The 57,671-nt window shown below is 40.2% G+C and carries 54 protein-coding genes and 1 riboswitch (1 of these 55 only partly in view); of the genes, 27 read left to right on the top strand and 27 right to left on the bottom strand.

Features of this window, described 5'->3' with window-relative positions; translation table 11 throughout:
* The 3 genes in view from sppA to ACQQ5U_RS16055 are tightly spaced (at most 41 nt apart) and all read left to right on the top strand, a layout consistent with a single transcriptional unit that may run on beyond the window.
* On the top strand, window positions 1-695 hold the final stretch of the coding sequence (sppA, locus tag ACQQ5U_RS16065) for a signal peptide peptidase SppA (protein ID WP_437399082.1). The gene continues 1,066 nt to the left of window position 1, outside the view; 695 of the gene's 1,761 nt are visible here — the last part of the coding sequence; the start codon falls outside the window, past its left edge; it ends in the stop codon at window positions 693-695.
* A 41-nt stretch (window positions 696-736) separates the two neighbouring features.
* Window positions 737-1,444, top strand: coding sequence for a queuosine precursor transporter (locus ACQQ5U_RS16060; RefSeq protein ID WP_437399081.1), 708 nt, complete (start codon window positions 737-739; stop codon window positions 1,442-1,444).
* A 36-nt stretch (window positions 1,445-1,480) separates the two neighbouring features.
* On the top strand, window positions 1,481-4,183 hold the full coding sequence (locus ACQQ5U_RS16055; RefSeq protein ID WP_437399079.1) for an AsmA family protein: 2,703 nt from the start codon (window positions 1,481-1,483) through the stop codon (window positions 4,181-4,183).
* 30 nt (window positions 4,184-4,213) lie between these two features.
* Here ACQQ5U_RS16055 and ACQQ5U_RS16050 read toward each other — a convergent pair whose 3' ends face one another.
* From ACQQ5U_RS16050 to ACQQ5U_RS16035, 4 genes are all read right to left on the bottom strand, one after another.
* Window positions 4,214-4,981: a DUF6090 family protein gene (locus tag ACQQ5U_RS16050; protein WP_437399077.1), complete on the bottom strand. Its 768-nt coding sequence runs from the start codon at window positions 4,979-4,981 to the stop codon at window positions 4,214-4,216.
* A gap of 36 nt (window positions 4,982-5,017) precedes the next feature.
* Window positions 5,018-6,352, bottom strand: coding sequence for a YfcC family protein (locus ACQQ5U_RS16045; RefSeq protein WP_437399075.1), 1,335 nt, complete (start codon window positions 6,350-6,352; stop codon window positions 5,018-5,020).
* Window positions 6,353-6,597: 245 nt separating this feature from the next.
* Window positions 6,598-7,269 (bottom strand): hypothetical protein, encoded by a 672-nt coding sequence (locus tag ACQQ5U_RS16040; RefSeq protein ID WP_437399073.1) that lies wholly within the window; start codon window positions 7,267-7,269, stop codon window positions 6,598-6,600.
* Window positions 7,270-7,462: 193 nt separating this feature from the next.
* Window positions 7,463-8,257, bottom strand: coding sequence for a DUF2797 domain-containing protein (locus ACQQ5U_RS16035; protein WP_437399072.1), 795 nt, complete (start codon window positions 8,255-8,257; stop codon window positions 7,463-7,465).
* A 98-nt stretch (window positions 8,258-8,355) separates the two neighbouring features.
* Here ACQQ5U_RS16035 and ACQQ5U_RS16030 point away from each other — a divergent pair, with 98 nt between their 5' ends.
* The 4 genes from ACQQ5U_RS16030 (at window position 8,356) to ACQQ5U_RS16015 (ending at window position 12,281) form a co-directional block, all read left to right on the top strand.
* Window positions 8,356-9,864, top strand: a complete 1,509-nt coding sequence (locus tag ACQQ5U_RS16030; protein ID WP_437399071.1) for a GH3 auxin-responsive promoter family protein — start codon at window positions 8,356-8,358, stop codon at window positions 9,862-9,864.
* A 24-nt stretch (window positions 9,865-9,888) separates the two neighbouring features.
* Window positions 9,889-10,998, top strand: a complete 1,110-nt coding sequence (locus ACQQ5U_RS16025) for a helix-turn-helix domain-containing protein (protein ID WP_437399070.1) — start codon at window positions 9,889-9,891, stop codon at window positions 10,996-10,998.
* A gap of 94 nt (window positions 10,999-11,092) precedes the next feature.
* A complete protein-coding gene (locus ACQQ5U_RS16020; protein WP_437399069.1) occupies window positions 11,093-11,542 on the top strand; it encodes a hypothetical protein in 450 nt (149 codons plus the stop codon).
* Window positions 11,543-11,741: 199 nt separating this feature from the next.
* Window positions 11,742-12,281, top strand: coding sequence for a hypothetical protein (locus tag ACQQ5U_RS16015; RefSeq protein ID WP_437399068.1), 540 nt, complete (start codon window positions 11,742-11,744; stop codon window positions 12,279-12,281).
* Here the strand turns inward: ACQQ5U_RS16015 and clpX are convergent.
* The 7 genes from clpX to ACQQ5U_RS15980 form a co-directional block, all read right to left on the bottom strand.
* Complete coding sequence (clpX, locus tag ACQQ5U_RS16010) at window positions 12,278-13,513, bottom strand: ATP-dependent Clp protease ATP-binding subunit ClpX (protein WP_437399066.1); 1,236 nt, start codon at window positions 13,511-13,513, stop codon at window positions 12,278-12,280. The two genes, ACQQ5U_RS16015 and clpX, sit on opposite strands and share 4 nt — an antisense overlap.
* 86 nt (window positions 13,514-13,599) lie before the next feature.
* Window positions 13,600-14,277 carry an ATP-dependent Clp endopeptidase proteolytic subunit ClpP gene (gene clpP, locus ACQQ5U_RS16005; RefSeq protein WP_437399064.1) on the bottom strand — a complete coding sequence of 226 codons (678 nt, stop codon included), beginning with the start codon at window positions 14,275-14,277 and terminating at the stop codon, window positions 13,600-13,602.
* 90 nt (window positions 14,278-14,367) lie between these two features.
* Complete coding sequence (gene tig, locus ACQQ5U_RS16000) at window positions 14,368-15,690, bottom strand: trigger factor (protein WP_437399062.1); 1,323 nt, start codon at window positions 15,688-15,690, stop codon at window positions 14,368-14,370.
* 100 nt (window positions 15,691-15,790) lie between these two features.
* Entirely contained in the window at window positions 15,791-16,135 is a 345-nt protein-coding gene (locus tag ACQQ5U_RS15995; protein WP_437399061.1) for a phage holin family protein, read from the bottom strand.
* Between the two features lie 79 nt (window positions 16,136-16,214).
* Window positions 16,215-17,714 (bottom strand): G-D-S-L family lipolytic protein, encoded by a 1,500-nt coding sequence (locus ACQQ5U_RS15990; RefSeq protein ID WP_437399060.1) that lies wholly within the window; start codon window positions 17,712-17,714, stop codon window positions 16,215-16,217.
* Between the two features lie 136 nt (window positions 17,715-17,850).
* Complete coding sequence (locus ACQQ5U_RS15985) at window positions 17,851-18,621, bottom strand: alpha/beta fold hydrolase (RefSeq protein ID WP_437399058.1); 771 nt, start codon at window positions 18,619-18,621, stop codon at window positions 17,851-17,853.
* Complete coding sequence (locus ACQQ5U_RS15980; protein WP_437399057.1) at window positions 18,621-19,337, bottom strand: pyridoxine 5'-phosphate synthase; 717 nt, start codon at window positions 19,335-19,337, stop codon at window positions 18,621-18,623. The genes ACQQ5U_RS15985 and ACQQ5U_RS15980 overlap by 1 nt, the downstream gene beginning before the upstream one ends.
* 86 nt (window positions 19,338-19,423) lie before the next feature.
* On the opposite strand from ACQQ5U_RS15980, the gene ACQQ5U_RS15975 reads away from it, so the two are divergent.
* The 8 genes from ACQQ5U_RS15975 (at window position 19,424) to murI (ending at window position 27,482) form a co-directional block, all read left to right on the top strand.
* Complete coding sequence (locus tag ACQQ5U_RS15975) at window positions 19,424-20,080, top strand: CBS domain-containing protein (RefSeq protein ID WP_437399056.1); 657 nt, start codon at window positions 19,424-19,426, stop codon at window positions 20,078-20,080.
* A gap of 1 nt (window position 20,081) precedes the next feature.
* Window positions 20,082-20,963, top strand: a complete 882-nt coding sequence (locus tag ACQQ5U_RS15970; protein ID WP_437399055.1) for an NAD kinase — start codon at window positions 20,082-20,084, stop codon at window positions 20,961-20,963.
* A gap of 112 nt (window positions 20,964-21,075) precedes the next feature.
* Window positions 21,076-21,759: a DUF6089 family protein gene (locus tag ACQQ5U_RS15965; RefSeq protein WP_437399054.1), complete on the top strand. Its 684-nt coding sequence runs from the start codon at window positions 21,076-21,078 to the stop codon at window positions 21,757-21,759.
* A 1-nt stretch (window position 21,760) separates the two neighbouring features.
* Window positions 21,761-22,501 (top strand): isoprenyl transferase, encoded by a 741-nt coding sequence (locus ACQQ5U_RS15960; RefSeq protein ID WP_437399052.1) that lies wholly within the window; start codon window positions 21,761-21,763, stop codon window positions 22,499-22,501.
* Window positions 22,473-25,136, top strand: a complete 2,664-nt coding sequence (locus tag ACQQ5U_RS15955) for a BamA/OMP85 family outer membrane protein (protein WP_437399050.1) — start codon at window positions 22,473-22,475, stop codon at window positions 25,134-25,136. Before ACQQ5U_RS15960 ends, ACQQ5U_RS15955 begins: the two co-directional genes overlap by 29 nt.
* Window positions 25,137-25,234: 98 nt before the next feature.
* Window positions 25,235-26,056 carry an OmpH family outer membrane protein gene (locus ACQQ5U_RS15950; RefSeq protein WP_437399048.1) on the top strand — a complete coding sequence of 274 codons (822 nt, stop codon included), beginning with the start codon at window positions 25,235-25,237 and terminating at the stop codon, window positions 26,054-26,056.
* A 49-nt stretch (window positions 26,057-26,105) separates the two neighbouring features.
* Window positions 26,106-26,615 carry an OmpH family outer membrane protein gene (locus ACQQ5U_RS15945; protein WP_437399046.1) on the top strand — a complete coding sequence of 170 codons (510 nt, stop codon included), beginning with the start codon at window positions 26,106-26,108 and terminating at the stop codon, window positions 26,613-26,615.
* Window positions 26,616-26,702: 87 nt separating this feature from the next.
* A complete protein-coding gene (gene murI, locus ACQQ5U_RS15940) occupies window positions 26,703-27,482 on the top strand; it encodes a glutamate racemase (RefSeq protein ID WP_437399044.1) in 780 nt (259 codons plus the stop codon).
* A gap of 3 nt (window positions 27,483-27,485) precedes the next feature.
* Here murI and ACQQ5U_RS15935 read toward each other — a convergent pair whose 3' ends face one another.
* Window positions 27,486-27,977 carry a dihydrofolate reductase gene (locus ACQQ5U_RS15935; protein WP_437399042.1) on the bottom strand — a complete coding sequence of 164 codons (492 nt, stop codon included), beginning with the start codon at window positions 27,975-27,977 and terminating at the stop codon, window positions 27,486-27,488.
* Window positions 27,974-28,366 carry a 2TM domain-containing protein gene (locus tag ACQQ5U_RS15930; RefSeq protein WP_437399040.1) on the bottom strand — a complete coding sequence of 131 codons (393 nt, stop codon included), beginning with the start codon at window positions 28,364-28,366 and terminating at the stop codon, window positions 27,974-27,976. The genes ACQQ5U_RS15935 and ACQQ5U_RS15930 overlap by 4 nt, the downstream gene beginning before the upstream one ends.
* A gap of 54 nt (window positions 28,367-28,420) precedes the next feature.
* On the opposite strand from ACQQ5U_RS15930, the gene ACQQ5U_RS15925 reads away from it, so the two are divergent.
* Both ACQQ5U_RS15925 and ACQQ5U_RS15920 read left to right on the top strand, forming a co-directional pair.
* Complete coding sequence (locus ACQQ5U_RS15925) at window positions 28,421-29,512, top strand: aminotransferase class V-fold PLP-dependent enzyme (RefSeq protein ID WP_437399038.1); 1,092 nt, start codon at window positions 28,421-28,423, stop codon at window positions 29,510-29,512.
* Window positions 29,513-29,655: 143 nt separating this feature from the next.
* Window positions 29,656-29,952: an isoamylase early set domain-containing protein gene (locus ACQQ5U_RS15920; RefSeq protein WP_100817310.1), complete on the top strand. Its 297-nt coding sequence runs from the start codon at window positions 29,656-29,658 to the stop codon at window positions 29,950-29,952.
* A gap of 73 nt (window positions 29,953-30,025) precedes the next feature.
* Here the strand turns inward: ACQQ5U_RS15920 and ACQQ5U_RS15915 are convergent, their stop codons facing one another.
* From ACQQ5U_RS15915 to ACQQ5U_RS15900, 4 genes are read right to left on the bottom strand one after another with little or no spacing between them, the layout of a single operon-like run.
* Complete coding sequence (locus ACQQ5U_RS15915) at window positions 30,026-30,682, bottom strand: HAD family hydrolase (RefSeq protein WP_437399035.1); 657 nt, start codon at window positions 30,680-30,682, stop codon at window positions 30,026-30,028.
* Between the two features lie 15 nt (window positions 30,683-30,697).
* A complete protein-coding gene (locus ACQQ5U_RS15910; protein WP_437399033.1) occupies window positions 30,698-31,078 on the bottom strand; it encodes a VOC family protein in 381 nt (126 codons plus the stop codon).
* Window positions 31,079-31,087: 9 nt separating this feature from the next.
* Window positions 31,088-31,516 (bottom strand): Dabb family protein, encoded by a 429-nt coding sequence (locus tag ACQQ5U_RS15905; RefSeq protein WP_437399031.1) that lies wholly within the window; start codon window positions 31,514-31,516, stop codon window positions 31,088-31,090.
* Between the two features lie 19 nt (window positions 31,517-31,535).
* Window positions 31,536-31,754 carry a helix-turn-helix domain-containing protein gene (locus tag ACQQ5U_RS15900; protein ID WP_437399029.1) on the bottom strand — a complete coding sequence of 73 codons (219 nt, stop codon included), beginning with the start codon at window positions 31,752-31,754 and terminating at the stop codon, window positions 31,536-31,538.
* A 110-nt stretch (window positions 31,755-31,864) separates the two neighbouring features.
* On the opposite strand from ACQQ5U_RS15900, the gene ACQQ5U_RS15895 reads away from it, so the two are divergent.
* Window positions 31,865-32,098 carry a hypothetical protein gene (locus ACQQ5U_RS15895; protein ID WP_437399027.1) on the top strand — a complete coding sequence of 78 codons (234 nt, stop codon included), beginning with the start codon at window positions 31,865-31,867 and terminating at the stop codon, window positions 32,096-32,098.
* A gap of 40 nt (window positions 32,099-32,138) precedes the next feature.
* Here the strand turns inward: ACQQ5U_RS15895 and ACQQ5U_RS15890 are convergent, their stop codons facing one another.
* The 6 genes from ACQQ5U_RS15890 to ACQQ5U_RS15865 form a co-directional block, all read right to left on the bottom strand.
* Window positions 32,139-33,020, bottom strand: a complete 882-nt coding sequence (locus tag ACQQ5U_RS15890) for a type II toxin-antitoxin system death-on-curing family toxin (protein WP_437399025.1) — start codon at window positions 33,018-33,020, stop codon at window positions 32,139-32,141.
* An 18-nt stretch (window positions 33,021-33,038) separates the two neighbouring features.
* On the bottom strand, window positions 33,039-33,863 hold the full coding sequence (locus ACQQ5U_RS15885; protein ID WP_437399023.1) for a thymidylate synthase: 825 nt from the start codon (window positions 33,861-33,863) through the stop codon (window positions 33,039-33,041).
* Between the two features lie 405 nt (window positions 33,864-34,268).
* Entirely contained in the window at window positions 34,269-35,729 is a 1,461-nt protein-coding gene (locus ACQQ5U_RS15880; RefSeq protein WP_437399021.1) for a NupC/NupG family nucleoside CNT transporter, read from the bottom strand.
* A gap of 9 nt (window positions 35,730-35,738) precedes the next feature.
* Window positions 35,739-36,368 carry a bifunctional nuclease domain-containing protein gene (locus tag ACQQ5U_RS15875; RefSeq protein ID WP_437399019.1) on the bottom strand — a complete coding sequence of 210 codons (630 nt, stop codon included), beginning with the start codon at window positions 36,366-36,368 and terminating at the stop codon, window positions 35,739-35,741.
* An 89-nt stretch (window positions 36,369-36,457) separates the two neighbouring features.
* On the bottom strand, window positions 36,458-37,426 hold the full coding sequence (locus ACQQ5U_RS15870; protein WP_437399017.1) for an electron transfer flavoprotein subunit alpha/FixB family protein: 969 nt from the start codon (window positions 37,424-37,426) through the stop codon (window positions 36,458-36,460).
* 16 nt (window positions 37,427-37,442) lie between these two features.
* A complete protein-coding gene (locus tag ACQQ5U_RS15865) occupies window positions 37,443-38,189 on the bottom strand; it encodes an electron transfer flavoprotein subunit beta/FixA family protein (protein ID WP_437399015.1) in 747 nt (248 codons plus the stop codon).
* A 167-nt stretch (window positions 38,190-38,356) separates the two neighbouring features.
* Here ACQQ5U_RS15865 and ACQQ5U_RS15860 point away from each other — a divergent pair, with 167 nt between their 5' ends.
* The 4 genes from ACQQ5U_RS15860 to ACQQ5U_RS15845 all read left to right on the top strand — a co-directional run bounded on the left by ACQQ5U_RS15860 (window position 38,357) and on the right by ACQQ5U_RS15845 (window position 45,112).
* Window positions 38,357-39,337: a pyruvate dehydrogenase complex E1 component subunit beta gene (locus tag ACQQ5U_RS15860; RefSeq protein ID WP_437399013.1), complete on the top strand. Its 981-nt coding sequence runs from the start codon at window positions 38,357-38,359 to the stop codon at window positions 39,335-39,337.
* 156 nt (window positions 39,338-39,493) lie between these two features.
* Window positions 39,494-41,989: a DUF5686 family protein gene (locus ACQQ5U_RS15855; protein WP_437399011.1), complete on the top strand. Its 2,496-nt coding sequence runs from the start codon at window positions 39,494-39,496 to the stop codon at window positions 41,987-41,989.
* 76 nt (window positions 41,990-42,065) lie between these two features.
* Window positions 42,066-42,593: an inorganic diphosphatase gene (locus ACQQ5U_RS15850; RefSeq protein ID WP_437399009.1), complete on the top strand. Its 528-nt coding sequence runs from the start codon at window positions 42,066-42,068 to the stop codon at window positions 42,591-42,593.
* A 116-nt stretch (window positions 42,594-42,709) separates the two neighbouring features.
* Window positions 42,710-45,112 (top strand): sodium-translocating pyrophosphatase, encoded by a 2,403-nt coding sequence (locus ACQQ5U_RS15845; protein WP_437399007.1) that lies wholly within the window; start codon window positions 42,710-42,712, stop codon window positions 45,110-45,112.
* Window positions 45,113-45,191: 79 nt separating this feature from the next.
* Here ACQQ5U_RS15845 and ACQQ5U_RS15840 read toward each other — a convergent pair whose 3' ends face one another.
* The 3 genes from ACQQ5U_RS15840 to ACQQ5U_RS15830 form a co-directional block, all read right to left on the bottom strand.
* Entirely contained in the window at window positions 45,192-45,908 is a 717-nt protein-coding gene (locus ACQQ5U_RS15840) for an energy transducer TonB (RefSeq protein WP_437399005.1), read from the bottom strand.
* Between the two features lie 139 nt (window positions 45,909-46,047).
* Window positions 46,048-47,325 carry a serine hydrolase domain-containing protein gene (locus ACQQ5U_RS15835; RefSeq protein ID WP_437399003.1) on the bottom strand — a complete coding sequence of 426 codons (1,278 nt, stop codon included), beginning with the start codon at window positions 47,323-47,325 and terminating at the stop codon, window positions 46,048-46,050.
* 104 nt (window positions 47,326-47,429) lie between these two features.
* Window positions 47,430-48,047, bottom strand: a complete 618-nt coding sequence (locus ACQQ5U_RS15830; protein WP_437399001.1) for a deoxynucleoside kinase — start codon at window positions 48,045-48,047, stop codon at window positions 47,430-47,432.
* A 324-nt stretch (window positions 48,048-48,371) separates the two neighbouring features.
* Between ACQQ5U_RS15830 and metK the strand changes: the two genes are divergently transcribed.
* From metK to ACQQ5U_RS15810, 4 genes are all read left to right on the top strand, one after another.
* Window positions 48,372-49,625 (top strand): methionine adenosyltransferase, encoded by a 1,254-nt coding sequence (gene metK / locus ACQQ5U_RS15825; RefSeq protein ID WP_437398999.1) that lies wholly within the window; start codon window positions 48,372-48,374, stop codon window positions 49,623-49,625.
* 105 nt (window positions 49,626-49,730) lie between these two features.
* Window positions 49,731-51,665: a CocE/NonD family hydrolase gene (locus ACQQ5U_RS15820; RefSeq protein ID WP_437398997.1), complete on the top strand. Its 1,935-nt coding sequence runs from the start codon at window positions 49,731-49,733 to the stop codon at window positions 51,663-51,665.
* 111 nt (window positions 51,666-51,776) lie between these two features.
* Window positions 51,777-51,880: riboswitch (SAM riboswitch) on the top strand.
* A 79-nt stretch (window positions 51,881-51,959) separates the two neighbouring features.
* Complete coding sequence (gene thrA / locus ACQQ5U_RS15815; protein WP_437398995.1) at window positions 51,960-55,343, top strand: bifunctional aspartate kinase/homoserine dehydrogenase I; 3,384 nt, start codon at window positions 51,960-51,962, stop codon at window positions 55,341-55,343.
* Window positions 55,340-56,515: a trans-sulfuration enzyme family protein gene (locus ACQQ5U_RS15810; protein ID WP_437398993.1), complete on the top strand. Its 1,176-nt coding sequence runs from the start codon at window positions 55,340-55,342 to the stop codon at window positions 56,513-56,515. Before thrA ends, ACQQ5U_RS15810 begins: the two co-directional genes overlap by 4 nt.
* A gap of 13 nt (window positions 56,516-56,528) precedes the next feature.
* Here the strand turns inward: ACQQ5U_RS15810 and ACQQ5U_RS15805 are convergent, their stop codons facing one another.
* On the bottom strand, window positions 56,529-57,113 hold the full coding sequence (locus ACQQ5U_RS15805) for a hypothetical protein (RefSeq protein WP_437398991.1): 585 nt from the start codon (window positions 57,111-57,113) through the stop codon (window positions 56,529-56,531).
* Between the two features lie 85 nt (window positions 57,114-57,198).
* Between ACQQ5U_RS15805 and ACQQ5U_RS15800 the strand changes: the two genes are divergently transcribed.
* Window positions 57,199-57,606: an RrF2 family transcriptional regulator gene (locus tag ACQQ5U_RS15800; protein WP_437398990.1), complete on the top strand. Its 408-nt coding sequence runs from the start codon at window positions 57,199-57,201 to the stop codon at window positions 57,604-57,606.
* Window positions 57,607-57,671 lie beyond the last annotated feature (65 nt).

Raw genomic sequence — 57,671 nt, 5'->3', positions numbered from 1 at the left:
TCTCTGATATTATTTGGAGAGAAATGCAACTGGCCAAAAAAGAAAAACCGTTGGTGGTTTCCTTTGGAAATGTGGCCGCATCGGGAGGCTACTATATAGGGGTAGGAGGTGACAAGATTTTTGCTGAGCCTACTACCATAACGGGATCTATTGGGGTTTTTGGAACTATACCCAATGTAAATGAACTTGCCGAGAAAATTGGCGTGAATGCGGAACAGGTGGGTACCAATAAAAATTCAGTGGACTATTCGTTTTTTGAACCGATGACCGATTCCTTCCGTAGTGTGATACAGGAGAGCATTGAAGAGACCTATGAGACCTTTTTGGACCGTGTATCCCAAGGTCGTAACATACCTGTGGAACGAGTAAATGAAATCGCCCAGGGAAGAGTTTGGAGTGGCGTGGATGCCCAGGCCCTCGGTTTGGTGGATGAATTGGGTACGTTGGATGATGCTATTACCGCAGCTGCTGAAATGGCCGGATTGAAAGATTATGGTATTCGTAAATACCCCAAATACAAATCCGGTTTCGAACGGTTTATGGAAGACTTTGGGTCAGTAAAAACCAAAATTGGAGAGTCTGTTATTCAAGAAGAGATAGGTTCCGAAGCCTACGAAATATTACGGGAGTTTAAACAATTCACCAAACAAGAGGGAATTCAAGCCAAGATGCCGTTCAGTCTGAAAATTAAATAAGTGAATCATAATAGTTCCTGGTTGGAGCTTTGAAATAATATATGGCACAAGAGGACAAGAAGTTAGCATTTTCCATCTATCTGTATTTAGGAGCCTTGTTTATCACCTCCTTGGTCGTGTCGAATCTTATTTTTCAAAAATTTTTCTCGTGGAGTCCTTTTGGTGATGTGACTGTTTTTGGAGCTCCACTTTTTGAACTTTCGGTAGGTATTTTACCCTATCCCATCACTTTTTTGATCACCGATTTGGTCTCGGAGATTTTTGGTCAAAAAAAGGCAAACCAAGTGGTTACTGCTGGTATTTTTGCCTCGTTTTTTTCCATGGGCATTATTTTATTGGCCAATTATTCCAATGCCATTCCATCATCACCAGTAGATGACACCACCTTTACCAAAGTATTTGGATTGTCCCCACTAGGGGTTTTGGCTTCCATGTTGGCCTACTTGGCTGCCCAGTATATCGATATTACCATTTATCACTTTTGGAAAAGGGTTACTCAAGGTAGGATGCTTTGGCTCAGAAATAATTTTTCCACTTTTTCATCACAGTTTATCGACACCCTTACCGTAGTAAGCCTTTTGTGCATTTTTGGTGTACTTCCGTGGGATAAATTCTATGGATTGCTCGTTAGCGGAGTAATTTTTAAAATGATGATTGCCCTGCTCGACACCCCTTTGCTCTATTTCTTCGTATATCTAATGCGAAAAAGATTTAATTTAAAAATTGGGGAAGAAATTTCTTTGGATTGATAACTTCTCCTTTAATTTGTTGTAAAACATATAATTATGAAGAAAAAAGTCCTAAAAATTACTGGTATAACCCTACTTATCCTACTAGCAATCATTATTGCGCTCCCGTTGTTTCTTCAAGGTAAAATTGAAGAAATCATCAAAAGCAAAGTCAACAATAGCATTAATGCTACTTTGGATTTTGAAGAAGCGGACCTTAGCCTTCTCAGGAGTTTTCCAAATGCCAACGTGGAGATCACCAAACTATCTTTGGTCAATAAGGCCCCTTTTGAGGGAGATACTTTGTTCGCCTCATCAGAGATAGAATTGGCCATGTCCATAAAAGAGTTGTTTAAATCTGCCAATGAACCGATTGTTATCAAAAGCTTGAACATTGATGGCGCCAAGTTGCACATTAAGGCCGATGCTGATGGAAATGCGAACTACGACATAGCAAAAGAGGAAGAAGACACACCTTCCACATCATCTGAGGAATCCAGCGACAACTTTACACTGAACATGGATTCCTATGCCATTACCAATTCCGAAATTATTTATGAGGACTTGGGCAGTGGGATGAAACTTGAAATTGCTGAAATGAATCATTCGGGAAGGGGTGACCTTTCCTTGGAAAAGTCTGAATTAAAAACCCTTACCGACGCTTTGGTGTCCTTTGAAATGGACAGCACCAAATACCTGAACAAAAACAAAATCAATTTGGATGCACTTATCGGTATCGACCTAAGTGAGAACAAATACACTTTTTTGGATAACAAGGCTTTAATCAACCAATTGCCTTTGGTGTTTGATGGTTTTCTAAAGGTGAACGAAGACAATCAAGAAGTGGACATCACTTTTAAAACACCATCTTCGGACTTTAAAAACTTTTTGGCCGTAATTCCCGAAGCTTATGCCTCAAACATAGAGAATGTTGAGACCACTGGTAATTTTGAAGTAAATGGCGAATTTAAAGGCGTGGTAGATGATGAGCATATTCCTGCTTTTAAAATTGCTGTCAACTCTGAGAATGCATCTTTCAAGTACCCAGATTTGCCCAAATCGGTGCGTAATGTATATATCGATACCGAAATTAACAACGAAACGGGAATCACTGAGGATACTTATGTGAACATTAACAGGCTCTCCTTTCTTATTGATAAAGATAAATTCAACCTGAACGCAAAAATCAGGGAATTGATGGGCAATACCAAAGTGAATGCCCATATGGACGGAACCATCAACTTGGCGAATATTTCCCAAGCTTATCCTGTTCCCGAGGATTATAACCTCAAAGGCATTCTAAATGCAGATGTTACTACTGCTTTTGACATGGCATCCTTGGAGAAAAAGCAATATCAAAATACAAAGACCAACGGAAAGGCGTCTGTGTCCGGGTTTGAATATGCTTCGGAAGAACTTAAAAATCCAGTGGCCATCAACGCTGCGGCGGTTACTTTTAACCCCAACATGGTTACTTTGGATTCTTTTAAGGGAAAAACGGGAAGTACCGATTTTGATGCAAGGGGTACACTGACCAATTTGTTGGGTTTTATGTTCAACAATGAAAATATCGAAGGGAATTTTACACTTGCCTCCAACCAGTTTGCTTTGAACGATTTTATGGTCGAGGAAACTGAGGAAACCTCTGAAACGTCAGAAGACGGAACAGGTTCCACCCCAACAGGAGAAGAGCGTATCAAAATACCTTCGTTCTTGGATTGTACGGTGGAAGCTTCTGCCAATACGGTTGTTTACGATAACCTGAATCTAAAAAATGTAAAAGGAACCCTGGTCATTAAAGATGAAACGGCTACGGTAAAAAATCTTACTTCAGATTTATTCGGTGGTACCTTGGGAATGTCTGGCTCGGTTTCTACCAAGGAAGAGGCCTCTACTTTTGATATGGACCTTGGAATGAGCAATTTCAATATTGGGGAATCTTTTGCTGGGTTGGATATGTTAAAGACATTGACACCCTTGGCGGCTGCCCTTCAAGGTAAACTGAATTCAGATATCAAAATCGCAGGAAACCTAAACGAGGATTTTACACCAAACTTGGCAACCATATCAGGGAACTTGTTGGCGGAATTATTGTCCCCGACATTGGATGCCCAAAAGGCGCCTTGGGTTTCTTCATTGGACAGTAAACTGAACTTTTTGGATGCCAAGGAGATCAATTTGGATGGACTAAAAACCGCATTGAGTTTTGATAATGGTTCCGTTAAGGTTAAGCCGTTCACGCTAAAGTATAAGGATATCAACATTAATGTTGATGGTAGCCATACCTTTGACAAGCAAATGCAGTACAAGGCCACCTTGGACGTGCCAGCCAAATATTTGGGCAACGAGGTAAATAAATTGATCTCCCAAATGAATGATGAAAGCCTTGGAGATGTAACCGTACCTGTAACCGCAAATATTGGTGGCAATTTTACCAATCCATCTGTGAGTACGGATTTAACTTCCAGTGTAAAGACCCTGACTTCTAAATTGGTGGACATGCAAAAGAATAAATTGGTGAACCAAGGCAAGGATAAAGCCAAAGACCTGTTGTCCGATGTGTTTAAAAAGAATGAATCAGATAGCACAGCCTCCAAGTCCGATGGTGTAAAAGAGGTTATTGGAAATATATTGGGCAGCAAAAAGGACACCACAGCTACGGATAGCACAAAAACCGAAAAGGAGGACGAGGTGAAAAATGCCGCAAAATCCATTTTGGGCGGACTGCTCAGTAAAAAGAAAAAGGATACGGTAAACTAAAATGAAGGGCGATTTTAAAATTGCCCTTTTTTATTTCTTTATTTCGCTATCTAGTAAACTTAGAATTTCATCCAGACTTTTCATCAATGGATCGTAGTGCTCGGTTTCCGTTTTGATACTGGTCAGTATGAACATGAGCATATTGTTCTCAAACTCTTTCGACTTTAAAAGATTACGGTTGCTCGTTCGGTCCGAACTAGTGGGAATCCCCAATTCATTGGAAACCCCTGTTAGGTCATACAGTGTTTTGATGCTGTTTTCTTCGCTGCGGAACATATCGAGTATCTTGTCCCGCTCATTGGCCAGCATCATTTCTTGTTTTGATATGTCCTCAATATTGGAAACCCAATTGGTCAAAAGAATCCGCAGGCGGGGATTGGCGATATCTTTTAAACTCCCCGAATTGATCATTTCGTTTAAAAGGGAATTGTTCGGGTTGAACGAAATATCGAAAGCCAAGGCGTTATACAGCAAATTGGCGAGCTCTTGCTCATCGGGTAGGTTTTCCGAGTCAACCATATAGACCAAAATTTTCTTAGAGTCCTCATAGCTTTGCTTGTTAAAGGTTATGAGTTCTTTTAATTTGGTTTGGCTGGTCTCGAACTCATTCCGAAGTCCCATAAGGTAAATCTGCTCTTTTTCCCGTTTGATGCTTTGCTCATTGGCATTATCTATGGCAAGCGCAATAAGGATGCCGATAACCACCAAAACAATTTCACCAATGGCATATAATAGATAATTACTGACTTTTTTCTCGGCAATCAGTTCTTTCCTGATTTTTCTAAAAAACTTGAGCATGGTTGGTTGTTCAGTTTCGGTATAAACTTAAAATGATTAATTATAGCCTGTAGTTACAGCAAATATAATAGTCAATGCTGCAATCAATAGCATTAGCAAGGTAGGTTTTAGGGCAAATTTGAACCATTTGTTATAGGGAATGTTTGCGATGGCGATTACGGCCATCAATGCCCCGTTGGTAGGAACGATCATATCTGCCATTATAGCTCCATATTGATAGGCCAACACACAAATTTGTCTTGATAATCCGATTAAATCCGATAGGGGAACCAATATGGGCAGTGTTAAAATAGCCTGTCCGGAATAACTGGGAACCGGAAAATGTAAAAAGACATGCGAGACCATCATAAGTACCCCGGATACAGCTGGAGAAAAATTTTGTAAGGGACCAAACAGTCCATAAACAATGGAATCCATAATCATTCCCTCGGTCAATAAAATGGAGATACTGTTGGCCAAACCGATTATGATGCTTGCAAATACCATTTCTTTCATCCCTGCAATATAGGTTTCACCAGTTTTGTTCCAGCCCATTTTTGCGACCAGTCCACATACAATACCAAGAGCAAAAAAGCAACCGGACATTTCACTAAAGCCCCATTCAAACTGTATAATTCCAAAAATCACAATGGAAAAAGTTATACCCAAGAGCAGTAGGATTATTTTGCTGCTTTGGCTAAATGAGGTGTCTTGTGAAGTCATTTTCACTTTTTCTATCCTATTGTTCTTGGCATAATAAAGAAGATAAAGTATCCAAACAATTGAAGCTATCAAAAGTACAATAAGTCTCAGCGAACTACCGGAAAGTAATGGTAGTGCGGCCTCTTTCTGTGCCAAAATAACTCCAAACGGATTGGAAGCGCCAAAGGAGCTCCCAACAACCGTGGAACCATAACTGGCAAAGAGCATGGTGAAGGCATTGTATCCCAAACTTTTACCAAACAAGAGTAAAATAGGGGTCAGGGCGACCACTTCTTCTTGAAGACCTATGGTTGCTCCCCCTGATATAAAAAGTACGGCAAGTAGTATTAGTGCCAGACCCTCCTTTCCCTTAAGAGAAGAAACTAATTTTACCAATCCCTGGTTAAAGGCCTCTGTTTTTTCAATGAGGTAAAAACAACCCCCTATCAATAGTATAAGAATAATGAGGTCGGCTCTTCCGGAAATTCCTCGGGGAATGGAAACAAGAAGATCTAGAAAGGATGGGCTGCTGGCATTTATTTGTTGGTAAGAATCGTTGACTACCCTAGCAACCCCTGTTTCTTCGTCAAGTATTCTTTCATAGGACCCTTGGGGAATCAGATAAGTAAATATCCATGCAATAAGTATAACTAAAAGAAGGATGACAAAAGCATTCGGAAATTTTTTCATAAGGTTGGTTTTTCAATGTATGGTGGTGAATGCAATCAAACTTGATTGAATTCAATAATGGTTCAAGCTTAATAGAGTCCATGCATGAAAATCATCCTAACATAGTCCGATGGTTATTTGAAAGTGGGGCGGATAATTGGTTGAGCAAAATATGCTCTCACAATCAGAAAGATACAATTTATTCCGAGACCCTTTTTAAATTTTGTAGGATGGAATGTTGAAACAAATAATTATGAGCTTTTGATTCATCTGTTGGGGTTGATGTATTTCTTGACACATAAGTAGCCTACTATGGTTACCAATTCGTTGATGATGAACAATAAACCAATTCCTATAATGGATTGTGATAGAATGCCCATGTCGACCATTACATATTCCAAAATACCAAAAAAGGGCCCCCAGATGATATAGGGCAATAATATGAGATAAAACAAAAACCACAGCATCTTACGTTTGTTGGATATGGCTCTATAGGCTACAATTAATGGAGGAATGCATATTGCCCAGATTACAATGGTCACAATTGCATATGTTGTGTATGTGTTTCCAAATATATGTACGGAGGCAAAAAGCTCATCATTCATACCAAACATTGGCATTACCATACGTTGCAGGGGGAGTTGGGCAAAAATCATTGCGAAGCCCAAATGTTTTTTAAAATCTGATGCTCCCTTTTTGAGGAAATAGGTGCCAACATACATCATAATAAAACTGAACAAAGGTCCCGCATAGGTGGCCAAATAGGTTATTTTACCAACATTGCATGCCATGGAAAAACGGTTGAAACTTTTTGTGCCCCATTCACCGCAAATAAAGTAGCCAACAAAATGGTGGACCAGCTCATGCAAGGAAGAATATAGCATGATGATGCAGTAAAAAGCCAATAAATAACGCCAAGTGAGTTTAAGCCGAATCATAATCTAGTTTTGAGGTTAACTTTTAATGATATCAACTAAATTACGGTATCTAAAGCTTGTTGAGATACTTGACTTTACGGTTGCTCCATATCATTTTACCAATGGCCCTTTTGGTTTGATATGTAAGAATTAGTTACTCAAAATCCCATCGAAAACAGAGATGGTCATAAAGTACGGAAGAGACCTTTGTGTACTAGATAAAATCTATTCCCACAAAGTATCCTTCACTTCCTCTAACATTGAATACCGTATTGTCCTCAAAAATGAGGTACTGTCCTTTAATGCCTTTTAAAACACCTTTGTAGCTTGGGGTTTTATCCAGATTAAGACTTTTCACCTTTTCGGGATATTTCAAGACGGGAAATTCTAACTGGGTTTCTTCCTTGTCATCCAAAAAATAATCGATTGCTTCATCGGGAATGCTTGACTTCAGTTTGGACCTCCATTCTTTCAAATCCACATCCTCAATATCATTTTTGAGCATTTTTTGCCAACTGGTCTTGTCGCTCACATGTTCTTTTAGTGCTACTTCGGTAATTCCTGCCAAATAACGGTTGGGGACTTCCACAATTTCAATAGCTTCGTGTGCCCCTTGATCTATCCATCGGGTAGGTACTTGGGCTTTTCGGGTAACCCCGACTTTAACATTGCTGGAATTGGCCAAATACACAATATGTGGCTGGAGCTGCATCTTTTTTTCAAACTCAAGGTCGCGGTCCTCCTTGTTCAAATGGGCGGTGCTCAGTTCCGGTTTCATGATCCAATCACCTGCGAGGGGTGTTTCATAAAAGCAAGATTTACAAAATCCCTGACGGTAAATAGGTTTGTCCTCCCCACAATTCAAACATTGGTATTTTATAAAATCTATTTGAAGTTCCTTGTTCAACGCTTGATTCATATTGATAAAGTCGTTTTCAAAAACCAAAAAATATTGAATGGGGTTTCCAATTTCCGTTCGCATCTTTCTTAGGACTCCTTCGTATAGCATATTAAAATGAATGTGTTTATCTTATTTGAAAATGAGTGTTAGAAAAGCTATTTTAGCAGTTACACCAACCTAATTTTCTTTGGTTAAAGATACCTAAAATGCCAATACCATTATTCAACTCCATTGCTTCTTGGTTATTGAGAAAGCGCTATCACCAGATAGAACTTTTTTTAAAGTATCCTTTGGATGTACAGGATGAGGTATTGCGTAAGCTTGTGGACTTTTCCAAAGACACCATGGTCGGTAAGCAATATGGTTTTCAAGACTTACCAAAATATGATGAGTTTAGAAACCGCGTTCCCATTGTAACTTACGAAGATATTGCACCGCTTATTGAACGCACTCGTCGTGGTGAACAAAACCTATTCTGGCCTACTTCCATTAAATGGTTTGCAAAAAGTAGTGGAACCACAAATGCAAAGAGCAAGTTTATTCCTGTAAGTACGGAGGCATTGGAGGACTGTCATTATAAATCCAGTAAGGATTTATTGTGTTTGTATTTGAACAATAATGAGAATTCCCAATTGTTTACGGGTAAAAGCCTTAGGTTGGGAGGTAGTAAAGAACTCTACGAGGACAATGGAACTTTTTTTGGTGATCTCTCCGCTATATTGATCGATAATATGCCACTGTGGGCCGAATACAGTAGCACGCCGAGCAACAAAGTTTCTTTAATGACCGAATGGGAATCCAAATTGGAGGCCATTATAGAAGAAAGCATAAGAGAGAATGTAACCAGTTTGGCGGGGGTTCCGTCTTGGATGTTGGTGTTGCTCAATCAAGTTTTGGAGAAAACGGGAAAGAACCATCTTTTCGAGCTTTGGGAAAACTTGGAAGTCTATTTTCATGGAGGGGTAAGTTTTACACCCTATAAAAATCAGTATAAAAAACTATTGCCCCGTAAGAAGTTCAACTATTATGAAACCTACAATGCATCGGAAGGATTTTTTGGCATACAGGATCAAAATAATTCCGATGAACTTTTGTTGATGTTGGACTATGGTATTTTTTATGAGTTTATCCCGATGGATGCCAATGGGGAAGGGGAGCAGGCCATTCCACTTTGGGAGATACAGTTGGGGGTGAACTACGCCATGGTTATTACTACCAATGCCGGATTATGGAGGTATAAAATTGGGGATACCATTCGGTTTACTTCTAAAAATCCGTATCGAATTAAGATTACAGGCCGAACCAAACACCATATCAATGTTTTTGGTGAAGAGTTGATTATTGAAAATGCAGAAGAGGCCCTGAAGCAAATTTGTGAGAAAACCGAGGCGGAAATTATGGATTACACAGCCGCCCCAATTTTTATGACCGGTAAGGAAAAAGGCGCCCATGAATGGATTATAGAATTTAGAAAACCGCCAGAAGACATGGCGTATTTTACCGAAGTGTTGGATAACGCTTTAAAGGCCCTCAATTCGGACTATGAAGCCAAGCGGTATAATAATATTACTTTAAAAATGCCAAAAGTGCATATTGCCCGTAAAAACTTGTTCCATGACTGGCTTAAATCCAAGAACAAATTAGGAGGGCAACACAAGATTCCAAGGTTGTCCAATGAACGTAACTATATTGAAGAACTCTTGCAAATGAATTAAATTAGTGTAACCAACCTCAACCCTATGAATTTTCAGCAAATCTTTGATTTTTTTCTGATCATAGGGGCAGTGCATGGGTTTTTGTTTGTGATCGGCACTTTTTTGATTCGGAAAAAGTTTGAGATTCAAGTAATTTTTCTAAATCTTTTTGTCCTATTCCTTTCGCTCAATAATTTTCAGACTTGGTTGTTGGAGAAAAACTTTTTTTACCAACACTTTTTAGGAGGACATTTTATCTTTCCATGGTATTTATTGATTGTGCCTTCGTTTTATGCATTTTTGGTGTATTATCTCGGTATTCAAAAGAAACGATGGCCTTTTGTTTGGGTGTCCCTGATTCTTTTTGCCGTTGGAATAATGGTTAGATTGTTCATTATATATATGGTTCAAAGGAACATATTCGATGTTTCTGTGGTGCGTAGGTTTAACTTGGCCGAAGATATGGTCGCACTTTCGTATTCCATTTTTCTCTATGTAAAATCGATACGCTTACTATTTCATTACAAGAATTTATATCCAGAAATTTTAAAAATGGATAATCTCAATTGGATTAAATGGTTTTTGAGATTAGGAGGTATTGTGTTCCTGTTCTGGATGTTCGCAGTAATTTTGAATACCCTTGCAAAAAACCAAAATCCTTTTTATAGTTATTATCCGCTACGCTTTTTTTCATCCCTGTTGATTTATTGGGTAGGTTATCAAGGTTTTTTTCAATATGTGGTATTGAAAGATAGGATTGGACTGCGTTCTGTTTTGGCAAAAAGAAAGCCTGTACAAAGTATGGAACAGGATGTAAACCAAAAACAGAATGTTTTCGCTTCCATTGATGAATACATAAAAACCAACCAACGGTATCTGGACCCTTTATTTAGTTTAAACGCTCTTGCAGATGAGTTGGAAATGGGAACCAGTAAACTATCCAAGGTTATCAATGAACATGGTGGTGAAAACTTTTCCGACTATATCAATGCCATGCGGGTATCGGAAGCAAGACGTATTCTGGCCGATACTGAGTATAAAGATTATACTATTGTGGCCATAGGATTGGAGTGTGGTTTCAATTCGAAATCCGCATTCTATTCTTCATTCAAAAAGATTTGCGGTAAGACTCCATTAAGTTATCGAAATCAATAATAGAAACTTGTCCTGATTTTTCCGTAATGGATGTTTTAGGACACCTAATTTTTTATGTGACGCTAGTTTTGGGTTGAAACTAAAATATACCGTCATGAAAAATTTTATCACATTTAGCATTGTACTCTTTTCTGGTTTTGTTTGGGCCCAGGATAATTTGATCTATGGTGAGCTAGGGGGTGCCAGCCCAATGCTCTCCGTTAATTATGAGCGTCAGTTTTTTGATAATTCACATATCAATATTAGGGCGGGTGTTGGTGTTAGTTTCTGGGAAACTTTTGACAATGCCAATGTTACGGCTCCCTTGGGATTATATTATCTCCAAGATGTAAAAAATGGAAACTTTATAGAATTAGGTGTTACCACTACTTTGAATTTAAGCAGTCTATCGTCCAGTAACTACGGGTTTTTATTGCCCAATATTGGTTATCGAAAGTATTACGCAAATAAAAAGGGATTTTTAAAATTAACCTTTTGTCCCGTAATTTTTGATAAAGATGAATTTTTGCCTTGGGCAGGTATTTCCGTGGGGCAAAGGTTTTAAACCATAAGAATGGAAATTAGCCAAATACACATTAAAATACGCGCATTACATAATAAAAGTGGATTTACGAAAACGTTTTCGTAAATTAATCCCATTCGTCGTAAAAACATTTCTTTTGAACAAATAAAAACGGATTTACCACGTTTATTGATGAAATTCCCCCTATCAAATCTTATATAAACACCAAACCATTAAAATCATGGCAGAAAAACTTGTTGTAATTTCAGATAAATGGGGAGCTAAAAAAGGGCTTTGGATTGCCTCTTATTTTGGTTACCTTCAGCAGTATTACGATATCGTGTTCCACGATTGTCAACAATTGGGAAATGTCGATGTTCCTATATTTTCAGAAGAAAACATAGATAAGGCCTTTCAAGAAAAAGGTATAGATAGAGCGGTTTCCAACTTGATTAAAAAAGAGACCGAACAAGCCCATTATTTAGCTTTTGGAACTGGCGCCACGGTTGCCTACAAAGCATCACTAAAAGGTTTGCCCGTTAAATCAATTACCGCAATCTCCGCTATGGGTATTGAATCGGAAGAACAACCACTTAATGCGGATATAAAATTAATTTATGGTGAGTGCGATAAATCCAAACCTGGTTTAAAGTGGGCCAAAAGTGTTGGGGCTAATCTTAGAATTGTTCCCAATTTTGGGCATACCCTTTACTCAGACGAGAAAATAATCTCAGAGATTAGTCTGGAGCTTTTGGAGAATATCACTAAAAACTTGGTTTAAGAAACTGCTTTTAGTTTTTTGACCGTCTCGTACGAAAGTTTTTTCTCAGCATAACCTTTGGTGACCTTGAACTCAGTTTCATCGCTGCTCGGCAATGTAAACATGGCGTCCGTAAACACAGCTTCGCATAAAGAGCGTAATCCTCGGGCACCAAGCTTATATTCCACGGCTTTTTCAACAATATAGTCCAATGCCTGATCAGTGATGGTGAATTTGATATCATCCATAGCAAACAGTTTTTCGTACTGCTTTATGATCGCGTTCTTTGGCTCTGTTAGAATAGCTCGAAGTGTTTTGGAATCCAAAGGATTCATGTGGGTGAGTACAGGAAGCCTTCCAATAATTTCCGGGATAAGTCCAAATTCCTTTAAGTCCTTTGGTATAATGTACTGGAGGATATTTTCTTGATCAAGGTTCTCTTCTGCTTTTGAAGCGCTGTAACCTACTGCTTGCATGTTCAAGCGTTTGGTGATGATACGTTCTATACCATCAAAAGCACCACCCGCTACAAAGAGGATATTTTCGGTATTAACCTCGATGAATTTTTGGTCTGGATGTTTTCGGCCACCTTTTGGGGGAACGTTTACCATGGTTCCTTCCAAAAGTTTTAAAAGTCCTTGCTGAACACCTTCCCCGGAAACATCTCGGGTAATGGAGGGGTTGTCACTTTTTCTAGCGATTTTATCAATTTCATCAATAAAAACAATACCGCGCTCTGCTTTTTCCAAGTTGTAGTCTGCAGCTTGTAACAAACGAGTCAAAATACTTTCCACATCTTCACCAACATAACCCGCTTCTGTCAATACTGTGGCATCGACAATGGCTAGGGGTACATTCAGCATTTTGGCAATAGTCTTGGCTATAAGGGTCTTACCTGTACCGGTTTGCCCAACCATGATAATATTGCTCTTTTGGATTTCGATATCTTCATCCTTGCCTTTAGGCTGCAACAATCTTTTATAGTGATTGTACACCGCTACGGACATTACCTTTTTGGTTCTTTCCTGACCAATCACAAAAGTGTCCAAGAAATCATGAATCTCCATAGGTTTTTTCAAAACCAATTCTGAAGATAAGTCTTGATTTTTAGTCTGTTTGGACTCTTCGGCTACTATACTATGGGCCTGTTCTATGCATCTATCGCAAATATGCGCATCAAGACCGGCGATCAATAAATTGGTTTCCGGCTTTTTTCTACCACAAAAAGAACATTCCAAATTTTCCTTTGCCATAAATTTTAATCTTCAACCAATAATAACGCAAAAAATATAAATTTGTTCTACGTTAAGTGGTTGTTTTTTAATCAATTGGAGGGATTTTACTTTTCTCTTACTAATATTTCATCAATCATTCCATATTCTTTGGCTTCTGGTGCCCTCATCCAGAAATCACGATCACTGTCTTCGTAGACCTTCTCGAAAGTTTGGCCTGTATGCTTTGAAATGATTTGGTAAAGCTCATCTTTTATTTTGAGTACTTCTTGGGCAGCAATTTCAATATCACTGGCCTGACCCTGTGCTCCAGAAAGTGGTTGGTGGATCATTACTCTTGAATGTGGTAATCCACTTCTTTTACCTTCGTGTCCAGCACAAAGTAGAACGGCTGCCATAGATGCGGCAATTCCTGTGCAAATGGTGGCCACATCTGGTTTTATGAACTGCATGGTATCATAAATACCCAATCCTGCATACACACTTCCTCCCGGGGAGTTAATGTATATTTGGATGTCTTTAGAGGCATCGGCACTTTCCAAGAAAAGCAATTGTGCCTGTACAATATTGGCTACCTGATCATTGATACCGGTTCCCATAAAAATAATTCTGTCCATCATCAATCTGGAGAAAACATCCATGGCAACTGCGTTCAATTGCCTTTCTTCGATGATATTCGGGGTCATGTTCATGGGGTACATGGTACTCATGATCTTATCGTAGTACATGCTGCTTATGCCATGGTGCTGGGTAGCGTATTTTTTAAATTCTTTTCCGTAATCCATAGGATTTGACTCGATTTATCTTAAAAAAAAGGTGCCGAAAAATTGGCTTTCCGGCACCGTAAAGATACTTAATTTTCTTTTAGCGAAGCCTTAGCTGTATGCTTCCTTGATGAAGTCGTCATAAGAGACTTCCTTCACTTTAAGGTTAGCCTTTTCTTTGTAAAGGTCCAAAAGTTTTTGGCTCATCAGTTGTTCGGATAGTCTTTTAACCTCGTCCTGATTGCTCATAACCCTGGCCGCAACACTTTCCAACTCTTCTTCTTTAGGGTCTAGATGACCATATTGTGCCATCTGTGATTTGATGAATCCCTTAGCGAAATCCTTTAGCTCATCAAACTGAACTTGAAGTTCGTTTTCTTGAATTATTTTACCTTCAATCAATTGGTAACGAAGTCCTTGTTCCGATTTTTCAAACTCTTCTTTGGCTTCATCCTCGGTAAGTGGGTTTTCGCCACTGATCTGGATCCATTTTCTCAAGAAATCGGAAGGAAGCTCGAATTTGGTTTCGTCAATCAATTTTTCAGTGATATCGTTCAACAATTTTTGATCGGACTGTTGTTCGAATTGTTTTTCTGAATCTTCTTTGATTCTGTCTTTCAACTCTTTTTCAGAAGTCACTTTGCCCTCACCAAACAATTTATCAAAAAGCTCTTGATCCAAGGCGGCTGGTTCTCGCTCGTTGATTTCCTCAATAGTAAAGGTTACGTCAACTTTTAGGCCATCTGCCTTATCTTTGGCAATTCCCAAAGCATTTGGCAGAAGGTAATCTTCCTTAAAAAGTCCTTTTGTTGAAAGGGTAACGGTATCTCCTACTTTTTTACCTACAAGGGCATCAACAGCTTTTTTGCTCTTGATTTTATCCATTTCAATGGTGGTCTTGTGGTCGATTTCTTCTTCTTCGTTGGCAAAGGAACCGGTAACTTCATCTTTTTTACCAACTTCTGTCTTGGAAATCAATTTTCCGTATTGCTTTTGAATACGTTCCACTTGCTCCTCGATCATTTTTTTGTCGGCCACAATTTTATATTGGGTAACCGCCTTTTTGGTCTTCAAGTTAACATCGAAGCTTGGTGCCAATCCCAATTCAAATTCAAAATCAAGATTGTCCTTTTCCCAATCAAAATCGTCTTGTTGTTTTGGAAGTGGATTTCCCAAAACATCTAATTTTTCTTCGGTAAGGTATTTGTTCAGATTATCTTGTAGCAACTTGTTTACTTCATCCACCAAAACAGCTTTACCATACTGCTTTTTGATAAGTCCCATGGGAACTTGTCCTTTTCTAAAACCAGGAATGTTGGCCTGTTTTCTGTAATCCTTAAGGATTTTCTCTACTTTGTCTTGATAGTCTTCTTTGCTTATGGCAACCTTTACAACTGCATTAAGATCGTCAATCTGCTCTTTGGTTATATTCATTTCCTACCTAAATTATCTTTCTAAAAATGGGATGCAAAAGTAATGCTTTTTTGCGTTGTCACCAATTTTTTAAACCATTGACTTTCAAACAAAATGAATTCTATTGATCTTCTTTTAAAATAGAGTGTAAAATAGCTTGTAAAAAAGAGAGCAGAAGACTGAAAATAATTGCCCACCAAAAACTGGTGACATGGAAACCATCAATAAGATTGGAGGTTAAAAGAATAATAATTGCATTGATCACCAAGAGAAAAAGTCCCAAAGTAAGAATGGTAATGGGCAGGGTTAAGATAACCAAAATAGGTTTTACCAGAAAGTTTAGAATACTTAGTACAATGGCAACGATAATAGCTGTAAGCATGGAATCGACTCCCACTCCAGGTAGCATGTAAGAAAGTATCACAACGGCCAAGGCGTTCAGCAATAATCTTATAATAAGTTTCATAGATGTGTTTTTAAGGTTTTAATAATAAAAAAAAGACACCGATCAACGGTGCCTTTAAGATAAAGAAAATAATGTTTGTTTAGTCAATATATAGTCCGGTATAATCCAAAGGATTAACCCCGGGCAAATTAGAATTGTATTTTGTATTGATAGCTTCAATAAAGGCATTGGCCACAATGGCATAGCCTCTTGGTGCGGGGTGAACTCCATCTAATGAAAATCCTCCTCCTGTAGCAAACTTTGCTGTAACAACACTTCCGTCGCCTAGCTGGACACCGTTAGCGTTAAGGTTGCTCAACAAAGCGTTGGCATCAACAAATGCAAGGTCGTAAGCGGCAGCCAAACCAGCGATGGTTTGGTTATATGAGGTTAAAGCGGTTTCCACTATATCTTGTTCCTCTGGGGTCAAAACCCATTTGTCTGCCAATGGAACGGCTACTCCATTGATAGAAGTAGGGTTGTTGGGGTCGGCCAATGTCCCGATAAAGGTACTTGAGGTAAGTACCATTAAGTCATCTGCAGTGGCTTGTCTCATATTGATTAATGCGGGGTTGAAACCGGTAAGATCGGTAAGGTCTTCATCTATAATGACAACAGGATTCCCTTCACCAGCATTAAATGTTATAGTTCTTTGTGCCAATTCATCTTCGGTGATTAGGCCAAGTCCCTGCAATTGTGCCAAACCTGCATTGTATGCTCCATAAGCCTCTGCACTGTTCAAGAAGGCAGCGGTGGCTTCATCCAAAGGAATAGGGTTGTGGGGTACTGTAGTAAAATATGGTAAATCTGTTACATTTGGTAAATTGGCGATAACGCCTTTGGCTCCATTGGCTGTCATGGTGCCTAGCACACCGTCGATTACTCCTGCAAAAAGGGTTGGGTCTGTTATGTCTTCTCTTGCATAGGTTGTTGCGTCCAAGTTTCCTGCTTGATTGACTCCGGTACCGCCACCTACGGCATAAAGCAGGATGTCATTGGAACCGGCCCACAAAGTGAAAAAAGTAGCGCCCTGCGATGCGGCATCTGCAATTATTGTTGTGGATTCAGACGATGAAAACCTCGCAAAGTAAGGGTTGGCCGTACCCATGGCAACACCAGTTACACTACCGTACCCAGGTGCCAATAATTCATAACTTTTGGTGCCGGGAACCCCCATATTATTGAAGGGGCCGGTTAACTTGCTCGAAACCTCAGTGGTTCCAGTACCTGAAACTGGCACAGGTGCAGGACTTTCACCAAGAAAGGATAAAATCAGCCTGTTTTCCGTAATCTTGTTTCCTCCCAGTATCATGCCTCCTAAATTGTCTGCCATAAAAGGAATTCCAAAATCTCCTCCGCCTACAAGTGCAAAATTTTGAGCTAGCATATTTGGAAATGATGCTTCCTGACCTGCAATGAAAAGGGCATTGTCGGAATATCCAGCAGTAAGAGAGCTTCCAACTGCCACGTATTTGGTAAAATCTGCAGTTCCTGATGTATATTCTACTGGGGTTGGGTCTGGTGTGTCGATTGGAGTATCATCTTCACATGCAATCAAGAATAAGCCTAGAAATGGGAGTAGGGCATAAAACTTTTTCATATCAAATAATCTGTATCAGTTAGTTTATGTTAATCGTTATGGTAAAACCAGAATTAACCAAATCTATATCAAATTTGTCATACAGACAATTAAACGGGTAAAAAAATTATGCATGCATAATAAAAAGGGGTAAATTTTAAGAATTCAGAAACCTAAAACTCTTTTCAAAAAATTGATTCGGATTTTCGGCATGTAGCCAATGCCCAGCTTTATCGATGGTTTCGATTTCAGCATTGGGGAAGTGCCTTTTTATTTCCGCAAAGTCATTGGATTGTATATACTCGGATCTATCACCACGTAGAAAAAGGGTAGGTCCATCAAAAATAGCGTTGGGGAATATGTTGTCACCTATTTCTTCCATTTTGTTCTTTAAAACATCGAGATTAAATCGAAAACCAAGTCGGTCTTTTTGGGCCCAGTAGAGGTTTTTTAACAGGAACTGCCGAATTCCTCTATCCTTAATATGTTTGGAAAGCTCCTCATCAGCTTCTCTGCGGTCGGATATTTTGTCAAAATCCAAATGGGAAAGACCATTGAAGATAAAATCGTGATGTGGAGGGTAGAATTTTGGTGCGATATCCGCTACAATCAATTTTTTCACCCTGTCTGGGTGTGAGGTTGCCAGTTGCATGGCCGTTTTACCACCCATGGAATGACCCATAACAAAAGCGGCGCCTATGTTGTGATGATACATATAATTAATGACATCATCACTTAATAAATCATAATTGAATTCGGGGGAATGAAAACTTTTTCCATGGTTTCGTTGATCTATCAAATGAACTTCGAATCCATTTTCTGAATATTTGGAGCCTAAAGTTTTCCAGTTATCGGACATTCCTAAAAAACCATGTAGGATTATAAAAGGTTGTCCTTTGCCCAATATTTTTGAATGTAATATCCCCATTATTTTAATCGGTGTAAATACATGTTTACCACATTTTCAAGACCCAGGTAGAGGGATTCACAGATTAATGCGTGCCCGATGGACACCTCTAAAAGATGCGGAATATGCTCTTTAAAGAATTTTATATTGTCCAAACTAAGGTCGTGCCCAGCATTGAGTCCTAGCCCAACTTGGTGTGCCATTTTGGCTGCCTCTACAAACGGAGCTACGCCCTTTTCTTTATTGCCTTTGGTAAATTCGTCAGCAAAGCTTTCGGTATAAAGCTCTACTCGGTCTGTACCTGTTGCTGCAGCTCCTTTCACCATCTCTACATCGGGATCAACAAAAATGGAGGTGCGGATGCCATTCTCTTTGAACGTCTTGATCACATCAACCAGAAAATCCTTGTGTTTAATGGTATCCCAGCCTGCGTTGGAGGTAATGGCGTCCACGGCATCGGGCACCAAGGTTACCTGGGTGGGTTTGACCTCCAGTACTAAATCAATAAATTTTGGAATGGGATTGCCTTCAATATTAAATTCCGTAGTCACCACTTTTTTTAGGTCTCGGGCATCTTGGTAGCGTATGTGTCTTTCATCCGGTCTTGGGTGAATTGTGATGCCTTGTGCGCCAAAGGATTCGATGTCTTTGGATGAAGTTATCAGATTGGGCACGTTGCCTCCCCTGGAATTACGTAATGTTGCCAGTTTATTTATGTTGACACTCAACTTTGTCATGGAGTTCTTTTTTAGATTGTCAAAAATAAGAATTCGGCATGCCTTTTGCCATTTTAAATTAGTATTTTGCACCTAATAGAATTGTTATGAACATTCAAGATAAAATAATCGGTACAGTTCCAGTTTTTAAGGTATCGCAAACCTTGAAGGACGTAATCACCTTTTTTGAGGAGACCACGTATTCCCATGTGGGTGTTACTGAAAATGGCGCTTATTTGGGATTGTTGTCGGAAAATGATCTTGCCTGTTTTGAGCCCAAGAAGAAAATTGATGATTTTAGGTTTGAAATGGAAGACTTTTTCGTAACCAAGGAGACTGCTTGGTTGGATGTACTGGAAATGTTCTCTAGGAACGAAGCCAATATCTTGCCAGTTTTGGATGATGACCGTTTAATTGTTGGTTACTATGATCTTGAAGATGTGGTGGATGTATTTATTGATACTCCTTTCTTCAGGGAACCAGGAGCCATTTTGGTGGTTTCGATTGGGGTGAAAGATTATTCCTTTAGTGAGATTGCCCAAATTGTGGAAGGTAACAATGCCCGTTTATTGGGGGCGTTTATCACCGAGTCCGAGAATGATATTGTTCAAATCACCTTAAAAGTCGGTACGCAGAGTTTAAACGAGGTGGCCCAAACTTTTAGAAGGTATAACTACACCATTGTATATGGGAACAGCGATGATCAGTTCTTGGAAGATTTGAAACAACGTTCCGACTATCTAGAAAAATATCTTAACGTTTAGTATGAAAGTAGCCATTTACGGTCAGTCTTTTCAAGAAGAGGACCAGCTTTGCGTAGAGGAACTTTTGGACGAATTGAAGAAGTTGGATGCATCTGTTTATGTTGAGGAAAACTTCAATGAGCTTGTGGCTACAATCACCAAAGAACAAGTAAAAGGGACATTTACCCAATCCAAGGGATTGGATTCTTCCTTTGATATGTTTGTGAGTTTTGGTGGGGATGGCACCATGTTGAGGGCCGTTACCTATATTAAGGACTATGGTATCCCCATAGTTGGTGTCAATACTGGCCGTCTGGGATTCTTGTCCACCTTTAAGAAAGAAAATGTTCGTAAGCTCGTCACCGAATTTGTAGCTGGCCATTATACCATAGAGGAACGTACCTTGGTAGAAGTAGAACTCAATTCCGAACTGGACGAATTTAATGGGCTCAATTTTGCCCTGAACGAAATTACCGTAAGCCGCAAGGATACGACTTCCATGATTACTGTGGAAACTTGGTTGGACGATGAATATTTGACTTCATACTGGTCCGATGGATTGATTGTTTCCACCCCAACGGGTTCAACGGGATATTCCCTGAGTTGCGGTGGTCCCGTAATAGCACCTTCGGCAAAATCTTTGGTGTTGACCCCGATTGCTCCACATAACCTTAATGCCCGCCCATTGGTTATTTCTGATAGTACTCAAATCAGGTTAAAGGTATCCGGAAGGGAACAGACACATTTGGTTTCTTTGGATTCACGTATCGCCGATATCCCGAACGGTAAGGAAATTAGAATCAAAAAAGCGGACTTTACCATAAAAATGATCGAGTACAAGTCCGAAAGTTTCTTAAAAACATTGCGTAACAAATTACTTTGGGGGGAAGATCGTCGCAATTGATAACTTCAAAAACAATAAAAGGAACGAAAAACTGTTTAACAAAGGAGAACAATTCTAAATATAAATCTATAGACCCTCCTTTACTCTTAAATCTTCAAACTTTTTGGATAGTATGCGGATAGTTTTGGCTGTTTTTCTATGCTGTGTGATCAAGGTAAGTGCGCAGACCTACGAGATAGGGGTGTTTGCCGGAGGCGCCAACATGATAGGTGATGTGGGGAGGACCAATTATATCTTGCCTTCGGGGCCTGCTTTTGGTGGAATCTTTAAGTGGAACAAAGGAAAACGCTATGCTTGGCGTGCAAGCGTACTTTATGGCAAAGTCACCGCCGATGACACCAAATCCAGTATGGAATCTCGACAGCAAAGGGGGTATGTAGTGGATAATTCCATTTTGGAGTTTTCTGCCGGACTGGAAATTAACTTTGTGGAATATAATTTACATAAGCTCGGACCCGCCTTCACGCCTTACCTTTACACGGGTATAACTTACTTCAGGTACGATTTTAATTATATTGATGCCCTTCAGATGCAGGATATTAACCAAAAAGAAGGTAGTTTTGCAATTCCAATGACGGTTGGGGCTAAGTATCGTTTAAATCAATCTCTGATTCTTGGGGCCGAAATTGGGGCCAGGTATACTTTTACGGACAATTTGGACGCAAGTAACCCGGAAGGTTCCAATTTTGAGCAATTCCGATTCGGGAATATATTGAGCGATGACTGGTACGTTTTTTCAGGTATAACATTAACCTATACCTTTGGACGTAAGCCTTGCCAGGATTGTTTTCAATAAAATGAACACACTAGAGGACGTAGACAAAGAAAAACTACCGCAACATGTGGCCATTATTATGGATGGTAATGGCAGATGGGCCAAGCAACGCGGTAAGCTCCGTATGTTTGGTCATGAGAATGGGGTGGATGCTGTAAATCAGACAGTTGAGAGCTGTGCAAAACTCCAAATACCTTTTTTGACCCTTTACGCATTTTCTACCGAAAATTGGAAACGCCCCAAAACGGAGGTGGATACTTTGATGAGGCTGTTGGTGAATGTCCTTAAAAAGGAACTCAAGACTTTAAATAAGCATAATATTCGGTTAATGGCCATTGGAAAAATCGACACATTGCCCGAAAAAGTCCATAAGGAACTTACCGAGGTAATGTCCAAAACAGCAAGCAACTCGGGTATGACCCTCACGCTCGCATTGAGCTATGGCTCCCGAGAAGAGATAAAAACTGCGGTTCAGAAGATTGCCATCAAAGTTAAAAATAACATAATTTCCCCCGAAAATATTGATGAAACAGTTATAAATACACATCTTTACGCGCACTTTTTGCCTGATGTAGACCTACTTATCCGCACAAGTGGCGAATGCAGGATAAGTAATTTTTTACTTTGGCAGATTGCATACGCCGAATTATATTTTATTGATGTATTTTGGCCCGACTTTAGAGAAAACCATTTGGTGGAGGCCATACTAAGTTACCAAAATAGAGAACGACGATTTGGAAAAACGAGCGAACAACTTAATTAAGGGTATCACAAATTCTATACTTTCAGCCCTTATTATCCCCTTACTATTATTTTCAGCCCAGGGTATTGGCCAAGAAACCTCCTTTGAGGAAGGCAAGCAATATGTTTTGGGAGGATTAACGGTCACTGGATTGCAAAGCTATAACGAGCAAACTGTAAAGAGTTATACGGGTTTGCGAGTTGGCCAGCCAATTAAGGTGCCGGGCGATGAAATCAGTGCGGTAATCAAAAAGTTGTGGAACCTTGATTTGTTCAGCAATGTTGAAATGTACTACACCAAAGTCGAAAACGATAAAATTTTCTTGGAACTTAATATTACCGAGCGCCCAACATTAAATAATGTTACGGTTTACGGGGTTAAAAAACAAAAGGTAGAGGATATCATCGACGATACAGACCTTAAAAAAGGTAAGAAAATAACAGAGAGTTTAATTGCGAATACCAAAAACTACCTACAGAATAAGTATAAAAAACAAGGTTTTCTTAATGCAAAGGTCAATATCGCTACTACTGCGGATACTACTGGAAATAACGTCCAGAACATGGTAATCAATGTAAGCAAGGGCGATAAGGTTAAAATTAGGGACATCAACTTTGTTGGCAACGAAAAAATTTCCAATAAAAGGCTTAAAAAATCTTTGAAAAACACTAAAAAGAAAAAGTTATTCCGCTTTTGGAAAAAGTCCAAGTACATTGAGGCTGACTTTGAGGAAGATCTTTCAAATTTAGTGGATACCTATGCAGAAAGAGGGTACCGGGATGCTAGGGTGCTATCGGACAGCTTTGTAAAGTTGGATGAAAAGAATATCGAACTGGTCATTGAAGTAGAAGAAGGCGATAAGTACTACTTCGGGGATATCAACTTTGTTGGGAACTCGGTTTATTCAGACAGGGTGCTGAGCCAAGTATTGGGAATCAAAAAAGGAGACACCTATAATGGTGTATTGCTTAAGGAGCGTGTTGCCGATGATTCCGACCCAGATGCTGAGGATTTGACCAATCTTTACCAAAACAATGGCTATTTGTTTTCAAGTATCAACCCAGTTGAGGTTTCTGCAGTAAACGATACAATCGATTTTGAGATACGAATCATAGAAGGAAAGGAGACTTTCTTGGATCATGTTACTGTTTCAGGAAACGATAAGACCAACGACCACGTAATCTACAGGGAAATTCGAACAAGACCAGGTCAAAAATATAGTAAGTCCAATATCGTAAGGACGATTAGGGAATTAGGTCAGCTTGGATTTTTTGATGCCGAGCAAATAGTGCCGGATATTCAAAACCCGAATCCCAATGCAGGTACAGTAGATGTAAACTACAGCCTTGTTGAATCAGGTTCCAGCCAAATTGAACTACAAGGTGGTTTCGGTGGTGGTGGTTTTATTGGTACACTGGGACTTTCTTTCAGTAACTTTTCTCTAAAGAATATCTTTAACAAAGAAGCTTATAAACCTGTTCCCATGGGAGATGGGCAAACATTTGCCCTACGCTTGCAGGCCAGTAGGACTTTCCGTGTATATAGTTTGAATTTCTCCGAGCCATGGCTTGGGGGTAAAAAGCCAGTTAGGTTTAATTTTTCACTATCAAGAACACAGCAATTTGCTACGGGTTATAATCAAAATGGGAGGATTGATGTTGATAAAGATCGAGGATTCGCCATTACGGGGGTATCTGCCGGTTTGGCAAAACGAGTGCAATGGCCCGATGATTTCTTTACCATTTCACATTCCTTGAGTTATCAGTTGTACGATTTTAATGATTACAATAGCGGACTTTTCAATTTTGGTAATGGAAGTTCCAACTCGTTGAGCTATACTTTTGGTATCTCAAGAAGTTCTCAAGGGCCTAGTAGAATTTTCCCAACTTCCGGTTCTAATTTTGAATTAACAGCAAAATTCACCCCGCCATATTCCCTTTTCAGTGGAAAAAACTTTAAGCAGTTAAAACAAGATATTGATGATACTACCCGTAAACTTTTTGAAATCGGAAATCCTGATACTGCAGAAGAGCAGCTAGAGTTTAATCAGTTGAGCAATGATTTGGAGCAAATGGAAGAGGAGCGTTTCAAGTTGTTGGAGTATTATAAGATTAAGTTCAAGGGAGATTGGTATCAAGCAATTGTAGGTAAGCTCACTTTACGAACAAATGCCGAATTTGGATTTTTAGGTGCTTATAATCACGATATTGGAGATGTTCCTTTTGAGCGTTTTTATGTTGGAGGTGACGGTCTAGGAAACTTTACCTTGGATGGTAGAGATGTAGTGCAATTGCGTGGTTACGAGAATCAATCCCTTACACCATATATTACAAATCCCATTACAAGTAGATTGGAGCAAGATGGAGGAACCATTTATAACAAATTCTCTTTGGAACTCCGATATCCACTAACTTTAAAGCCCACAGCATCTATATATGCACTATCATTTTTGGAGGCTGGTAACGCCTTCAACAATTTTAATGATTATAATCCGTTTGAGTTAAAAAGATCTGCCGGAGTGGGGCTACGTATATTTATGCCGGCATTCGGACTCTTGGGGATTGATTTTGGTTACGGCTTCGATAGCGATGCCCGTCCAGGATCTGTAGGGCCAAGTGGCTGGCAAACGCACTTCATCATCGGGCAGCAGTTTTAATCAATGAAAAATTGTGTATTGCTAATTTGTAAGTAATTCATTTTAAATAAATTAGTAATTTTGGCACGATATTTTCTATGTAAAATGCGGAATCAAAGATGAATACCAAAGTTCTTTTATCATTAGTTGTTTTGATGTCGTCCCTTTATGGGTTTTCCCAAAGGGGAGTGCGCATAGGATATGTGGATATGGAGTATATCCTCGAAAATGTCGAGGAGTACAGGGATGCCACCGAACAATTGAACGCCAAGGCCCAAAAATGGAAACAGGAAATCGAGCTGAAGCATAGTGTCATTGATCAAATGAAAAAAGATTTGATGGCAGAAAAAGTGCTTCTAACAGATGAACTTATTTTGGAGCGGGAAGAGGAAATCCAGATTTTGGAGAAAGAAATGCTGGACTACCAACAAGATCGTTTTGGACCGCAAGGGGATTTGGTATTGCAAAAACAATTATTGATACAACCGATACAAGATCAAGTTTTCAACGAGGTACAAAAAATCGGGGGTAATAAAAGATACGATTTTATTTTTGATAAATCCGCAGATGTTGTAATGTTGTATTCCGAAAAACGGCACGATATCAGTGACTTGGTGTTAAGGGAGATTTCACGGACCAGAAAGGTGAGTGCTTCCAAGAAAAAACAAGATGAGCAGAGTCGCTTAGAGCAGTTTAAAGAAGAAGAAGGCCAAATTAGTGAGGCCTTAAAGGAAAGACAGGAGCAAGCAGCTGAAGCCTTGGAGGAAAGAGAGAAGGTGGCCGAAGAGAGACGGGCAGATAAATTAAAGGAAAGAGAAGAGCGGAAAAAAGCATACGAAGCAAGAAGAAAAAAATTATTGGAAGAGCGCGAAGCCAAGAGAAAAGCCAAATTGGAAGAACGAAAAAAAGCGCAAGAACAACAAAAGGATTCAATAGGATAATATATATTGAAACACTAAATTTAAAGTCAAAATAGTAACGTTGAGAATCATGAAAAATGTAAAAAGGATTGCTGTAGCCCTAGTATTGTTTGTTGCGGCTACGGGTTTTGTAAATGCACAGAGCAAGGTTGCCCACATCAATGTGCAGCAATTATTGTCTGATATGCCAGAGATGAAGGCTGCACAGGCAGAATTGAAGAAATTACAAGAAACCTACAGAGCAGATATTCAAAGCTCCATGACAGAGCTTCAAAACAAGTATACACAATACCAAAATGAAGCCACTTCCAAAACAAGGGAAGAAAATGAGCAAAGAGCAGTAGAGCTTCAAGGGTTTGAAAAAAATATTCAAGAGGCCGAACAAGCTGCAATGCAAGAAATGCAAAAGAAACAACAAGAGTTGTTCGCTCCAATTTCTGATAAAGCAAAAGCAGCTATCGAAAAAGTTGCAGCAGCACAAGGCTTTGACTATGTAATCGATGCCAGCCCAGGGTTGAGCTTGATCGTTGCTAAAGGAAAAGACCTTTTGCCAGAAGTAAAGCAAGAATTAGGTTTCTAAACCTAACTTTTCACAATATTTAAAAAACCGCCCTTTAATAAGGGCGGTTTTTTTATGTCATAATAATTTAAGGGACTATTTTTAGATATGGCAAAACCTATTGGAATTTTTGATTCAGGGGTGGGAGGCACGTCCATTTGGAAAGAAGTGGCAAAAATGCTTCCTTATGAAAATACGATTTACTTGGCTGATAGTGCCAACGCACCCTATGGTGAAAAGCCCAAGGAAGAAATTCTACGGCTTAGTATCAAAAACACAGAAGCGCTCCTTGAGCGTGGCTGTAAGATGATTATAGTGGCATGCAATACGGCTACAACAAATGCTATAGATTACCTCCGTTCACAATACCCCGTTCCGTTTATTGGGATTGAACCAGCCATCAAACCAGCCGCACTGCATACCAAAACCAAAAAGGTGGGAGTTTTGGCCACCAAGGGGACCCTATCCAGTAGTTTGTTCCATAATACCTCCAAACTCTTTGCCGAAGGAATCACGGTTCTGGAGCAGGAGGGAAAAGGATTGGTTGAACTCATTGAAACGGGTAAAATAGAATCCGAGGGGATGAAGAAACTGTTACAAGGCTACTTGCAGCCCATGCTGAATCAAAACATAGACTGTTTGGTTCTTGGATGCACCCATTATCCTTATTTGATGCCTGTGTTGAATAAAATGTTGCCAGGGCACATCAATATAATAGATTCGGGAGAAGCGGTGGCACGGCAAACTAAAGCCATTTTGGAACGAAATAATTTACTTTCCACAGCTACGGATCAGCCAGAATATATCTTTCACACCAATGCCAACGTAAAAGTTTTAAAAGATTTGATTGATCGCCCTGCTGCCCAAGTCTCTTATTTGGATTTTTAGGGGTTACTTTCTTTTATAGGTAAGATAGGTGAAGTCGTATTTGTGCCTATCATCCTTTGGATGATATTCCTCGTTCACCAACTCCCATTGCTCTTCATTGATCTCTGGAAAAAAGGCATCGGCCTCAAAAGTGCCGTGAACCCTTGTGAGTTCAATATCCGTAGCAATAGTCATGGACTGTTTGTAAATTTTGCCCCCACCAATAATAAAGGCGGTTTCGTTGTCTTCTACTAAAGCAGTGGCCTCGCTAATGGAGTGCACAACAGTACATGGAAACTCGGGTGTATAGTCCTCATCTCGGGTAATGGCAATGTGCGTCCTGTTGGGAAGGGGTTTTGGAAAGCTTTCCAAGGTTTTTCTGCCCATTATGATCTTATGACCCGAGGTCAACTCCTTAAATCGTTTAAAATCGTCCGGTAAATGCCAAACAAGGTCATTATCCTTGCCCAAGGCATTGTTTTCCGCTGCCGCTGCAATAATGATCAATTTCTTCACTGATCTTTTTTTTTATTGATTTTAGAAAGTGGGAAGTCTGTCTCTATTTCTTTCTGTATTTCGCCGATACGTTTTTTTTGAAGATCAACCAATCGCTCACGTTGTTGGCGTTCCCAGTTTTGTCCCATAAACTTGTGCGTCACAAAAATATTAAAGGCATGCAAGGCAAACAGAAAGGTCCAGACCAATACGATCCAGATAGACCAATCGTAAGCTTCTCCGTACTTTAAAACCTTATTGGCAAGAATCAAAAATATACTTCCGATCAAAAAAATCACAAAGTGGGAGAACAGTCTCTTCTTTTGTTTGATGCGTTTATGGGCATTTTCCAAAAGTTCGTGCTGCTCTAAATCTATTTCGGACTTCTTCTTTTTACCAAATGACAACATGGAATGGCTATCTTTATCAACAAAGATAACTGAATTGTATCCAAAAATACCGACATGCAAAACCTAAGAAAAAAATTCCCCGTTCTTAATCAATGTATTTATGCAAACACGGCTTCCGCAGGTCTGCTGAGCGAAGATTTAATGGAGTGGCGCCAAGGACACGACTTGGATTTCCTTATCGGCGGCAGCGAAATGAAGAACAAGAGTTTTGCACATATGCCCGAGATCAAGAAAACAGTTGGCAAATTTTTTAATTGCAAGGCCGAAAATGTGGCCTTGGTCCCGAATTTTACTTTAGGATTCAATTTGTTGTTGGAAGGTTTGTCCAAGGATAAAAAAGTGTTGTTGGTCAATAAAGATTATCCTAGTGTCAACTGGCCCTTCGAAACCCGAAACTTTAAGCGGGATTATGTAGATGCGGATGAACACATGGAAGAAAATATTCATGCCAAAGTGAAGAAAGGCGATGTTGATATCCTTGCCCTTAGTTTGGTGCAATGGGTGAACGGTGTCCGTATTGATTTTGAATTTTTAAAGGATTTAAAAAAGGAATTCCCCAATTTGATTGTTATGGCCGATGGAACCCAATTTTTGGGGACTGAGGTCTTCGATTTTGAAGAATCCGGTATCGATATTTTGGGAGCCAGCGCATATAAATGGTTGCTGGCCGGTTACGGAAACGGATTTTACCTTGTAAAGGACGGGGTGATGGATGAATTTGATTTGAAGGGCATTGGGAACGGCTCTGTGAATAATGATGCTTCCAAACGCAACAGCATAACCTTCTGTAAATTTTTGGAGCCCGGTCATCTGGATTCTTTAAATTTTGGAAGTTTGGAATTTGCAATCGATTTTTTGGATGAAATAGGATTGGAAAATGTACAGGCCCAATTGGAAAAACTATCAAAACGAGCGTTGGCGGCTTTTTCGGAAATGGATCTTTTGGAGCCGGCCATTACAAAGAGAAAACAGCACAGTACCATTTTTAATATAAAGGGAGATGAGAAACTCTTCAATAAATTAACGGAAGAAAATGTAGTGGCGTCCCTAAGGGGAGGAGGTGTTCGGTTTAGTTTTCATTTCTACAATACCGAAGAAGAGATAGATGTTATCGCAACACTTGTAAAACGTTGGTCATCAAAGTGATAAATCACAAAAAATGGCAATTTTATTTGCTAAAAGTGATCCTGTGGTTAGGCGGATTTTATCAAATTGATAAATCGATTCTAACTAATTGTAAATAAACAGTTTTATGTATTGTTTTGTATTGAAATTAAAATTGTAGTACCATGGCAATCAAGAAACAATACTTAAAAAGCAAGCCTGTTTGCAAAGTAACTTTTTCAGTTCCTGCAGAAGAGGCAAAGACTGTTGCAGTAGTGGGGGATTTCAACAAATGGAACCCCAAGAAGAGCAGCTTGAAGAAATTGAAGAACGGAACTTTTAAAGGAACGTTCGACCTACCTGTAGAAAATAGCTACGAGTTTAGATATTTGATCGATGGCAACTATACCAACGATGCTGAGGCAGATCGTTTCCAGTGGAACGATTATGCCGGTGCAGAAAATGCGGTATTGGAAGTGTAAACTATTGTTTAGCCACCATCAAGCTCCCCAAACTGATGGTGGTTTTTCCATTTTTAATTAGTAGAAGGGCTGACTATTTTTTAAAAATAGCGGTGTCGATTTCATCAAAAGAGGTGATAATGTCATAATTCCATTTGCTGTAGTCATTATTGGCCGAGTCCACGATAATGATTTTTTTTGCCTTGGAATTTTCAGCGGCCAATATTCCTGAGGTCGAATCTTCAAAAATCAATGTTTCACTGGCATCGATATTTAAAACATCCATAGCTTTTAAAAAGATTTCGGGGTGGGGTTTACTTTTTATCTTTCCATTGCTATAAACGATTTGGTCCAAGTCAAAATATTTTTTTAGCTCCAAGTGTTCAAAATAGAACTGTAGATTGTATAGGTCGGAAGCCGTTGCAATGGTAAATGGGATTTGGTTTTTGTCCAGATATTCCAAAAAGTCCAAAACTCCGGGAGCCAACTCCATTTTTTCTTTTAAACAGAGCGACTGGTAAATATCCTCTTTTTCTATACTTAAGGTTTTTATGTCGTCTTTTGATAAATCCTTGGAAAACAGGTTGGACATGATTTCCGCATTGTTTTTACCGTGGATTTTAAAGTTTTTTTCTTCGTCGGTAAGCGCAAAGGAATGCTTTTTTAAAAAAATGTCCCAAGCCTGATTATGTAAGTGGGTATCAAAAAATAGGGTGCCGTTAAAATCAAATATTACACCGGTTATCGCCATAAAGTTCAAATTTGTTCAATTATCGATTCTCCAAGGAGGGTTTAGTCTATTTTCTCCACCATGGAAAAGAATGAGTTGGTTTCCATCAACATCTTTTAACCGTGCTTCTCTCCACAACCATTTTTGGTCCGTGGGCTCCAAATCAAATTGAATCCCCTTTTGTTTCAAGGTTTCAACCTGCTCATCTAAATTTTCGCACTCAAAATACACGTAAATGCCTTCTCCTTTTGGCAACTCCTCCGTTTGGTGCAAAGAAAATGTGGAATCTCCATCGGGACATTCGAATCTTGCGTAGTGGGGAAGGGATTTAACGATTAATTTCAACCCCAACGTTTCGTAAAAAGCGATTGATTTTGTCAAATCAAGCGAAGGGACCGTTATCTGGTTTAAATTCATGGAAAGGGGTTATTTGGTCCAGTAATCCACAACGGTTACATCGGCAATGTGTGGTCCTGCAATATTACCAAAGGCCACGTGGTCGGGGTGGGTAAGGTAAGTGTCGCGATCAGCTTCGCTGCTAAACGTTAGAAAGAAACAATGGGTAAGTCCCTTGTTCAGGTTTTCCGGACTGTTGTTTGTGCCCCATTCGTAGCCCTTTATTTCGGAAATTTTTGATGGAAGAGCGTTGAACGCCTCTTCTACTTGTTTTACATCTTCAGCACTCGATGTTTCTTTAAATTTGAACAATACTACGTGGCGCAATTGAGGCCCCGTTACTTCTTCTGTTTTTTCCACAGTTTCTTCTTCCTGTTCTTCGGCAGTTTCTTTTTTGGTTTGATCGCCACAACTGGCAAATAATAGCGCGGCGAAAAGGGTGATGGCAGTGGTTTTCATTTATTGTGTTTATTTGGAATTAAAACTTGAACAATTCGACAAAATCAATTTCAAGTGCATTTGCAATAGTGTAAAGCGTATAGGTGTTCGCAGAAACTTTGTGGTTTTCGATAAGTTCGATATGTTGTTTGTCACGACCGCATAATCTCCCCAACTCAGCTTGAGAAATGTTTTTCTCTTTTCTGAGTTGTTTGATTCGATTTCCAATTTTTATTGATAATTCCTGCTTTGTTAACATTGAATGTGTCCTAACAAAACAAAATTGACCAGATAAAACAGAAGAAACGTCATAATAAAATATGACATTTTAAGTATTTGATTATATTTAGGTCATATTTTATTATGACAATGAATGACGCAAATAAAAACATTGAACAAGTTAGCTTAACCGATTTGTTTGAAGATGCCTACGCTTCTCCTACAGAACTGGCTGAAGTTTTGGATTTGGGCATTGAAATGCTTTTTTATGTGGAGGAAGGGAGCTTTACCCGAAGAGAAATTCAAAATGTGGCAGCGGCGTTGCGTGGGATTGGGAAGGTTTTGAATAATAGCACACTAATCGTGTCAAAAGACTCGCGCTAGCCAGGGGAATTAAAGAAAGAAATAATTGATCTCCGAAAAATCAAGATTTAGAGAGTCTATAGATGATGGATTTATAGGCCTTGATTTCCTGATCAAGAAATGCATCATCATCATAGAAAAACGTATTGTCCACACCATGTGCCTTGGTTAAACTGAAATCTTTTCTCAAGTTTGTTAAGATATTTCTATTTACCGAGTTTCTACTATTACCAAGCGAATATTTTTTTAAGTTTTGCTTCTTTTTACCTATCCCAATCCCTAAAAATTTATTTTCTTTTTCAATAAAAACTTCAATAACACTCCCATTCTGCTCTAGGACAATGTTCTTGTTTTTAAGAATGTTTTTTAAAGTAGAAATTTTTAAATCTCCTTTAAGAGTATTGGTTTTAGGAGATGAGTTGTTGTTAATCCAAACTTGCATAAAATTGATATTAGTGTCATCATCCCACTCAGTATTATTTTTGCTTCCTTTAGAAGGAATTACATAATAATTTTTTTTGCGATATTTTTTTAAGAATAACTGTCTCAGCTTTGAGTCAGCTATGGCTATTAGAAAATCATATAAATCATCACCTTTTAGACTCGGATTCAAAACATAACCATTGGCATAAAGATGTTTTATCAAGGCCAATAAACCAGCCCTTTTATTACCATTATGAAATGCATGGTTTTTAATTACTCCATAAACTAAAGTAGCCGCATTGGAAAAAGAGTTGTCATATTTATAATAGTTTCCAGAGCCAACAGTTTGGCGGCTTACTGCGCTTTCTAACATTCCCTGATTTTTAACTCCAGGAGGTTCTACGGGGTCAATATCAATTAGGGACACATTCTGAGATAGTAAATTGTGTAAGTCAAGAATACAGTCTGCAGTTAAATAAAAAACTCTACCATTTTTTTTAGTAGTGAAATTCTCTATCATGGGATTTTAAATTATTGCTTACACCGCAACCACTCCCTTAATATGCGGATGCGGGTCGTAGTTCAAGAGCTCAAAATCATCAAATGTAAAGGAGAAAATATCCTTTACCTCGGGGTTCAGTTTCATGGTGGGCAAGGGGCGTGGGTCGCGACTCAATTGCAGTTCCACCTGCTCCATGTGGTTGTTGTAGATATGGGCATCACCAAAGGTGTGGATAAACTCTCCGGGCTGGTAGCCGCAGACTTGGGCCATCATCATGGTAAACAGGGCATAGGAGGCAATGTTAAACGGTACGCCCAAAAAGATGTCGGCACTACGTTGGTACAATTGGCAAGAAAGTTTGCCATCGGCCACATAAAATTGGAAAAAAGCATGGCAGGGAGGGAGCGCAGCCTTTCCATTGGCCACATTTTCTGCAAAAGAAACCGAGGTGTCGGGCAATACGCTGGGGTTCCATGCAGAAACCAACATTCTACGACTGTTCGGATTGCTCTTTAAAGTCTCGACCACTTCTTTGATCTGATCAATTTCTTCGCTGTTCCAATTGCGCCATTGGTGTCCGTAAACGGGGCCCAAGTCACCGTTTTCATTGGCCCACTCGTTCCAAATACGCACGCCGTTCTCTTGGAGGTATCCAATATTGGTGTCCCCTTTCAAAAACCACAACAGTTCATGGACAATGGATTTAAGGTGCAATTTTTTGGTGGTCACCATGGGAAAGCCCTCAGAGAGGTCGAATCGCATTTGATAGCCAAAAACACTCAAGGTTCCTGTTCCCGTACGGTCCCCTTTTTGGTTTCCGTGCTCCAATACATGTTTAAGAAGGTCGTGGTATTGTTTCATGCTGTCTATTCCGTTACTAATGTCATTTCGAGTGGTTTTCCGCTAGCGGAAAATTGTATCGAGAAATCTTACTGGATTAAAACCAGGTCATCTTGACTGAACTCAATTTAACAAAAAATCAATCCATCGAAATTAATTCAATAATCAAATTTTTGAAATAGAAAATGGAAAGACTTATAAAAACTTTATTAACTAGTTGGTTATTGAGTGAATGGGGTGACCGGTTATAGTTGATTTAAGATATCTGCAAAGTATATGGATTGAAATTAGTCAACTCGAGTAATTTTTAGAGTGAAAACGAAGAAAAATTGTTTTGAGAGGCAGAATTTTAATAATGTAACGCTTGTTCTCGATACTTTTTCCATGAAAAAACTCGAACTGACGCTCTTCTCACCCTTCCCCCATCTACCCTAAAATCATACCAGCAATGGTGGCGGACAACAAGGAAGCTAACGAACCGCCCAAAACGGCCTTCATTCCAAAAGAGGAAAGTACCTTACGCTGACCAGGGGCCAAAGAACCAATACCTCCAATTTGAATTCCGATAGAAGCAAAGTTGGCAAAGCCACAAAGCATATAGGTGGCCATTATCACGGATTTGTTGTAAGTAAAATGTACACCACTGGCCACATTTTTAAGATCTGCCAATTGGATGTACCCGATAAACTCACTTGCGGCCAATTTTATACCAAGTAGCTGTCCCATGAGCATAATGTCCTCGTTGGCGACACCAATTAACCACATGAGCGGGGCAAAAACGGTTCCTAGAATGGCTTCGAGAGAGAAGTTTTCATAGGGAGAATTGGCGGCAATCCAGCTATTAAAAGTGGTTACATCGCCTATCCAGCCCAAAATCCCGTTCATCATGGCAATAAAAGCTACAAAAACCAAAAGCATGGCCCCAACATTTAAGGCGAGTTTTAACCCTTCGGTAGTTCCGTTGGCAATGGCGTCCAAGATGTTGGCTCCAATTTTTTCCGAGGAAACCTCTACATCGGTGTTTACTTCTTCGGTTTGCGGGTATAATATTTTTGAAATAACAATAGCACCAGGCGCTGCCATTACCGATGCTGCCAAAAGGTGTTTGGCGAAAATCAAACGTAACTCGGGATCATCTCCTCCTAGAAATCCAATATATGCGGCCAATACAGCTCCGGCTACGGTGGCCATTCCGCCGATCATCACCAATAGGATTTCGGATTTGTTCATTTTTTCCAAGTAGGCTTTTATCAATAAAGGAGCTTCGGTCTGCCCTAAAAAGATGTTGCCCGCAACCGAAAGACTTTCCGCTCCAGAAATACCCAGTGTTTTGGAAAGCAACCAAGCCATCCATTTTACCACAACTTGGATAACGCCCAAGTAGTAGAGAACGGAGGTCAAGGCACTGAAAAATATAATGGTCGGCAATACCTGAAAAGCGAAGATGTAACCAAAGGTGTCCATATCCACGACTAGTCCTTCAAACAGGAATTGACTACCTGCACGGGTAAAGTCCAGAATGTTTACAAAAATGCTTCCTACTTGCTCAAAGATGTATTGAACAAAGGGAATCTTTAATACCCCGATGGCTATCAATACTTGTAATGACAAACCTATCCCCACCGTTTTCCAGTTGATGGCCCTACGGTTGGAGCTGAACAAGAATGAAATGAGGACGAGTATCACCATCCCCAAGGCACCCCGCAACAAAGTTGATATGGAAAATCCTTGGTTGGGAATTATCTCAGCCACTTCTTGTGTTGCAATATTCTCCGTTATGGTAGTTCCTATAGCAACGTTAAGTGAATCTGCGGGTATTGAGCTTTGGCCGAAAGTGACCGAACAAATGAATAAAAGTATAAGTAAACTTTGGGTCTTTTTCGCCATGTAAGTGGTTTATTTGCGCTTGGAAATTTCATCCCTTAATTTGGCAGCTTTTTCGTAGTCTTCGCTGGCTACTGCCTTGTCCAACTCTTTATGGAGTTCCTGAAGGGACATTTCTCTGTATCCATGGGTATCGGAACCGGATTCTATCTCTACTGCTTCCCCTTCTTGAAGGATTTCATCGACCATGATGCTGTCATCATCTCCCTCTTCCTTCTCTTTGGAAGAGAATTTTAGGAAGATTCCTGCTTTGTCCAAAATGGTCTTGTAAGTAAAAATGGGAGCATTGAACCGTAGTGCAAGCGCAATGGCATCGCTGGTTCTTGCGTCTATGATTTCTTCCTCATTGTCCCGTTCGCAAATAATGCTGGAATAAAAAACGCCATCTACCAGTTTGTGTATAATGACCTGTTTGACAACAATTTTAAACCTGTCCGCAAAGTTTTTGAACAAGTCGTGAGTCAAGGGTCTGGGCGGTTTTATCTCTTTTTCCAAAGCAATGGCAATGGACTGTGCTTCAAATGCGCCTATAACAATGGGAAGTTTTCTATCTCCCTCCTCCTCATTTAAAATAAGGGCATACGCGCCATTTTGTGTTTGGCTGTATGATATCCCTTTTATTTTTAATCGTACTAAACTCATATATCTCCTCCTAAAGCAAAAGGGCCGTTCAAATAAGTGGCTTTACCAGTTATCTGAACAGCCCCTTGCAATGGGCAAATTAACAAAATTTAAGCGTTTTGGGCTTTAAATTCTTTTAATTTTTCGATGAGTTCGGGCACTACCTCAAAGGCATCCCCAACTATTCCATAATCTGCCGCCTTAAAAAATGGTGCTTCGGGATCGTTGTTGATGACCACTTTTACTTTGGATGCACTTACTCCAGCCAAATGCTGTATAGCTCCAGAGATACCGATGGCAATATAAAGATTACTTGCCACTGGTTTTCCTGTTTGTCCTACGTGCTCGCTATGCGGACGCCATCCCATATCGGATACTGGCTTGGAACAAGCGGTTGCCGCTCCAAGAACATCGGCCAATTCTTCGACCATACCCCAGTTTTCGGGCCCTTTAAGCCCTCTACCGCCTGATACAACTATATCTGCATCCGCAATGGTTACTTTTCCTGATACCCTGTCCACTTCTGCGGATTTAACGTTAAAGGCAGCATCGTTCAATGATGGGGCAAAGTCCTCAACAGTAGCGGAAACATTATTTTCCATAACTCCAAAGGCATTATTGGATACCCCAATAATCTTGATTTCAGACGAAATTTCGGTAAATGCGAACCCTTTATTACTGAAAACTGTTCGCTTCACTACGAAGGGTGAAGTGCTTTCTGGGGCTTCCACTACATTGGGTACATACCCAGCAGTCAATTTTGCTGTAAGGATAGGAGCCAAAAACTTGGTGTCCGCGCTGGAACTTAAGATAATTACTTTGGCATCTTCTGCTTTTGCAGCCTGAGCCAAGGTTTCAGCATAGGCTTTGGCATTGAACGTCGCCAATGATTCATCGGAAACCTTTAAAACCTTAGATACTCCATAAGTTCCCAAAGAGGCATCATCTTCAGTATTAAAAGAAACTGCGGTAACTGTTGTGCCTAGTTCTTGAGCCACTTTATGTGCGTAAGAGGCTGCTTCGAAGGCACTTTTTTTGAATTTTCCCTTGAGGGACTCTGTATATACTAGTACTGACATAATTTCTTAATCTTGTTTAGATAACTTTAGCTTCGTTGTGCAGTAGTTCGACCAATTCACCCACATTTCCGGCATCGACCAATTTAACGGGTCCTTTAGCTGCAGGTTTTTCAAATTTTTGGTCTTGAGTAGGTTGTATGGCATCAACAGGTTCTACCACGTTCAAGGTTTTTTTTCGAGCCATCATAATACCTCTCATGTTGGGAATGCGAAGGTCACTTTCTTCAACCAGTCCTTTTTGACCTCCAATGATTAGGGGAAGCGAAGCGGTTATTTTTTCCTTACCTCCATCAATTTCGCGAATAGCGGTTGCATTCGACCCATCGATTTCCAATCCTATACAGGTGTTTACAAAGTTCATGTCCAGTAATGTGGCAAGTATTCCGGGAACCATGCCACCATTGTAGTCGATGGATTCCCGTCCGGCAATTACAAGGTCGTAATCACCATTTTTCACCACTTCTGCCAGCTGTTGGGCCACAAAAAAACCATCTTTTGGTTCAGCATTTACCCTAATGGCCTCATCGGCTCCAATAGCAAGTGCTTTTCTAATGGTCGGCTCGGTCTGTTGACCTCCAATAGTGACTACATGGACGGTAGCTCCTTGCTTTTCCTTGAACCACATGGCGCGGGTTAATCCAAATTCATCGTTTGGATTAATAACAAATTGAACCCCGTTTGTGTCAAACTTGGTATCGCCTTCCGTAAAATTGATTTTGGAAGTAGTATCCGGTACGTTGCTTATGCAAACTAAAATCTTCATATATACTTAAGGTTTATGTGTCCAAATATAGTTATAAAATCCGAAATTTATTATGCATGCATAATAAATTTTGTTCTTTTTTTGGATTTTCCTCAAGCTATTTTCGGGTAGTTTTTGCTATTTTTGCTTGCGTTTTTAAGCAGACTATAAATATTTAGTACGATTTAATGAAAACATTACAGTTTAGGGAGGCAGTAGCCGAGGCTATGTCCGAAGAAATGCGAAGAGATGATACCATTTATTTGATGGGCGAGGAGGTAGCTGAGTACAATGGTGCTTACAAGGCTTCCAAGGGCATGTTGGATGAATTTGGGCCAGAGCGGGTAATCGATACCCCGATTTCGGAGCTTGGTTTCTCCGGTATCGGCGTTGGTTCCGCAATGAACGGTAACAGACCTATCATAGAATTTATGACTTTCAATTTCTCCTTGGTGGGAATTGACCAAATAATAAACAACGCTGCTAAAATCCGTCAGATGTCCGGGGGTCAGTTTAATTGTCCAATCGTATTTAGGGGGCCTACAGCTTCTGCAGGACAACTGGCGGCAACGCACTCACAAGCTTTTGAAAGCTGGTTTGCGAATACTCCTGGGTTAAAAGTTGTGGTTCCTTCGAATCCTGCCGATGCCAAAGGGTTGTTGAAATCTGCCATCCGTGATGACGACCCCGTAATTTTTATGGAATCCGAGCAGATGTATGGTGATAAGGGAGAAGTTCCTGAAGGGGAATACACCATTCCATTGGGTGTTGCCGATATTAAAAGAGAAGGTACGGATGTAACCATTGTTTCTTTTGGTAAAATCATCAAAGAGGCCTATAAAGCTGCAGATGAATTGGAGAAAGATGGTATCAGTTGTGAAATCATTGATTTAAGAACCGTGCGTCCAATGGACCATGATACTATTCTTAACTCTGTGAAGAAAACTAACAGAATGGTGATTTTGGAAGAAGCATGGCCTTTTGGAAATGTCGCTACCGAAATTATCTATCACGTTCAGGACAAAGCATTTGATTATTTGGATGCGCCGATCGTTAAACTGAACACTGCGGATACACCTGCACCTTATTCTCCAGTACTTTTGGCCGAATGGTTGCCCAATCATGAAGATGTGATCAAGGCTGTTAAGAAAGTGTTATATAAGCTGTAAAATCAGATTTGTACGGTATATTAGCCCTATCAACTTTGTTGATGGGGCTTTTTTTAGGGAATATTTTTTGATTAGAAATTACTTTAAACCAAATTTGACCTAAGTTTAGTGGGTTAAAACTATCGAGTTTTTGCCCATTGTCCCTTATATCTGCCTATGAAAAGATTCTTTTCTGTTTTTTTTCTCCTCTTTATTGCTAGTGTTACTGCACAAACTAAAATCGAAGGTGTGGTTACCGATGATACCGGTATGCCCATTGCCTTTGCCAATATTATTTTTGTAAACTCCTCCGAGGGTACCATAACCAATGATGACGGACACTTTTACTTGGAATCGGATGAAACCTATAAAGCCATTCAGGTATCTTTCATTGGATATGAAACCAAGGTGATTCCATTGGAACAAAAGGTGAACTATGGATTGGAAATCGTTCTTCCGGAATCTGCCGAGCAGCTTCAGGAAGTAGTCATTTATACTGGTAAACAATCCAAGAAAAACAATCCCGCCATAGATATTCTCCGTAAAATTTGGTCCAAAAAACGGGAGAACGGGGTTCGTAAGTTCAGGCAGTACCAGTACGATAAGTATGAAAAAATTGAGTTCGACCTCAATACCATTGATAGTGCATTGATCAAAAGCAAACTTTTTAAAGGCCTGGAATTTATGTTCGAGGACTTGGACACTTCCCGAATTACAGGGAAGACTTACTTGCCGATGTTCCTGAACGAAACTTTTTCCAAAGTATATGGCGACAATCAACTGGATAAGGAAAAAGAGGATGTTCTTGGTAATAAAAACTCTGGTTTTAGTGGCAACCAAGCCATAACCGCTTTTGTGGAAGACCTTTATTCCGATTACGATATTTACGACAATTACCTGAAATTTTTTGATAAGAGCTTTACCAGTCCATTGTCCAAAACAGGAGTAGATGTATACAGTTATGTGCTGTCGGATAGTACTTATATTGATGACAAATGGTGTTACAACATTATTTACTACCCAAGACGAAAGAACGAACTTACCTTTAAAGGGGACTTTTGGGTAAACGATACCACCTTTGCCATCAAAAAAATTAATATGCAGGTCACTAAGAGTGCCAACATCAACTGGGTAAAGGAAATTTATATTGAGCAGGATTTTGATGTGGTCAGTGATTCGGTCTTTTTGTTGAAACGGGATTACATGTTGAGTGATTTCAGTTTTTCCAAAAAAGAGAAGTCACGGGGGGTATACGGAAAGCGTACCACCGTTTTTGATAACTATGCTTTTGACAATCCCCGGTCCGAAGATTTTTACAAGGCCGTAGCCGATCCATATGATCCCAGGGTGTTTTCACAGGACAGTGTTTTTTGGAAAAATTCCCGTTTGGAAAGTTTGAACGAGGACGAATCGGGAATCTTCCAGTTGCTCGATACCTTGAAGACCGTACCCAAATTCCGAACCTATTATGATATTGTGAGCGTGCTGGGTTCGGGCTATATAGAAATCGACAAATGGAACCTCGATATCGGGGATATTTATAGCACTTTTGGATATAATGATGCAGAAGGTATTCGTTTGCGAGGGGGCGCACGCACCTATTTTGGTCAAAACGATTTGTGGCGTTTGGAAGGATATTTGGCTTATGGTTTTAACGACAAAAAATTTAAACATGGGTTTTCGGGCAAGTTTTTGCTCGATCGGAAAAACCGATTGATTCTTTCAGGAGGAAACCGACGGGATATCGAACAGTTGGGCCTTAGTCTTACAAGCACCAATGATGTATTGGGGCGAAGCATCGCCTCCTCTTCCTTGGTCACCGTTGGCTCAAACGACCGGTTGACCAATATTAATCTTTCCACCTTGAATGTGGAAATGGAGCCGGTAAAAAACCTAAAGATCAATGTAGGTGGTTCGTTCCGAACACTGAGCTCGGCATTGCCAGAAGCATTTAGTTTGGATTATGTCGATTTAGATTCACCTACTGGGGTGTCTTCGGAAGTAAAACAGTTTGATCTTACTACCACATTGATATATACTCCCGGAAAACGAACCATTGGATATGGCGTGGAACGATCCAATATCAATTATGATTATAGTACCATTGTATTAAGGTACACCAAAGGTGTGGATGGGTTTCTTGAAAGTGATTTCGACTATGAGAAGATTCAATTTTCATACCGACAGCCTTGGCAAATAGGCGGGTTTGGGCGATTGACTAGTAGTGTTGAACTTGGCAAGACGTTCGGTGCCGTTCCCTTGGGACTGTTAAGTGTTGTGCCTGGAAACCAGACTCTTTTCTCGCTCTATAATGCTTTTCCCAACTTGGATTTTTATGAATTCGTGACCGACACGTATGCCACGGTACATTTGGAGCATAATTTTAATGGTAGGTTGTTTTCTAGGATTCCTTTGCTACGAAAACTAAATTTAAGGGAAATCGTTGGCTTAAGGGGTGCATGGGGAGAACTCTCAGATGAAAATATAGCGTTGAGTGCACCAAGTAATATACCATTACAAGCCCCCAATGATAAATTATATTGGGAATATTCCTTTGGAGTGGGGAATATCTTCAAAATATTTAGAATAGACTTCAACTTTAGGGGGAATTATCTCGAAAATCCAGATGCAAGACGGTTTGGAATCACAGGAACCTTTGGATTTAATTTTTAATTAATACGAAACAGGCAATTTATGCGGCCTATTCCAGTTATACTGGTTATTTTTGCATTTTAAATATATCACTAACATGTCTAAGAAACCACGTATTACCTTTGATGTACTGGTAGAAATTCCCAAAGGTAGCAGAAACAAGTACGAATACGATTTTACCCTCAACAAAATCCGATTTGATAGAACCCTTTTTTCATCCATGATGTATCCTGGTGACTATGGGTTTATTCCGGAAACCTTGGCCTTGGACGGGGATCCGTTGGATGTATTGGTCCTTTGTACCGAGCCAACGTATCCTATGGTAGTAGTTGAAGTGAAACCGGTAGGGGTATTTCATATGACCGATGAGAAAGGTCCGGATGAAAAAGTGATCTGTGTGCCAGTTTCTGATCCTATTTGGAGTAAAAGAGACGATATCAGTGAATTGAATCCGCATAGATTAAAAGAGATTGAGCACTTCTTTCAAGTATATAAAGATTTGGAAGAGAAGAAAGTAGATGTTGGTGGTTGGGGCGATGTGAACGAAGCCGTTAAAATCTATGAAGAATGCGTTAAACGTTACGAGGAAAGTGACCATAAAAAGAAAAGAACTTTCACGATATAGATTGCATAAGAATTACATTGAAAAAATGCGCTTTTATTAATTAAAGGCGCATTTTTTTTATTACTTCGTATTTTACTACATTAGCTGCCATTGTAAAATACTAAACAAATCAATCTATGGAATTAATCGTAAAATTTTTGCCCGTATTTGGTGTCTTGGGCCTTCTCTATGTGTTTATAAAGAACGTATGGATTTCGAAACAAGAGGTCGGGGACGAAAAAATGGCGAGAATTGCCAAGAACATTGCCGATGGGGCAATGTCATTCTTAAAGGCTGAATATAAAATATTGAGCATCTTCGTGGTCTGTGTGGCTGCTTTGCTCTTCTTTAAAGGCAGCAATGAAGCAGGCTCTAACGGCATGGTTGCCGTTTCCTTTGTTGTGGGGGCCATTTGTTCGGCTCTTGCTGGATTTATTGGAATGAAAGTCGCAACCAAAGCCAATGTTAGAACTACCAATGCTGCTCGAACTTCATTGGGCAAGGCCCTTGAGGTTGCATTTGCCGGTGGGGCTGTAATGGGACTTGGAGTTGTTGGACTTGGTGTCTTGGGGCTGAGCGGACTCTTTATGATTTACAGCGGACAAGGCTGGGAACTTGCTGAAGTTTTAAATGTACTTTCTGGTTTCTCCTTAGGAGCATCATCCATAGCACTTTTTGCTCGTGTAGGTGGTGGTATTTATACCAAAGCTGCTGATGTAGGAGCCGATTTGGTGGGTAAAGTCGAAGCGGGAATTCCCGAAGACCACCCATTGAACCCTGCAACCATTGCGGATAATGTTGGGGATAATGTTGGGGATGTAGCAGGAATGGGTGCTGACCTTTTTGAATCGTATGTTGGTTCTATAATCGGTACTATGGTTTTAGGTGCTGTTTTTGCCGGATTGCCAGAATTTCAAGCTGCTTTTGATGGCCTTGGTGCTGTGTATTTACCGTTGGCCTTGGCTGCCATTGGTATCATAATGTCGATCATAGGTACATTCTTTGTACGGGTGAAAGATGGCGGAAACCCGCAAACAGCTTTAAATATTGGTGAATTTGGATCAGCAGGCTTAATGTTGATTGCTTCATACTTTATAATTAACGCAATGTTACCCGAATCTTGGGTAGAGGGCGGAAAGGAATTTACAGCAATGGGCGTATTTTGGGCAACTATAGCCGGTTTGGTAGCTGGTTTGTTGGTTGGAAAAGTAACAGAATATTATACGGGAACAGGCACAAAACCCGTGAATTCCATTGTACGTCAATCCGAAACAGGCTCGGCAACAAATATCATTGCAGGTCTTGGAGTTGGAATGATGTCCACTGCAATACCAATTATATTGATTGCTGCCGCTATTTTGGTATCTCACCATTTTGCGGGATTGTACGGAATCGCCATAGCAGCGGTAGGAATGCTGGCCAATACAGGTATTCAGCTTGCGGTTGATGCATATGGACCTATATCCGATAACGCTGGTGGTATTGCGGAAATGGCCGAGCTTCCGAGCGAAGTCCGTGAGAGAACCGATAAGTTGGATGCTGTAGGAAACACTACGGCTGCCATAGGTAAAGGATTTGCAATTGCTTCCGCAGCTTTGACCGCATTGGCTCTTTTTGCTGCCTTTATGAAAACAGCAGGCGTTAAATCTATTGATGTTTCCCAACCTGATATTATGGCAGGCCTCTTGGTAGGAGGTATGCTGCCTTTTGTATTCTCCGCTCTTTCCATGAATGCGGTTGGTAGAGCAGCCATGTCAATGATTAAAGAAGTCCGTCGGCAGTTTAAGGATATTCCAGAATTGAAAGCTGCTTTGGCCGTTATGCGTAAGTATGATTCGGACCTCTCTAAAGCCAGTAAGGAAGATATGGAGATTTTTGAAGCAGCTGATGGTAAGGCCGAATATCAAAAATGTGTGGAGATTTCCACGCAAGCATCCATTAAAGAAATGGTATTTCCAGGATTGTTGGCCATTGCCGTTCCAGTTGCCGTTGGTTTTATTGGCGGAGCTGAGATGTTAGGCGGGCTTTTGGCCGGTGTTACTACCGCCGGGGTTTTGATGGCCATCTTCCAATCTAATGCAGGAGGTGCTTGGGACAATGCCAAGAAAACCATAGAAAGCCAAGGAAGAAAGGGTACTGAGGCACATAAAGCAGCTGTGGTAGGTGATACCGTTGGTGATCCTTTTAAGGATACATCAGGTCCTTCCTTAAATATTTTGCTAAAATTGATGTCTGTAGTGGCTTTAGTAATCGCACCAAGTTTGGTAAGTCTTGCTCCTGCGGATGAAATGGGCATGCTAAAAGAAGATGGTACCATGATTACCATTACCGAAGAGGGAATGAAAGAAACCAAGGCTGTCGAAAAGCAGATTCGGGTAGAAGTAAGCAATACGGAGAATGGAGCTTACAAAGCCATTGTTACATCCAGTACTAACATTAACGGAGAAGTAGTGGAGGAAACCGACGAATTTACTGCCGACACCAAAGAAGAATTGGAAAAAATGATACAAGAATATAAGAGTGCTGAGGCAAAGAATTAGCTCTCGTTTTATAGCAAAGCTGAAAAAACCACGCCAAATGGCGTGGTTTTTTTATGCGGTCATATCGAGCCGAGATGTATTAGTTTAATTTAAATGTAATTGGAATCGAATACGGAACCTTGACCGGAGTTCCTCTTTGTTTCCCTGGCTCTAATCGGGGTAGTTTGGAAATGATACGGGCTGCCTCGGTTTCCAAACTTTCATGCGGGCCACGAAGTCTAATGTTTCCGATGCTACCATCCGTTTGAACGGTAAAAACAACACTTACACGTCCTTCCAATCCCATTTCTTGGGCAACTTCGGGATAACGAAAATTTTTGCGGATGTGTTTTAGCATCTGCTCTTGAAAACAAGCTCGTTTGTCTTTCTCGGTCTGTTCATTTTCGCAGCCAGGGAAAACAGGGGCATTTTCAATAAGTATAAAAGGAATTTCTTCTGGAATGTCCTCCTCTGCAACGGCCACATCCTCAATAGCCACTACTTTGGTGTCTTGGTCAACATCGTTGGGTTCAATAAAGGTTTCCTTTATATCATCTTCATCATCTGCAATTTCAATTTTGGGAGGTGATTGAATTTTGGGTTTGGGAGGGTCAGGCAGTTTTATTTTTAAAAATGGAACTTCCTCTATCAATTCATCTTGAACTTTTAAATCACCAACATCCCAATTATTATCCGAATAATAGGTCTTCCAATTCAGGGCAAGGTATATCAACAGTAAAATAAAGGTCATGCCTAACATAAAGTAGAGCTTACTGTTCTTTCTCAATTCCAATTGTGGGTTCTTTTTTGGTCTCATAATTTCAATGTTTAGGCCTAAAAAGGCATAGTTAATAGCAGTGGGATAATCCCAATCCTAAACTACTTTGAGAAAAAAACAAAATAAACCACCAATGAGCCAACGGGTCGTTTGGGTGAGTGAAATGGAAAAAGTTCTTCTAGTCAACCAGTGCTTGATAAATCAAAGCTCGTAATTTTCCATGATCATCAATGTCTCCTGCAGGAATCAATTGGGTAAAATAAACAACCACCAATTCTTCTTTTGGGTCTACCCAATAAGAGGAATGGTAGGCACCTCCCCAGCCATATTCACCAACGGACCCGAGGGTACCCCTATCCCCTAAATCTTCCACTACGGAAAAACCCAAACCAAAGCCTGTACCTCCAGCCCAAGGAAAAGATGCATCGCCCAAATGATTTATCGTCATAAGTTCAACGGTTTTGGGAGAAATAATGCGTTTACCATTTAATGTTCCCTTGTTCAGCATCATTTGCAGGAATTTGGCATAATCCATAGATGTGCTCAATAGTCCCGCTCCTCCCGAAAAACTTTTTCGAGGACCATCTACGTAAGCGCCTTGCCCAACCATGCCTCCGGGATTTGGCGCACGTTCCAATCCATTTTCAGAAGATGAATACACTACCGCCAAACGTTCCTTTTTTTCTTTTGGCAGATAGAAATGGGTATCTGTCATTTCCAATGGGTCAAGAATATGTTGCTTTAAAAAAACATCCAAGGGTTCACCAGAAATCACTTCAATCAAAGCGCCGAGAATATCCGTGTTGTAGCCATAAACAAAGCGCTCTCCCGGTTGCGATTCAAAAGGTAGTTCCGCCATTCGTGTAACGGTGGCCAGAATAGGTTCTTCTCGGTCAGCAAAATACCATCCTTGGATTTTTGCTTTTTCCCAAATGTCAGCGGCTATGCCTTCTCCATAGGAAACTCCAGAAGTGTGGGTAAGCAAATCCCGAATGGTAATGGGCCTGTTAGCCGGAACAATATCGTAGGAACCATCATCCTTGCTCACGGCGACTTTGGTTTCCATAAAAGCTGGAATATATTTCCCGACTGGATCGGTAATCAATAATTTACCTTGCTCTTGAAGCATCATAACACCAACGCTTACAATCGCCTTGGTTTGGGAGGCTATTCTAAACATAGAATTTTTTGTCATGGGAATATCGTTCTCCAAATCATTTTTACCGAAAGCTTCAAAGTAGGCAACCTTGCCTTTTCGAGCTACAAGAATTGTGGCTCCTGATAATTCATTTTCATCAATATAATCCTGAAAGGTTTGCGATAAAACTTCCAAACGTTTGGAAGATATGCCCACTTCTTCGGGCGAAACCTTGGCGAGTTCTTGGGAATTAGTGGTGAAAAAGAGGAGGAATGCAAACAGTAAAGTTGCATATTTGGTTGGGTACGTTGTTTTCATATGACTGAATATTGGTTTGTTTAGCGTGCAAAAGCATCTAAATATACCTAATATTTTGTCTGTCAAGAAAGTTGGGAGAAAGCTAGTGGATTTAAATAAAAGGTTTATTCAAATAATCCGTGAATTTCTCCATCAATTCGGTTGATCACTTCACCCAAATCTTCCGGATTGTCCACAAAATCCAAGTTGTCCACATCAAAAATCAATAGCTTTCCTTTTTCATAGGTGTTTACCCAAGCTTCATAACGTTCGTTCAAACGACTGAGGTAATCAATGGAAATGGAGTTTTCGTAATCACGTCCGCGTTTATGGATTTGGCTTACTAAGTTGGGGATGGAACTACGCAGATAAATCATCAAATCAGGTGGTTGTACCAAGGTTTCCATCAACTCAAAAAGCCCTTTGTAATTCTCAAAATCCCGGTTGGTCATCAACCCCATGGCATGGAGGTTGGGTGCAAAAATGTGGGCATCCTCATAAATGGTTCTGTCCTGTATTACATTCTTTCCACTTTCTCTGATTTTCAGGATTTGACGGTACCTACTGTTCAAAAAGTAAATTTGAAGATTGAAGCTCCATCGTTCCATTTGAGTGTAAAAATCGTCGAGGTATGGATTGTCCACCACATCCTCAAAATGGGCATCCCATTTATAATGTTTTGCAAGTAAGTTTGTTAAAGTCGTTTTTCCAGCGCCAATATTTCCTGCTACAGCAATATGCATGGGGTGTGATTGTTTTAAGTTGGTGTATGGTAACTAGAGAATTTCTAATCGTCGCAATATACAAAGTATATCCTCTTGAAGAAAAAAAACTGGTTTAAATACCCCATCTTATATTAGGGTGAAACAAAGTTTTAAAATATGTTCCAAATATGTACTTTTGCACTTCAAAAACGAGGAAAGATTTGACTGATTGCAACCTCGGTTACCTTTAAAGGGTATACGAAAAATGCTAAAGCAGTTCTTGTCAGCTTCTGCTGATATCTCTTCAATAAGGGTTTGGGACTTCTTCGCACTTTTGTCAAATCTTCATTTTAAAAAAGAGAAATGGCGTATTTATTTACATCAGAATCCGTTAGTGAGGGACATCCAGATAAGATTGCGGATCAGATCAGTGATGCATTGTTGGATAATTTTTTGGCCTTTGACCCAGAGAGTAAAGTGGCCTGCGAAACTTTAGTGACCACTGGTCAGGTGGTTTTGGCGGGAGAGGTTAAGAGCCATACCTATGTAGACCTGCAAAGTATAGCACGTGAGGTTATCAATAAAATTGGGTACACCAAAGGTGAATATAAATTTAGCGGGGATTCTTGTGGGGTTATTTCATTGATTCATGAACAATCACAGGACATCAATCAAGGAGTTGATCGCGGTACCAAGGAAGAACAAGGCGCAGGTGATCAAGGAATGATGTTTGGCTATGCCACAACGGAGACCGAAAATTATATGCCTCTGGCATTGGATATTTCACACAAAATTTTAGAGGTTCTGGCGCATTTAAGAAGGGAGGGAACCCGAATTCCATATTTACGCCCTGATGCAAAGGCACAGGTGACTATTGAATATTCTGATGATAATATTCCACAACGGATAGAGACGATTGTAGTTTCTACCCAGCACGATGAGTTTGACGCTGATGATGCGATGTTGAACAAGATCAAGGACGATATCATCAATATTTTGATTCCAGAAGTAAAGAAGTTGTTGCCAGAGAGCATTCAAAAATTATTTACGGACGATATAAAATATCACATTAATCCAACCGGAAAGTTTGTCATTGGAGGTCCTCATGGCGATGCTGGTCTTACGGGAAGAAAGATTATTGTGGATACCTACGGAGGAAAAGGAGCCCACGGAGGTGGTGCTTTTAGTGGAAAAGACCCGAGCAAGGTAGACCGAAGTGCTGCCTATGCGGCTCGCCACATGGCCAAGAATTTGGTGGCTGCCGGTGTTGCTGGGGAAATTTTGGTACAGGTTAGCTATGCTATCGGAGTGGTGGAGCCCACATCCATTTTTGTGGACACCTATAATTCTTCCAATGTGGGTATGACCGATGGAGAGATTGCCAAAAAGGCATCTGAATTGTTCGATATGCGACCTTTTGCCATTGAAGAGCGTCTTAAGCTTCGTAATCCTATTTATTTGGAAACGGCCGCTTATGGTCATTTGGGCAAAGAACCTAGAACTGTGACCAAGGTTTTTGAATCTCCTTACAACGGCAGAATCGAAAAAGAAGTGGAACTTTTCACCTGGGAAAAACTGGATATGGTGGATAAGGTGAAAGAGACTTTTGGTTTATAACCATCATTTACAATAAAGATGAAAAGGAGCTTCGACGAGGCTCCTTTTTTTATTGGTATACTCCCGAGAACTTTAGTAGCTTTAGCCTATCAAAAATTTTTTTAAATGAGAAGTTCAGTTAGAATTCTGTTCCTAAGTATTTTAATGTTGACGGTGGCCGTCAGTTGTAAAAAAACAACCAAGACAGAGGTGCAAAAAGTCGATACCTACGTGGCCGACAATTACACTAAAAAGGAAGTCGATATTGAAATGCGGGATGGGATAAAACTGCATACCACCATATACTCCCCGAAGGATACTTCCAAAGAGTATCCCATCATTATGCAACGGACTCCTTATAGTTCAAGACCATATGGAGAAGATAATTTCAGAACTAAAATAGGTCCTAATGAGCACTTGATGAAAGAAGGCAACATTATTGTTTATCAAGATGTGAGGGGAAGATGGCTTAGCGAAGGGCATTATGAAAATATGAGGGCTTATATTCCCAATAAAACCTCCGATGACCAAGTAGACGAAAGTTCTGATACTTACGATACCATTGAATGGTTGGTGAACAATGTTGAGCACAATAACGGAAACGTAGGCGTTTGGGGAATATCCTACCCAGGGTTTTATGCCACCTACGCAACGGTGGATGCGCATCCAGCGCTAAAGGCATCATCACCACAGGCTTGTATCGGGGATTTCTTTTTTGATGATTTTCACCATAATGGAGCATATTTATTAAGTTATTTCAGGGCAACCTCATTATTTGGGACCCCAAGACCTAATGGTGATCAGCCCATTGATACAGCTTGGTACACTTTGCCAAGTCTTCCTACAGAAGATCAGTACCAATTCTTTTTGGATGCAGGGCCCCTTAAAAACCTGGATTATTTTTTCGAATATGAAACGGCTGACACCCCGACCATGCGTCCCGAAGGCGTTACCGACGATTTCTTTTGGAACGAGTTAAAAGAGCACCCGAATTATGATGCCATGTGGCAAAGTAGAGGACTCATTCAGCATTTGAAAGATGTAAAGAGTAGCGTGGCTACAATGGTCGTGGGAGGCTGGTTTGATGCCGAAGACCTTTCTGGACCACTTGAAACTTATAAAAACATTGAAAAATATAATGAAGGTAATTACAATACCATGGTATTCGGTCCTTGGGACCATGGAGCCTGGGCTAGGACAAAGCAGCGCAATACAGTGGGGAACTACTATTTTGGAGATTCCATTTCCTTGTTTTTTCAAAAAGAAATAGAGACTAAATTCTTCAACCATTTTCTAAAAGGAGAAGGTGACATGGATTCTGGGCTGCCCGAAGCTTATGTTTTTGATACAGGTAAAAAAGAATGGAAAAAGTACGATACTTGGCCACCGGAAAATGCGATGAAGCAAACCATGTATTTATCCGATGACCAAGAACTCACTTCCGAGCAAAAAGAAACCAAGGGAATTCAATTTATCAGCAATGTGAAGAAACCCGTTCCTTATTCCGAGGATGTGAAGACGGTTTTCACACCGAGAAAATATATGACGGATGATCAGCGCTTTGCTGCCCGACGTTCCGATGTTTTGGTGTTTGAAACCGATGTGATGGACGAAGATTTCACTTTGGCAGGCGACATCATGGCTCATTTAAAAGTAGCTACCACAGGTACAGCGGCAGATTGGATCGTTAAGGTCATCGATGTGCACCCTGCGGAAACGGAGACCAACGAGGAAATGCAAGACCACCTTAAAATGAGCAATTACCATTTAATGGTAAGGAGTGAAGTGCTACGTGGACGTTTTAGGAACAGTTTTTCCGAGCCAGAGCCATTCACACCAAATCAAAAGACCGATGTGAACATCAAGCTTCAGGATGTGTTCCATACTATTAAAAAAGGACACAAACTGCAAATTCAGGTGCAGAGTACTTGGTTTCCGCTTATCGATTTGAATCCACAGACTTATGTGGACAACATCTTTAAGGCAGACGAATCCGATTTTAAGACTCAGACGCATACCGTTTTCACCGATTCCAATATTGAGTTTACGGTATTGAAATAGAAAATATAGAAGTTCGTGGGACAAGGTCTTTTGATGAAATTTTTCCAAAAGATTAGGAAAATCAATTTTTCCATCAGTATATTTGTCCCACGAAGTTCAAACACGTATTGTTAGTTATCAAGAAAGGTGGAGGGAATAGACCCGTTGAAGCCTTAGCAACCCTTGACCCTAGTCAAGAAGGTGCTACATTCTATCCCTTTGGGAATAGATAACATCACAGGTGGTTTCTGCCCCTTCTTTCTTATAACCTTACTATTTATTAATTGTTGACCCTTTGGGTCTATAGTCGTTTATATGGATTTAAGGCATTTGGCCATATCAGATTTTAAAACATTGAGCGGATCCGTTCAAGAGATAAAGTTGTCCTACCAAGTTTTTGGAAAACCCTTGCATACGGCGCCCATTGTTTTGGTGAACCACGCGCTTACGGGCAATTCCAACGTAGCGGGGAAAGATGGATGGTGGTCCGATTTGATCGGGGACGGAAAATGTATCGATACCGAGAAGTACACCATTTTATGTTTTAATATTCCTGGAAATGGTTTTGATGGTTTCATCATTGAAAACTATAAGGATTTTGTGGCAGGAGATATCGCCAGAATTTTTCTCTGGGGATTGGAGCAATTAAAGATTGATAAACTGTTCGCCATTATCGGCGGTTCGTTGGGAGGCGGTATAGCTTGGGAAATGACAGCTATCAAGCCAGCTATTACAGAACATTTGATTCCCGTCGCATCAGATTGGAAATCTACGGATTGGTTGATTGCCAACTGTCAGATTCAAGAACAGTTTTTGGTGAATTCCAAACAACCTGTGCACGATGCCCGCATGCACGCGATGTTATGTTATCGCACACCAGAATCCTTCAAAGAAAGATTTAAAAGAAGCACTAACGAAGAACTACAGGTTTTTAATGTGGAATCTTGGTTAATGCATCACGGTAAAAAGCTACAAGAGCGTTTTCAACTGTCCGCCTATAAATTGATGAACCAACTCCTGAAGTCCATCGACATTACCCGTAATGGTGAAGAAGCCTTTAATGCTTTACAGGAAAGTGATACCAAAATTCATATTATCGGGGTCAACTCCGATTTATTTTTTACGGCAGAAGAGAACAAGGAGACTTTTAAAAGGTTGGCTCAGGCCAATACCAATGTCACCTATGGTGAAGTACAATCCGTACACGGTCACGATGCTTTTTTAATGGAGTTCGAACAATTGGAAAAATTGTTGGAAACCGTTTTCCAGACGAACACGGAGCGAATCAAAATCCTAAAATTTGGTGGGAAGTCCTTGTCCAATGGGGAGGGCATCCAACGTGTTTTGAACATCATCAGCAAAAGGTATAAAGAAGAAGAGCACTTCGCAGTCGTGGTTTCTGCTCGTGGAAAGGCCACGGATCAATTGGAAAATTTGTTGAAAAAGGCAGTCAAGGGAGCGGATTTTCAGTCTGATTTGAAAAAGTTCACCGACTATCAGAAAAACAATTTTGAAGATGTAGCCATCGATGAAGAACTGGCCGCCATTGAAAAAATATTGAATGGGGTTTCCCTAACAGGAGATTATAGCCTTAAAACCAAGGATGAAGTGTTGTCCTATGGTGAGTTAATTTCTGGTAAATATGTGACCGCCGCCTTAAATGCAAAAGGAATCAAGGCAACATTACTTGACTCCCGACAACTCATCAAAACAGATGATAGTTTTAGCAATGCTGAGGTAGATGAAGGACTTTCCAAAGAAAATGTAATTCGGTACTTTCATAATTTGGAAACTGGTACTATTCCTGTGGTTACCGGTTTTATTGCCTCCAATAAGGAAGGGGCTACCACAACATTAGGAAGAAACGGGACAAACTACTCTGCGGCTTTACTGGCCAATTTTCTGGATGCCGGTGAACTGATCAACTACACTCATGTGGACGGTATTTTTACCGCAAACCCTGACTTAGTGCAAGATGCGAAGGTAATCGATGTGATATCGTATAGTGAGGCCAACGAATTGGCGAATTTTGGAGCTAACATTCTTCATGCAAAGACCATAATTCCATTGATTGAGAAAAATATTCCGTTGCGCATCTGTAATACGTTCAATGATGATAACGAGGGAACCTTAATTGGTCCAAAAAGCGGTAATGGAGGAATTAAATCCCTTTCGGTGTTGGACAATATGGCCCTTATCAATTTAGAGGGTAGGGGACTGCTCGGTAAAGTGGGTGTAGATATGCGGATTTTTAGAGCTTTGGGCCAAAATGGGATAAGTGTAGGTATTGTTTCACAAGGTTCTTCCGAGCGTGGTATTGGTTTGGTTGTGGATGAATCCCAAGCGGATAAAGCCAAAAAAGTGCTTGACCAAGAATTCGAGACAGATTACTCATCCCAGGACATCAACCAGATTTCGGTGGTAAAGGATGTTTCGGTTATTTCCATTGTAGGAATGGATTTGAGCAGCTTCCATAAACCGTTCAATGCCTTGGCCAAAAACCAAATCACGCCCTTACTGTTCAATAACACGGTTACAGGCAAGAATGTGAGTATGGTGGTGAAGAAATCCGATTTGCACAAGGCCATCAATGTGATTCATGGGCAAATCTTCGGGATTGCAAAGAAAATCAATCTGGCTTTGTTCGGACATGGTAATGTAGGAGGCACGTTGATAAGTCAGATTTTGGGTTCCGATAAAAGTATTGTAGAGCGAAAAAGCATAGATTTAAAAGTATTTGCCGTGGCAAATTCAAGAAAAGTGCTTTTGGATGCCTCAGGTGTTGGCGCTGATTGGAAGGAACGTTTGGAAAAAGAGGGACAACCCTATCAAATTGAAGATATCACAGCATTTGCCAAACAGCATCATTTGGAAAATCTGATTGCGGTGGACAACACAGCGAGCAAAACATTTGTGGAGCAATACGAATCATTGATCGAGCACGGTTTTGATTTGGTTTCATCGAACAAGATTGCAAACACACTTAGTTTTGAGAAATATAAATCGGTACGGAAGTGTTTAGATGAGAATCAAAAGCAATACCTCTACGAGACCAATGTGGGGGCAGGGCTGCCACTCATCGATACCATTAAGTTATTGCACCTTTCAGGGGAGAACATCACCCGAATCAAAGGAGTGTTCTCTGGGTCATTGAGTTATATTTTCAATACCTTTTCCGAGAAAGATGTGTCTTTTTCAGAAATTGTGAAGGAGGCGATGGAAAGCGGCTTTACTGAACCTGACCCAAGGGAGGATTTGTCAGGAAACGATGTGGGAAGGAAATTGTTGATTTTGGCTAGGGAATTGGATCTTCAAAACGAGTTTTCCGATATTGATGTACAAAACCTAATTCTTGAAGAGCTTCAAACCTTGGATTTTGAGAAATTTATGGGTCGCATTGGAGAGATGGATGACATTTATAGGAAGATTAAAAAGAACCAAAAGCAAGGTCATGTTTTGCGCTATGTTGGAGATTTGCATGGAGATTTACAGCAAGACAAAGGAGTTTTGGATGTGAAATTAATTTCCGTGCCCAAAGAAAGTGCCTTGGGGCAAGTGAAAGGTTCCGATTCAATAATAGAGATTTACACGGAATCCTACGGAGAGCACCCTTTGGTGATTCAAGGAGCTGGTGCCGGAGCCGCCGTTACGGCAAGAGGAGTATTTGGTGACATTTTAAGAATAGCAGAGAAGATATGAGCAATAAAGGCAAAAAATTCGAAACACAGGCAATAAGAACCCAAATGGAGCGCAGTCAAAACTTGGAGCATTCCAGTCCCATTTATATGACATCGAGCTTTGTTTTTGAAGATGCGGAGGATATGCGTGCCTCTTTTGCGGAAGAAAAGCAACGCAATATTTATTCGAGGTATTCCAATCCCAATTCGAACGAACTCATTGAAAAAGTGTGCCAGATGGAAGGTGCCGAGAATGGTTTTGCCTATGCTTCGGGTATGGCAGCAGTTTTCTCCACCTTGGCAGCTTTATTGGATGCCGGGGACCATGTGATATCATCCAAGAGTATTTTTGGGTCTACCCATACCTTGTTTACGCAATTTTTTCCCAAATGGAACATTGATACCACCTATTTTGATGCCAACGATTTATCTCAAATAGAAGATTTGATCAAACCAAATACCAAGATTCTTTATGCCGAAACACCTACCAATCCGGGGGTAGATGTATTGGACTTGGAAGTGTTGGGCAAGATTGCTAAAAAACACGACCTCATTTTTGTCATAGACAATTGTTTTGCGACGCCATACCTACAACAGCCTATAAAATTTGGAGCAGATTTAGTTATTCACTCAGGTACTAAGTTGATGGACGGACAGGGAAGAGTCTTGGCTGGAATTACTGTAGGTAGTGGTGAGTTGATGGACAAAGTATATCGTTTTTCCCGAATTACTGGACCTGCGTTGTCTCCTTTTAATGCTTGGGTGTTGTCCCGAAGTTTGGAAACTTTGGCGATTAGAGTGGATAGACATTGTGAAAATGCCTTAAAATTGGCAACATATCTGGAAGGTCATGATAAAATTGAATGGGTCAAATATCCATTTTTGAAATCGCACCCAAAACATGAAATCGCGAAAAAACAGATGAAAGCAGGCGGTTGTGTTGTGGCATTTGAAGTAAAAGGTGGTCTGGAAGCGGGTAGAGAATTCTTCGATAGTATTGAGTTACTGTCCTTATCCGCCAATTTGGGAGATGCTAGAAGTATTGTAACGCATCCTGCATCTACTACACATAGTAAGTTGACCACAGAAGAACGCAATGCCGTTGGAATATCCGATGGAATGGTGCGGATCTCCGTAGGATTGGAACATATTGATGACATTATTGCCGACATCACACAGGCTTTGGAAGATTAAAAGGGGGAGTGGCTTAGATTTTCTGAAATGTAGCGTAAAAAACACAGGTTTCCCTACCAAAATATTGCCCGGATTTGGGATAATCATCGTTATATTTCATTTTTAGCTTTAGGGTAGTTTCATTTACTTCAAGAATTTCTGGGCCATAATCCACTCTTAAACTTCCATCCACATGATCAAATATGTATTTTTCTTCCTCTACTTTCCAACCATTTCCTGGGGCAAAAAAATCATAGGCAAATGTCCATTGGTCTGCAATGATGCCTTCTCCCGTTACCTCTATGTTTTCTGTGGTTTCTGTAACGGTCCTTTCATATAGAAAACCCTCCCCTGTGATGTCCAAGGCATTTGGGTTCTCCGCAAAGGTCATTTGCACATCCAGATTGCTTCCTTCCCCTATGTAAAGAATTTCAAAATAGTTGGTGTCCGTAGAGGTGGCCGATCCAATTCTTCCATCCTCGGAAGTGATTTGAATAAGCTTCCATGTTCCAACCAAATTTGAAGAAATGGCTTCGGAACCTGTTTCAGCATCTTCGCTGGTTTCACAGGAAAAAATCAAGAATAGGGAAACAATTAGAAAAAGACCGAGTTTTTTCATTTTGAGGTTTTAGAATTCAAATCAAAAAACGATTTGATTTGGCGAATAGTGTAAAGATGTTAATATTTTATATTTAAATTCGTGTATGCTCTCCAAAAAAACAAAATACGGCTTAAAGGCGCTGACCTATCTTGCAAGGATTGAAGGAAAGGAACCTGTTCAAATTGCCGAAATAGCCAAACATGAGAATATTTCCCAAAAATTTTTGGAAAGTATTTTGCTTACACTAAGAAGAAATGGCTTGTTGGGGTCCAAAAAGGGAAAAGGCGGAGGCTATTACCTTATCAAGGAGCCAGAAGATATTTTGATGACTACCGTAATGAGGGTTTTGGAAGGACCTATTGCGATGGTCCCCTGCGTTAGCCTTAATTTCTATGAAAAATGCGACGACTGTCCAGACGAGGAAGAATGTTCCGTACATAAATTAATGCTTCAGGTAAGGGACAGTGCCTTAGATGTCTACAGAAACAACACATTGGCTGATTTACTTTAGAGTTCCTTAAAATTGAAGCTTATCCAGTAAGATTCTTTAAAAATCAAATCCCTTTTTTCGATAAT

The organism is Flagellimonas lutimaris, assembly GCF_051494225.1.
Lineage (GTDB): Bacteria > Bacteroidota > Bacteroidia > Flavobacteriales > Flavobacteriaceae > Flagellimonas > Flagellimonas lutimaris_A.
The sequence above is the reverse complement of the archived record's forward strand: the minus strand, read 5'-3'. Positions and strand labels throughout refer to the sequence as shown.

Coding starts and splice junctions, on each gene's coding strand:
- ACQQ5U_RS15800 (WP_437398990.1), top strand. CDS start 57,199: ATGCTCTCCAAAAAAACAAAATACGGCTTAAAGGCGCTGACCTATCTT.
- clpP (WP_437399064.1), bottom strand. CDS start 14,277: ATGGATTACGGAAAAGAATTTAAAAAATACGCTACCCAGCACCATGGC.
- ACQQ5U_RS16025 (WP_437399070.1), top strand. CDS start 9,889: ATGAATTTTCAGCAAATCTTTGATTTTTTTCTGATCATAGGGGCAGTG.
- metK (WP_437398999.1), top strand. CDS start 48,372: ATGGCGTATTTATTTACATCAGAATCCGTTAGTGAGGGACATCCAGAT.
- ACQQ5U_RS15830 (WP_437399001.1), bottom strand. CDS start 48,047: ATGCATATTGCTGTAGCAGGAAATATTGGCGCTGGAAAAACGACTTTA.
- ACQQ5U_RS15895 (WP_437399027.1), top strand. CDS start 31,865: ATGAATGACGCAAATAAAAACATTGAACAAGTTAGCTTAACCGATTTG.
- ACQQ5U_RS15880 (WP_437399021.1), bottom strand. CDS start 35,729: ATGGCGAAAAAGACCCAAAGTTTACTTATACTTTTATTCATTTGTTCG.
- ACQQ5U_RS16060 (WP_437399081.1), top strand. CDS start 737: ATGGCACAAGAGGACAAGAAGTTAGCATTTTCCATCTATCTGTATTTA.
- ACQQ5U_RS15820 (WP_437398997.1), top strand. CDS start 49,731: ATGAGAAGTTCAGTTAGAATTCTGTTCCTAAGTATTTTAATGTTGACG.
- ACQQ5U_RS16050 (WP_437399077.1), bottom strand. CDS start 4,981: ATGCTCAAGTTTTTTAGAAAAATCAGGAAAGAACTGATTGCCGAGAAA.
- clpX (WP_437399066.1), bottom strand. CDS start 13,513: ATGGCAAAGGAAAATTTGGAATGTTCTTTTTGTGGTAGAAAAAAGCCG.
- ACQQ5U_RS15850 (WP_437399009.1), top strand. CDS start 42,066: ATGTCTAAGAAACCACGTATTACCTTTGATGTACTGGTAGAAATTCCC.
- ACQQ5U_RS15860 (WP_437399013.1), top strand. CDS start 38,357: ATGAAAACATTACAGTTTAGGGAGGCAGTAGCCGAGGCTATGTCCGAA.
- ACQQ5U_RS15875 (WP_437399019.1), bottom strand. CDS start 36,368: ATGAGTTTAGTACGATTAAAAATAAAAGGGATATCATACAGCCAAACA.
- ACQQ5U_RS15995 (WP_437399061.1), bottom strand. CDS start 16,135: ATGAAACTTATTATAAGATTATTGCTGAACGCCTTGGCCGTTGTGATA.
- ACQQ5U_RS15960 (WP_437399052.1), top strand. CDS start 21,761: ATGAACACACTAGAGGACGTAGACAAAGAAAAACTACCGCAACATGTG.
- ACQQ5U_RS15845 (WP_437399007.1), top strand. CDS start 42,710: ATGGAATTAATCGTAAAATTTTTGCCCGTATTTGGTGTCTTGGGCCTT.
- ACQQ5U_RS15870 (WP_437399017.1), bottom strand. CDS start 37,426: ATGTCAGTACTAGTATATACAGAGTCCCTCAAGGGAAAATTCAAAAAA.
- ACQQ5U_RS16040 (WP_437399073.1), bottom strand. CDS start 7,269: ATGATTCGGCTTAAACTCACTTGGCGTTATTTATTGGCTTTTTACTGC.
- murI (WP_437399044.1), top strand. CDS start 26,703: ATGGCAAAACCTATTGGAATTTTTGATTCAGGGGTGGGAGGCACGTCC.
- ACQQ5U_RS16015 (WP_437399068.1), top strand. CDS start 11,742: ATGGCAGAAAAACTTGTTGTAATTTCAGATAAATGGGGAGCTAAAAAA.
- ACQQ5U_RS15900 (WP_437399029.1), bottom strand. CDS start 31,754: ATGTTAACAAAGCAGGAATTATCAATAAAAATTGGAAATCGAATCAAA.
- ACQQ5U_RS15920 (WP_100817310.1), top strand. CDS start 29,656: ATGGCAATCAAGAAACAATACTTAAAAAGCAAGCCTGTTTGCAAAGTA.
- ACQQ5U_RS15945 (WP_437399046.1), top strand. CDS start 26,106: ATGAAAAATGTAAAAAGGATTGCTGTAGCCCTAGTATTGTTTGTTGCG.
- ACQQ5U_RS15965 (WP_437399054.1), top strand. CDS start 21,076: ATGCGGATAGTTTTGGCTGTTTTTCTATGCTGTGTGATCAAGGTAAGT.
- ACQQ5U_RS15910 (WP_437399033.1), bottom strand. CDS start 31,078: ATGAATTTAAACCAGATAACGGTCCCTTCGCTTGATTTGACAAAATCA.
- ACQQ5U_RS15970 (WP_437399055.1), top strand. CDS start 20,082: ATGAAAGTAGCCATTTACGGTCAGTCTTTTCAAGAAGAGGACCAGCTT.
- ACQQ5U_RS16035 (WP_437399072.1), bottom strand. CDS start 8,257: ATGCTATACGAAGGAGTCCTAAGAAAGATGCGAACGGAAATTGGAAAC.
- ACQQ5U_RS15930 (WP_437399040.1), bottom strand. CDS start 28,366: ATGTTGTCATTTGGTAAAAAGAAGAAGTCCGAAATAGATTTAGAGCAG.
- ACQQ5U_RS15855 (WP_437399011.1), top strand. CDS start 39,494: ATGAAAAGATTCTTTTCTGTTTTTTTTCTCCTCTTTATTGCTAGTGTT.
- ACQQ5U_RS15835 (WP_437399003.1), bottom strand. CDS start 47,325: ATGAAAACAACGTACCCAACCAAATATGCAACTTTACTGTTTGCATTC.
- ACQQ5U_RS15915 (WP_437399035.1), bottom strand. CDS start 30,682: ATGGCGATAACCGGTGTAATATTTGATTTTAACGGCACCCTATTTTTT.
- ACQQ5U_RS15885 (WP_437399023.1), bottom strand. CDS start 33,863: ATGAAACAATACCACGACCTTCTTAAACATGTATTGGAGCACGGAAAC.
- ACQQ5U_RS15950 (WP_437399048.1), top strand. CDS start 25,235: ATGAATACCAAAGTTCTTTTATCATTAGTTGTTTTGATGTCGTCCCTT.
- ACQQ5U_RS15925 (WP_437399038.1), top strand. CDS start 28,421: ATGCAAAACCTAAGAAAAAAATTCCCCGTTCTTAATCAATGTATTTAT.
- ACQQ5U_RS15985 (WP_437399058.1), bottom strand. CDS start 18,621: ATGGGGATATTACATTCAAAAATATTGGGCAAAGGACAACCTTTTATA.
- ACQQ5U_RS15980 (WP_437399057.1), bottom strand. CDS start 19,337: ATGACAAAGTTGAGTGTCAACATAAATAAACTGGCAACATTACGTAAT.
- ACQQ5U_RS15840 (WP_437399005.1), bottom strand. CDS start 45,908: ATGAGACCAAAAAAGAACCCACAATTGGAATTGAGAAAGAACAGTAAG.
- ACQQ5U_RS15905 (WP_437399031.1), bottom strand. CDS start 31,516: ATGAAAACCACTGCCATCACCCTTTTCGCCGCGCTATTATTTGCCAGT.
- ACQQ5U_RS15975 (WP_437399056.1), top strand. CDS start 19,424: ATGAACATTCAAGATAAAATAATCGGTACAGTTCCAGTTTTTAAGGTA.
- ACQQ5U_RS15805 (WP_437398991.1), bottom strand. CDS start 57,113: ATGAAAAAACTCGGTCTTTTTCTAATTGTTTCCCTATTCTTGATTTTT.
- tig (WP_437399062.1), bottom strand. CDS start 15,690: ATGAATATAACCAAAGAGCAGATTGACGATCTTAATGCAGTTGTAAAG.
- ACQQ5U_RS16055 (WP_437399079.1), top strand. CDS start 1,481: ATGAAGAAAAAAGTCCTAAAAATTACTGGTATAACCCTACTTATCCTA.
- ACQQ5U_RS15890 (WP_437399025.1), bottom strand. CDS start 33,020: ATGATAGAGAATTTCACTACTAAAAAAAATGGTAGAGTTTTTTATTTA.
- ACQQ5U_RS15810 (WP_437398993.1), top strand. CDS start 55,340: ATGAGCAATAAAGGCAAAAAATTCGAAACACAGGCAATAAGAACCCAA.
- thrA (WP_437398995.1), top strand. CDS start 51,960: ATGGATTTAAGGCATTTGGCCATATCAGATTTTAAAACATTGAGCGGA.
- ACQQ5U_RS16030 (WP_437399071.1), top strand. CDS start 8,356: ATGCCAATACCATTATTCAACTCCATTGCTTCTTGGTTATTGAGAAAG.
- ACQQ5U_RS16045 (WP_437399075.1), bottom strand. CDS start 6,352: ATGAAAAAATTTCCGAATGCTTTTGTCATCCTTCTTTTAGTTATACTT.
- ACQQ5U_RS16020 (WP_437399069.1), top strand. CDS start 11,093: ATGAAAAATTTTATCACATTTAGCATTGTACTCTTTTCTGGTTTTGTT.
- ACQQ5U_RS15865 (WP_437399015.1), bottom strand. CDS start 38,189: ATGAAGATTTTAGTTTGCATAAGCAACGTACCGGATACTACTTCCAAA.
- ACQQ5U_RS15990 (WP_437399060.1), bottom strand. CDS start 17,714: ATGAAAAAGTTTTATGCCCTACTCCCATTTCTAGGCTTATTCTTGATT.